Source organism: Faecalicatena contorta (assembly GCF_021531995.1).
Classification (GTDB): domain Bacteria; phylum Bacillota; class Clostridia; order Lachnospirales; family Lachnospiraceae; genus Dorea_A; species Dorea_A contorta_A.
Map to the genome: position 1 here is coordinate 1 of NZ_JAFBIZ010000009.1, position 46,986 is coordinate 46,986.

General features: G+C 43.0%; 53 protein-coding genes, 2 tRNA genes, 1 rRNA gene, 1 pseudogene and 1 riboswitch. Of the genes and pseudogenes, 50 read left to right on the forward strand and 7 right to left on the reverse strand.

Features of this window, described 5'->3' with window-relative positions:
* Positions 1–191 precede the first annotated feature (191 nt).
* The 28 genes from JQM82_RS02210 (at position 192) to JQM82_RS02345 (ending at position 24,140) form a co-directional block, all read left to right on the forward strand.
* Positions 192–1,055, forward strand: coding sequence for an Rpn family recombination-promoting nuclease/putative transposase (locus JQM82_RS02210; RefSeq protein WP_235248320.1), 864 nt, complete (start codon positions 192–194; stop codon positions 1,053–1,055).
* Between the two features lie 18 nt (positions 1,056–1,073).
* Positions 1,074–3,836: a translation factor GTPase family protein gene (locus JQM82_RS02215; protein WP_235248322.1), complete on the forward strand. Its 2,763-nt coding sequence runs from the start codon at positions 1,074–1,076 to the stop codon at positions 3,834–3,836.
* Between the two features lie 207 nt (positions 3,837–4,043).
* A complete protein-coding gene (locus tag JQM82_RS02220) occupies positions 4,044–4,769 on the forward strand; it encodes an ABC transporter ATP-binding protein (RefSeq protein ID WP_235248323.1) in 726 nt (241 codons plus the stop codon).
* Entirely contained in the window at positions 4,750–6,345 is a 1,596-nt protein-coding gene (locus tag JQM82_RS02225) for a hypothetical protein (protein ID WP_235248324.1), read from the forward strand. Before JQM82_RS02220 ends, JQM82_RS02225 begins: the two co-directional genes overlap by 20 nt.
* A gap of 96 nt (positions 6,346–6,441) precedes the next feature.
* Complete coding sequence (locus tag JQM82_RS02230; RefSeq protein ID WP_235248325.1) at positions 6,442–6,768, forward strand: PadR family transcriptional regulator; 327 nt, start codon at positions 6,442–6,444, stop codon at positions 6,766–6,768.
* Complete coding sequence (locus tag JQM82_RS02235) at positions 6,758–7,303, forward strand: DUF2812 domain-containing protein (RefSeq protein WP_235248326.1); 546 nt, start codon at positions 6,758–6,760, stop codon at positions 7,301–7,303. The genes JQM82_RS02230 and JQM82_RS02235 overlap by 11 nt, the downstream gene beginning before the upstream one ends.
* 14 nt (positions 7,304–7,317) lie before the next feature.
* Complete coding sequence (locus JQM82_RS02240; protein WP_235248327.1) at positions 7,318–7,611, forward strand: GNAT family N-acetyltransferase; 294 nt, start codon at positions 7,318–7,320, stop codon at positions 7,609–7,611.
* 23 nt (positions 7,612–7,634) lie between these two features.
* On the forward strand, positions 7,635–8,447 hold the full coding sequence (locus JQM82_RS02245) for an MBL fold metallo-hydrolase (protein WP_235248328.1): 813 nt from the start codon (positions 7,635–7,637) through the stop codon (positions 8,445–8,447).
* Between the two features lie 121 nt (positions 8,448–8,568).
* Positions 8,569–9,150, forward strand: a complete 582-nt coding sequence (locus JQM82_RS02250; protein WP_235248329.1) for a helix-turn-helix domain-containing protein — start codon at positions 8,569–8,571, stop codon at positions 9,148–9,150.
* A 26-nt stretch (positions 9,151–9,176) separates the two neighbouring features.
* Positions 9,177–9,875: a hypothetical protein gene (locus JQM82_RS02255; RefSeq protein ID WP_235248331.1), complete on the forward strand. Its 699-nt coding sequence runs from the start codon at positions 9,177–9,179 to the stop codon at positions 9,873–9,875.
* A gap of 260 nt (positions 9,876–10,135) precedes the next feature.
* Positions 10,136–10,498, forward strand: a complete 363-nt coding sequence (locus JQM82_RS02260) for a VOC family protein (RefSeq protein ID WP_235248333.1) — start codon at positions 10,136–10,138, stop codon at positions 10,496–10,498.
* An 80-nt stretch (positions 10,499–10,578) separates the two neighbouring features.
* Positions 10,579–11,550 (forward strand): aldo/keto reductase, encoded by a 972-nt coding sequence (locus JQM82_RS02265; RefSeq protein ID WP_235248335.1) that lies wholly within the window; start codon positions 10,579–10,581, stop codon positions 11,548–11,550.
* A 167-nt stretch (positions 11,551–11,717) separates the two neighbouring features.
* Complete coding sequence (locus tag JQM82_RS02270; RefSeq protein WP_235248336.1) at positions 11,718–12,212, forward strand: helix-turn-helix domain-containing protein; 495 nt, start codon at positions 11,718–11,720, stop codon at positions 12,210–12,212.
* 229 nt (positions 12,213–12,441) lie between these two features.
* Complete coding sequence (locus JQM82_RS02275; RefSeq protein ID WP_235248337.1) at positions 12,442–13,146, forward strand: lantibiotic protection ABC transporter ATP-binding protein; 705 nt, start codon at positions 12,442–12,444, stop codon at positions 13,144–13,146.
* Positions 13,143–13,910 (forward strand): lantibiotic immunity ABC transporter MutE/EpiE family permease subunit, encoded by a 768-nt coding sequence (locus tag JQM82_RS02280; protein WP_235248338.1) that lies wholly within the window; start codon positions 13,143–13,145, stop codon positions 13,908–13,910. Before JQM82_RS02275 ends, JQM82_RS02280 begins: the two co-directional genes overlap by 4 nt.
* Positions 13,907–14,662, forward strand: a complete 756-nt coding sequence (locus JQM82_RS02285) for a lantibiotic immunity ABC transporter MutG family permease subunit (RefSeq protein ID WP_235248339.1) — start codon at positions 13,907–13,909, stop codon at positions 14,660–14,662. Before JQM82_RS02280 ends, JQM82_RS02285 begins: the two co-directional genes overlap by 4 nt.
* On the forward strand, positions 14,655–15,314 hold the full coding sequence (locus JQM82_RS02290; RefSeq protein ID WP_235248341.1) for a response regulator transcription factor: 660 nt from the start codon (positions 14,655–14,657) through the stop codon (positions 15,312–15,314). Before JQM82_RS02285 ends, JQM82_RS02290 begins: the two co-directional genes overlap by 8 nt.
* A complete protein-coding gene (locus JQM82_RS02295; protein WP_235248343.1) occupies positions 15,305–16,705 on the forward strand; it encodes a sensor histidine kinase in 1,401 nt (466 codons plus the stop codon). The genes JQM82_RS02290 and JQM82_RS02295 overlap by 10 nt, the downstream gene beginning before the upstream one ends.
* A gap of 200 nt (positions 16,706–16,905) precedes the next feature.
* Entirely contained in the window at positions 16,906–17,400 is a 495-nt protein-coding gene (locus JQM82_RS02300) for a hypothetical protein (protein ID WP_235248345.1), read from the forward strand.
* Between the two features lie 105 nt (positions 17,401–17,505).
* The gene (locus JQM82_RS02305; protein WP_235248347.1) at positions 17,506–17,763 is read left to right on the forward strand and encodes a TfoX/Sxy family protein; all 258 of its coding nucleotides are present in this window, start codon (positions 17,506–17,508) and stop codon (positions 17,761–17,763) included.
* A 144-nt stretch (positions 17,764–17,907) separates the two neighbouring features.
* On the forward strand, positions 17,908–18,402 hold the full coding sequence (locus JQM82_RS02310; protein WP_235248348.1) for a hypothetical protein: 495 nt from the start codon (positions 17,908–17,910) through the stop codon (positions 18,400–18,402).
* A 25-nt stretch (positions 18,403–18,427) separates the two neighbouring features.
* Complete coding sequence (locus tag JQM82_RS02315) at positions 18,428–18,862, forward strand: hypothetical protein (protein WP_235248349.1); 435 nt, start codon at positions 18,428–18,430, stop codon at positions 18,860–18,862.
* Between the two features lie 107 nt (positions 18,863–18,969).
* Positions 18,970–19,824, forward strand: coding sequence for a patatin-like phospholipase family protein (locus JQM82_RS02320; protein WP_235248350.1), 855 nt, complete (start codon positions 18,970–18,972; stop codon positions 19,822–19,824).
* 75 nt (positions 19,825–19,899) lie between these two features.
* The gene (locus JQM82_RS02325) at positions 19,900–20,094 is read left to right on the forward strand and encodes a hypothetical protein (protein WP_235248351.1); all 195 of its coding nucleotides are present in this window, start codon (positions 19,900–19,902) and stop codon (positions 20,092–20,094) included.
* Between the two features lie 59 nt (positions 20,095–20,153).
* Positions 20,154–20,882 (forward strand): GNAT family N-acetyltransferase, encoded by a 729-nt coding sequence (locus tag JQM82_RS02330; protein WP_235248352.1) that lies wholly within the window; start codon positions 20,154–20,156, stop codon positions 20,880–20,882.
* Positions 20,882–22,210 (forward strand): replication-associated recombination protein A, encoded by a 1,329-nt coding sequence (locus JQM82_RS02335; RefSeq protein WP_235248353.1) that lies wholly within the window; start codon positions 20,882–20,884, stop codon positions 22,208–22,210. Before JQM82_RS02330 ends, JQM82_RS02335 begins: the two co-directional genes overlap by 1 nt.
* 102 nt (positions 22,211–22,312) lie before the next feature.
* Positions 22,313–23,107, forward strand: a complete 795-nt coding sequence (locus JQM82_RS02340) for a DUF4825 domain-containing protein (protein ID WP_235248354.1) — start codon at positions 22,313–22,315, stop codon at positions 23,105–23,107.
* Positions 23,108–23,252: 145 nt separating this feature from the next.
* Positions 23,253–24,140 (forward strand): YitT family protein, encoded by an 888-nt coding sequence (locus JQM82_RS02345; protein ID WP_331472749.1) that lies wholly within the window; start codon positions 23,253–23,255, stop codon positions 24,138–24,140.
* Positions 24,141–24,254: 114 nt separating this feature from the next.
* Here JQM82_RS02345 and rbr read toward each other — a convergent pair whose 3' ends face one another.
* Together rbr and JQM82_RS02355 are read right to left on the reverse strand one after the other, a co-directional pair.
* On the reverse strand, positions 24,255–24,830 hold the full coding sequence (gene rbr, locus JQM82_RS16465; RefSeq protein ID WP_235248388.1) for a rubrerythrin: 576 nt from the start codon (positions 24,828–24,830) through the stop codon (positions 24,255–24,257).
* A 141-nt stretch (positions 24,831–24,971) separates the two neighbouring features.
* A pseudogene (locus tag JQM82_RS02355) lies at positions 24,972–26,354 on the reverse strand (glutamate synthase-related protein); the annotation flags it as partial.
* A gap of 288 nt (positions 26,355–26,642) precedes the next feature.
* Between JQM82_RS02355 and JQM82_RS02360 the strand changes: the two are divergent.
* The 6 genes from JQM82_RS02360 (at position 26,643) to mutY (ending at position 30,923) form a co-directional block, all read left to right on the forward strand.
* A complete protein-coding gene (locus JQM82_RS02360) occupies positions 26,643–27,323 on the forward strand; it encodes a hypothetical protein (RefSeq protein WP_235248356.1) in 681 nt (226 codons plus the stop codon).
* Between the two features lie 65 nt (positions 27,324–27,388).
* Positions 27,389–27,874, forward strand: coding sequence for an ABC transporter permease (locus JQM82_RS02365; RefSeq protein ID WP_235248358.1), 486 nt, complete (start codon positions 27,389–27,391; stop codon positions 27,872–27,874).
* The gene (locus JQM82_RS02370) at positions 27,820–28,230 is read left to right on the forward strand and encodes an ABC transporter ATP-binding protein (protein ID WP_235248360.1); all 411 of its coding nucleotides are present in this window, start codon (positions 27,820–27,822) and stop codon (positions 28,228–28,230) included. Before JQM82_RS02365 ends, JQM82_RS02370 begins: the two co-directional genes overlap by 55 nt.
* A 188-nt stretch (positions 28,231–28,418) precedes the next feature.
* The gene (locus tag JQM82_RS02375; protein ID WP_235248361.1) at positions 28,419–28,559 is read left to right on the forward strand and encodes a YezD family protein; all 141 of its coding nucleotides are present in this window, start codon (positions 28,419–28,421) and stop codon (positions 28,557–28,559) included.
* Positions 28,560–28,669: 110 nt separating this feature from the next.
* Entirely contained in the window at positions 28,670–28,927 is a 258-nt protein-coding gene (locus JQM82_RS02380; RefSeq protein WP_235248362.1) for a hypothetical protein, read from the forward strand.
* A 214-nt stretch (positions 28,928–29,141) separates the two neighbouring features.
* Entirely contained in the window at positions 29,142–30,923 is a 1,782-nt protein-coding gene (mutY, locus tag JQM82_RS02385; protein ID WP_235248363.1) for an A/G-specific adenine glycosylase, read from the forward strand.
* A 62-nt stretch (positions 30,924–30,985) separates the two neighbouring features.
* Here mutY and JQM82_RS02390 read toward each other — a convergent pair whose 3' ends face one another.
* From JQM82_RS02390 to JQM82_RS02405, 4 genes are all read right to left on the reverse strand, one after another.
* Positions 30,986–31,408 (reverse strand): bacteriohemerythrin, encoded by a 423-nt coding sequence (locus tag JQM82_RS02390; RefSeq protein ID WP_235248364.1) that lies wholly within the window; start codon positions 31,406–31,408, stop codon positions 30,986–30,988.
* Between the two features lie 29 nt (positions 31,409–31,437).
* Complete coding sequence (locus JQM82_RS02395) at positions 31,438–32,028, reverse strand: phosphatase PAP2 family protein (protein ID WP_268827648.1); 591 nt, start codon at positions 32,026–32,028, stop codon at positions 31,438–31,440.
* Positions 32,029–32,236: 208 nt separating this feature from the next.
* Positions 32,237–33,157: a diacylglycerol/lipid kinase family protein gene (locus JQM82_RS02400; RefSeq protein ID WP_235248366.1), complete on the reverse strand. Its 921-nt coding sequence runs from the start codon at positions 33,155–33,157 to the stop codon at positions 32,237–32,239.
* Positions 33,158–33,197: 40 nt separating this feature from the next.
* Positions 33,198–33,800, reverse strand: a complete 603-nt coding sequence (locus JQM82_RS02405) for a TetR/AcrR family transcriptional regulator (RefSeq protein ID WP_235248368.1) — start codon at positions 33,798–33,800, stop codon at positions 33,198–33,200.
* Between the two features lie 153 nt (positions 33,801–33,953).
* On the opposite strand from JQM82_RS02405, the gene JQM82_RS02410 reads away from it, so the two are divergent.
* The 4 genes from JQM82_RS02410 to JQM82_RS02425 all read left to right on the forward strand — a co-directional run bounded on the left by JQM82_RS02410 (position 33,954) and on the right by JQM82_RS02425 (position 39,201).
* On the forward strand, positions 33,954–36,110 hold the full coding sequence (locus tag JQM82_RS02410; RefSeq protein ID WP_235248369.1) for a Tex family protein: 2,157 nt from the start codon (positions 33,954–33,956) through the stop codon (positions 36,108–36,110).
* A gap of 48 nt (positions 36,111–36,158) precedes the next feature.
* On the forward strand, positions 36,159–37,049 hold the full coding sequence (locus JQM82_RS02415; RefSeq protein WP_235248370.1) for a YitT family protein: 891 nt from the start codon (positions 36,159–36,161) through the stop codon (positions 37,047–37,049).
* The gene (locus tag JQM82_RS02420) at positions 37,050–38,180 is read left to right on the forward strand and encodes a DUF362 domain-containing protein (protein WP_235248371.1); all 1,131 of its coding nucleotides are present in this window, start codon (positions 37,050–37,052) and stop codon (positions 38,178–38,180) included.
* An 85-nt stretch (positions 38,181–38,265) separates the two neighbouring features.
* Positions 38,266–38,395, forward strand: a riboswitch (FMN riboswitch).
* 173 nt (positions 38,396–38,568) lie between these two features.
* Complete coding sequence (locus tag JQM82_RS02425) at positions 38,569–39,201, forward strand: ECF transporter S component (RefSeq protein ID WP_235248372.1); 633 nt, start codon at positions 38,569–38,571, stop codon at positions 39,199–39,201.
* 116 nt (positions 39,202–39,317) lie between these two features.
* Here JQM82_RS02425 and JQM82_RS02430 read toward each other — a convergent pair whose 3' ends face one another.
* On the reverse strand, positions 39,318–39,683 hold the full coding sequence (locus tag JQM82_RS02430; RefSeq protein WP_235248373.1) for a VOC family protein: 366 nt from the start codon (positions 39,681–39,683) through the stop codon (positions 39,318–39,320).
* Between the two features lie 125 nt (positions 39,684–39,808).
* On the opposite strand from JQM82_RS02430, the gene JQM82_RS02435 reads away from it, so the two are divergent.
* The 12 genes from JQM82_RS02435 to JQM82_RS02490 form a co-directional block, all read left to right on the forward strand.
* Positions 39,809–40,324, forward strand: a complete 516-nt coding sequence (locus tag JQM82_RS02435; RefSeq protein WP_235248374.1) for a YcxB family protein — start codon at positions 39,809–39,811, stop codon at positions 40,322–40,324.
* Between the two features lie 14 nt (positions 40,325–40,338).
* Positions 40,339–40,764, forward strand: a complete 426-nt coding sequence (tsaE, locus tag JQM82_RS02440; RefSeq protein WP_235248375.1) for a tRNA (adenosine(37)-N6)-threonylcarbamoyltransferase complex ATPase subunit type 1 TsaE — start codon at positions 40,339–40,341, stop codon at positions 40,762–40,764.
* Entirely contained in the window at positions 40,752–41,489 is a 738-nt protein-coding gene (tsaB, locus tag JQM82_RS02445) for a tRNA (adenosine(37)-N6)-threonylcarbamoyltransferase complex dimerization subunit type 1 TsaB (RefSeq protein ID WP_235248376.1), read from the forward strand. Before tsaE ends, tsaB begins: the two co-directional genes overlap by 13 nt.
* Complete coding sequence (locus tag JQM82_RS02450) at positions 41,482–42,516, forward strand: threonine aldolase family protein (RefSeq protein ID WP_235248377.1); 1,035 nt, start codon at positions 41,482–41,484, stop codon at positions 42,514–42,516. Before tsaB ends, JQM82_RS02450 begins: the two co-directional genes overlap by 8 nt.
* A 28-nt stretch (positions 42,517–42,544) precedes the next feature.
* The gene (gene rimI, locus JQM82_RS02455) at positions 42,545–42,988 is read left to right on the forward strand and encodes a ribosomal protein S18-alanine N-acetyltransferase (protein WP_235248378.1); all 444 of its coding nucleotides are present in this window, start codon (positions 42,545–42,547) and stop codon (positions 42,986–42,988) included.
* A 112-nt stretch (positions 42,989–43,100) separates the two neighbouring features.
* Entirely contained in the window at positions 43,101–43,340 is a 240-nt protein-coding gene (locus tag JQM82_RS02460) for a hypothetical protein (protein WP_235248379.1), read from the forward strand.
* Positions 43,341–43,343: 3 nt separating this feature from the next.
* A complete protein-coding gene (locus JQM82_RS02465) occupies positions 43,344–44,252 on the forward strand; it encodes a ribonuclease Z (protein WP_235248381.1) in 909 nt (302 codons plus the stop codon).
* A gap of 21 nt (positions 44,253–44,273) precedes the next feature.
* A complete protein-coding gene (gene tsaD, locus JQM82_RS02470; protein WP_235248383.1) occupies positions 44,274–45,302 on the forward strand; it encodes a tRNA (adenosine(37)-N6)-threonylcarbamoyltransferase complex transferase subunit TsaD in 1,029 nt (342 codons plus the stop codon).
* A gap of 22 nt (positions 45,303–45,324) precedes the next feature.
* Positions 45,325–46,062 carry a 2-C-methyl-D-erythritol 4-phosphate cytidylyltransferase gene (gene ispD, locus JQM82_RS02475; RefSeq protein WP_235248384.1) on the forward strand — a complete coding sequence of 246 codons (738 nt, stop codon included), beginning with the start codon at positions 45,325–45,327 and terminating at the stop codon, positions 46,060–46,062.
* A gap of 87 nt (positions 46,063–46,149) precedes the next feature.
* Positions 46,150–46,235, forward strand: a tRNA-Ser gene (locus tag JQM82_RS02480).
* A 61-nt stretch (positions 46,236–46,296) separates the two neighbouring features.
* Positions 46,297–46,386: transfer RNA gene (locus JQM82_RS02485), tRNA-Ser, on the forward strand.
* Between the two features lie 396 nt (positions 46,387–46,782).
* Positions 46,783–46,986: ribosomal RNA gene (locus tag JQM82_RS02490) — 16S ribosomal RNA — on the forward strand; the annotation flags it as partial.

The window sequence follows — 46,986 nt, forward strand, 5'->3', positions numbered from 1 at the left end:
TGTTAGGATATTACCATATCTCAGACATTCGGAATTTCTATTTTATTCTTTCATCGTGGCATTTCGCCAGTTTTTCCATGTTTGAAGTTGTTATATATTGTCAGGAGGGATGCCTATGATTACCTGAGCTTTTCTTTTATTTTTCTGTAACATTATAAAAACCTGTGATAAAATAAAGGAGACTACCTATTATGGCAAAAATGAAAGAGAAGGTACCATTAAAAGATTTGAATCTTACAGACCGTTTCCTGTTTGATGAAGTAATGGAGGATCCTCAGACACATAGGGATGTATTGAGTATTATTTTTGGACGGGAGATTCCTCTTCTTACAACTACTGAAACTGAGAAAGAACTTCGTGTATCACCAGTTCTTCGTTCCATACGAATGGATGTTATTTCCATGGATAAGGAACAGGCTGTATACAATACGGAAATGCAGGATAAGAGAAGGACTGATCTGGCAAAAAGGAGTCGCTATTATCAGGCGTTACTGGATATTAATTTGTTGGAACCGGGAATTCCGGATTACAATTTGTTAAATCGTTCTTATATTATCTTAATTACTACATTTGATTTGTTTGGATATAAAAAATATCAATATACATTCAGACCAGAGTGCCAGGAAGTTCCTGGGTGTATATTGCAGGATGAAGCCACCCGCATTTTTTTGAATACACGTGGAACAAATGAATCAGAAGTCAGTAAAGAACTGGTGGAATTTCTTCATTATCTGGAACATACTACAGATGAAGAGGCAGCGAAGTCAGACAGTGAGAGACTGAAGCGAATTCATCATCGCGTTTGTAAGGTGAAACTCAGTGAGGAGGTTGGCATAAAATATATGCAGGCATGGGAAGAAAAATATTATGAACGTGAGGAAGGAAGAGAAGAAGGAAGAGAGGAAGGAAGAGAAGAAGGCCGTTTGGAACTTTTACAGGAGTTGATAAAAAAGAAAGTCGCGAAAGGAATGTCTGTTGAAGCAATTGCAGAGGTGATTGAGGAGCCTGTAGAGTCTGTGATGCAGATAATTGCGAAAATGGAGGAAAATAAATGATAGAAAGGGGCATTTTTGATGGGGAGTACATCAGAAAATAAGCCGGGAAGGTATATCAGTGTGGGTATTCTTGCCCATGTGGATGCGGGGAAGACAACATTATCGGAAAGTATTTTATACCTGTCAGGAAAGCTTCGAAAGCTTGGCCGTGTAGATCATAAGGATGCGTTTCTGGATACGAACGAACTGGAGCGGGAGAGAGGGATTACCATATTCTCCAAGCAGGCGGTATTCGATCTTGGAGATATCAGGGTTACACTTCTGGATACGCCCGGGCATGTGGACTTTTCGGCAGAAATGGAGCGTACCCTGCAGGTGCTGGATTATGCGATTCTGGTGATCAATGGTGCAGATGGTGTACAGGGGCATACCAGGACGCTGTGGAATCTTTTGAAGAGATATCAGATTCCGGTGTTTTTATTCGTCAATAAGATGGATCAGCCGGGGACGGATTATAATAGAATCGATGAAGTATTGAAAAAGAGCCTGAGTGAAGGATGCATTGACTTTGGCGATGATCAGGGAACTGTAGATGAAGGTCATACGTCTGAGGCACAGGATTCCTTTTTGGACAGTCTTGCGATGTGCGATGAAGAAGCGATGGATGAATATCTGGAGTCCGGGATGATAAAAAAGGATACGATTGCCCGTATGATTGCGGGACGGAAGGTATTTCCGTGTTATTATGGATCTGCCTTGAAAGTTCAGGGCGTACAGGAGTTCCTTGCCGGTCTGGAACGATATATGCAGACTCCGAAGTATGTAAATATGAAGGCTGCATTTGGAGCCAAGGTGTATAAGATCTCCAGAGATGTATCCGGAAGCAGGCTGACGCATCTGAAAGTGACAAGTGGTGTGCTAAGGGTAAAGGACATTCTGATGAATGCACCGGATGCGCAGGAACACTGGGAGGAGAAAGTGAACCAGATCCGTATCTATTCCGGGGAGAAGTATGAGATGGTTCCGGAGGTTCAGGCAGGAACTGTCTGTGCTGTGACAGGATTAAGTTTCACATATCCGGGAGAGGGGCTCGGGACGGAGCACGATACGTGTGAGCCGGTTCTTCAACCGGTGCTGAATTACCGGATTTTGCTTCCGGACGGATGCGACGTGCATGCGATGCTGGGCAATCTGCGGAAACTGGAGGAAGAAGATCCCATGCTTCGGATCGTCTGGAATGAAGAACTGGGCGAGATTTATGCGCAGTTGATGGGAGAGGTTCAGATTGAGATCCTGAAACGCCTGATTCTGGAACGATTTGGTGTAGAGGTTACATTTGATACAGGAAATATTGTATATAAGGAAACGATTGCGAATACAGTAGAAGGAGTCGGGCATTTTGAACCACTTCGCCATTATGCGGAGGTGCATCTTATCATGGAACCGGGCCAGCGGGGAAGTGGGCTGATCCTTGATACGAACTGCAGTGAGGATGTTCTGGATAAAAACTGGCAGCGCCTGATTCTGACGCATCTTGCAGAGAAGGAACACCGTGGTGTGTTGACCGGATCGGCAATTACGGACATGAAGATTACGCTGGCAGCAGGAAGGGCGCATTTGAAGCATACGGAGGGAGGAGATTTTCGGCAGGCAACTTACCGTGCGGTGCGCCAGGGCCTGATGCAGGCTGAAAACGTGCTTTTAGAGCCTTATTACGATTATCGCCTGGAGGTTCCGGCAGAACTGGTTGGTCGTGCTCTGACGGATATTCAGAGGATGAGTGGAGAATTTGAACCGCCGCAGACTGAAGGAGAGATGGCGGTAGTGACAGGATATGCACCGGTAGCGGCCATGCGGGATTATCAGATGGAAGTGACTGGTTATACCAGAGGAAGGGGGAGGCTTTCCTGTACCTTCCGGGGATATGAGCCATGTCAGAATGAACAGGAAGTGATCGAAATGTTTGGATATGATCCGGAACGAGATCTGGAGAATCCGACGGGTTCCGTGTTCTGTTCGCATGGTGCGGGATACAATGTTCCCTGGAATGAAGTAACGGAACATATGCATATAGAAAGTCAGCTTCCAAAAGCAGCGGAACCGGAACCTGCAAAGACAGAACCTGTCCGGAAGATGCAGCAGAAATCGTCTGCACGGAGTGCGTTGCCTGTATTATCCAGAGAAGAAGAAAAAGAACTGGAAGACATATTCATACGAACGTATGGAAGGATTGAACGAAGAATGCCTGTCAGACCGGGTGCGTTCGAAGATTCGTATGTGGGGACGAGGAAGAAGAAGGAGGAGAAGGTTCAGGAATATCTTCTGGTAGATGGGTACAATGTGATATTTGCCTGGGATGATTTAAAGGAACTGGCAGCTGTGGATATCGGAGCAGCAAGGGATAAGCTGATGGACACCCTGTGCAATTATCAGGGATTTAAAAAATGTGTTCTGATTCTTGTGTTTGATGCATACAGGGTAGAGGGTTATGCACTGGAGATCCAGAAGTATCGCAATATTCATGTGGTGTATACGAAAGAGGCAGAGACAGCGGATCAGTATATTGAAAAGGTGGTTCATCATATCGGAAGGAAATATCATGTAACTGTTGTGACATCTGATGGTGTGGAACAGGTGATTACGATGGGGCAGGGTGGAACGCGTGTTTCCTCCCGGGACTTTCTGGAGGAGGTCAGGCTTACAGAAAAGCTGATTCGGGAAGAAGCCGAAAAACATAGAGAAAACGGACGAAATTATCTGTTTGATCATATGGACGAAGAACTGGTAAAAGAGATGGAAGAAGTTCGTCTCGGCAAAAAAACGACTATCGGAGAGCGATAGATAGAAAAAAGGGCGGAAGGCAGAGAAGCATTGAGTGACTGTCTTTCGCCTTTTCTACCTATAAAATCGACACATTTGTATGTATTATAGTTCTATTCAGATCTGGAGCTTTCGATTACAATGTGATTATAGAAAAGAGCAAGTCTCGAATGGGAAACTGATGAGAATGAATATGAAAATATGAGATATGTATGGAGGAGAGGCAAGATGTTAAGAATTGAGCATTTAACAAAAGTGTATGGAGATAAAAAGGCAGTGGATGATCTGTCGCTGCATATCAGCCCGGGAGAGATCTATGGCTTTATTGGCCATAATGGTGCGGGAAAGACGACAACGATTAAGTCCTGTTGTGGAATTCTTCAGTTTGAAAGTGGAGAGATCTATGTGGACGGACTCTCAATGAAGGAAAAACCTCTGGAATGTAAATCAAAGATCGCATATATTCCGGACAATCCGGATCTGTATGAATTCATGACAGGAATTCAGTTTTTAAACTTTGTTGCAGATATATTCGCTGTCAGTGCCGGAGAACGTCAGGAACGAATTCGAAGATATGCAGATGCGTTTGAACTGACGGATGATCTGGCCCAGCCGGTATCTGCATACTCCCATGGTATGAAGCAGAAGCTTGCAATTATCTCGGCGCTGATCCATGAGCCGGCGCTGATCATTATGGATGAGCCGTTTGTAGGACTGGATCCCAAAGCATCTCACCTGTTAAAGGGAATTATGCGGGAGATCTGTGATAACGGAGGTGCGATCTTCTTTTCCACACATGTTCTGGAGGTTGCAGAGAAGCTGTGTGACAAGGTTGCGATCATCAAGGGAGGAAGGCTGATCAAGTCCGGTACGATGGATGAAGTAAAGGGTGATACATCACTGGAGAATGTATTCCTGGAATTGGAGGAAGACTATGACGAAAACATTATTTAAAAAGCAGATGATGGAGCTCTTTTCCTTCTTCTGGCAGGATAAGAAAAAGAATAGAAACAGAACAGGAATCCGGCTGGTACTTTCTGTATTGATGTATCTTGTATTATTCGGGATGGTATCGGTTATGTTTTATTTTCTCGCAGCTGCATTGTGTGAGCCGATGGTAATGGCGAACATGGACTGGCTGTACTTTGCACTGACTGGTGTGCTCGGTGTGGTATTTGGTGCGTTTGGAAGTGTATTTAATACATTTGCAAGCCTGTATTCGGCAAAAGACAATTCGCTTCTTCTTGCAATGCCGATTCGACCTTCGAAGATCCTCGCAATTCGTCTTCTGGGAGTATATGCCATGGGACTGATGTATGAGTTGCTGGTCATGATACCGGTGCTTTTGAAGTATTATATGGTTGCAAAACCCGGATTTTTCGTTGTTCTTTGTACACTTCTGGTTACGTGGCTTTTATCGGTATTTATCTTAACGCTTTCTGCGGTTCTTGGGTGGGGCGTTGCACTGATCAGTGCAAAGACAAAGCATAAGAGTATCATTACGGTAGTGCTGTCGCTGGTGTTTATTGCTGCTTATTACTACCTGTATATAAAAGCTGCAGGGATGTTACAGGAAATTATATCCAATCCTCAGATCGCAGGCGAGGTTCTGAATGACAAATTGTCACCACTATATCATATGGGAATGGCCGCAGACGGCAATGGAAAGTCATTGCTTTTGTTTGCTGGTATGGTGCTCCTGCTTTTTGCAGTGGTGTATGGCATTCTGACCAAAAGCTACAGGAAGATTCTGATTACCAATAAAGGGGAGACCAGGGCTCAGTATAAAGAAAAATACATGTCTGCCGGTTCTGTCGAAAGTGCACTGTTGAAGAAAGAATTTCGTCGTTTCCTTGGAAGTCCGAACTATATGCTGAACTGTGGGCTCGGAATCATCTTTATGGTCATAGCGGCTGTTGTGCTTGTGATTAAGGCAGACACTGTGACAGAATTTGTGACATTGTTTTTTGTCGGCTACGAAGATCTGATTCCGCTGGTGGCAGCAGGAGCATTGGGAATGATTGCCGCGATGAATGATATGACGGCACCGTCTGTTTCCATGGAAGGAAAGAATCTGTGGATTCTTCAGGTATTTCCGGTGACCGGTGTACAGGCTCTGATGGCAAAGATAAAGATGCAGTTGATTCTAACCTGTATTCCGGCAGCGATTCTGCTGATCAGTATGGAAATCGTGCTGAAGCGACCGCTCGCTGAATTTGTACTGATCGCTTTGAATGCGGTGGGATTTATCTTATTTATGGCTCTGCTTGGTCTGACAATGAATCTGAAGTTTCCGAATCTTACATGGACAAGTGAGATCATTCCAATCAAACAGAGTATGGGAGTGATGATCACATTGTTTGGCGGATGGGCGGTCATTGTTGCTCTGGCAGCAGGATATTATCTTTTACGAAATATTCTGAGCCCGGTTCGCTATCTTGCCTGTGTGGTAGCAGTGCTTTTGGTTGCAGCGATGGGATTGCTGTGTTGGATCAGAACAAAAGGAACACGAATTTTTGAAACATTATAAAAATTAATAGAAATCTGTCTTGACAAATATATATCGCAGTGCTATATATAAGATATAACGAAGTGCGATATATCGCACTGGAATGGAGCGTGCGGTATGGATCCTCATATTAAAAAAGTATATGTGCCAATGACGGAAACGGGATTTTACATTCTGATGTGTCTGCGGGAAGAGTCACACGGATACAGTATTGTTCAGAAAGTCGAGAACTTGACGGAAGGTGCGGTAAAGCTGAGTCCGGGTACGATGTATGGAAGTTTATCAAAGATGGAGAAGGACGGATTGATTCGGTTTGTACGGGAAGAAGAAAAGAGGAAGATCTACCGGATCACAGATCTGGGAGAACAGGTACTGGAACTGGAAATGAAACGGATCGAGCGGCTATATCGGAATATGATGGAGGTGCGTCGGAATGAGAGATAAGAATAAAAAGACAGAATTTAAGTATTTTTCAGTACCGGAATGGGAAAAAGAAGAGAGATATCTACAGGAACAGCATAGAAACGGATGGAGATTTACGAAAGCAACGGGCCTTGGATGTTATCATTTTGAAAAATGTGAGCCGAAGGATGTAGTCTATCAGCTGGATTATAATCAGGAAGGAATTGCGCATAAAGAAGAATATGTTCAGATATTCCGGGACTGCGGCTGGGAATATCTGCAGGATTATTACGGATACAGTTATTTCAGAAAACCTGTTTCCGAGATGAACGGAGAAGAAAAGATATTCTGTGATGATGAATCCAGGATTGCGATGATGAAGCGGGTATTCAGAGGAAGAATTATACCATTACTTCTGATCTTCTTCCTGGTGATTCTACCACAGACGTTTATACAGTATTCTTCCGGACATTCGGTTTTTACGGGAATATATCTATTGTTACTTGTTATCTATCTGGTATTACTGCTGGATTTTGGATATCAGTTCTGGCGATATCGGAATCGGTTTGGCAGGTAATTATTTTTAATTGAATGAGGAAAGAAGGCGAAAGGAATGAATATCGGTATCAGAAAATGGCGCCTGTCGGATGCAAAAGATTCTTCTTTGTAAAAGAAGCATGGCACCGGAAAGGAATCGGAAAACAGCTTTTTGATGCTGTGAAGAGGGACTATGAGATTCAGGAATTTACAGTCAATTCTTCTCCGTATGCAGTTGAGGTATATCGACATCTTGGGTTTATTCCCACAGCTTCTGAGCAGATCACCAATGGCATTCGATATACACCGATGCGATATCGTGCGGAAAACTGTGGAGAGCAGGCTTAACATGGAAAGAAAGGAAAAACGAATTGAGAGCGACAGTATTGACCGATAACATAGCGGACAGAGAGCTTCAGGGAGAATGGGGATTGAGTATCTATATTGAATATCAGAACCGGAATATCCTTCTGGATACCGGGGCATCAGATCTCTTCCTTAAGAATGCCAAAAAACTGAGCCGAAAAATCGAAGATGTGGATTACGCAGTATTATCCCATGCGCATTATGATCATGCGGATGGGATGGATGCGTTTTTTTGTAATAATAAAAAGGCAAAATTCTATCTGCGGGAAGGCAGCGCAGAGAATTGTTATGGAAAGAAATGGATCTTTCGCAGATATATTGGATTGCCGAAGGGAATTCTGGAGAAGTATCGGGAACGGATCATATATGCAGGAGGCGATTACACACTCTGCCCGGGTGGGTCTCTGATTCCGCATAAGACACCGGGCCTTTCCCGGATCGGAAAAAAGAATCTTATGTATATCCGTACAAAGAATGGATGGGAACCAGATGATTTCGCACATGAGCAGAGTCTGGTATTTCAGACAGAGGAAGGACTGGTTATTTTTAACAGCTGTTCCCATGGAGGAGCAGCCAATATCATTCGTGAAGTGAAGAAAACTTATCCGGATCAGGAGATCCGGGCGCTGATTGGAGGCTTCCATATCTTTGGGAGAACAGATGCAGAGGTTCGTGAACTGGCACGCGATATCCGGGATACCGGGGTAAAAGAGATTTATACCGGACATTGTACGGGTGACCGTGCATATCAGGTTCTGAAAGAAGAATTGGGAGATATGGCGCATCAGCTGCGTGCAGGACTTGTGATAGAAATGTAGGACAAACTCTACGCTTCGTAGGTTGTGGCAGATGAGATATGAACTTACAATATACCTGATGAAAAGAGGAAGCTCCCCTTGGGGTTGGGAGTGAAAATATGAAAAAGGTAAGGTGTAGAGTATGAGTTATGTGACGGGTAAAACCATTAAAGAGTTAAGGGAAAAACGAAAGATTACACAGAAAGAACTGGCAGAATCAATCAATGTCAGTGATAAAGCGGTATCAAAATGGGAGACCGGGAAAGGGCTTCCGGATATTGCCATCATGGAAGATCTGTCAAAAGCGCTGGGAGTATCGATCGCCGAGCTTTTGACAGGAGATCTGCGGGAAAATGAAAATACATCTGCCAATATGAAGAAGATGCATTTTTATGTATGCCCGGTCTGTGGCAATATTATTACATCGGTCGGAAGAGGATCTTTTTCCTGCTGTGGGATCACACTTCCGGAGCAGGAGCCGGAAGCATGTGATGAAGATCACGGAATTCTGCTGGAGACGATCGACAATGAATATCATGTGTCGATGGAACATCCGATGAATAAGGCACATTATGTATCATTTATCGCATATGTTACATCTGATGGTGCAGAGATCGTGAAACTATATCCGGAACAGGATATCTCAGTGAGATTCCGAAAAAAAGGACATGGCTTGATGTATGCTTTCTGTAACAGACATGGAATGTATCGACTGCATGTGTAGAGAGAATCTTACAGGAGGAATGACAGATGTGTACAAGTATTGTTTATAATGGAAAAAAGACAATGATAGGATGGAATCTGGATATTCTGGATATGGAATATCAGGTGATGGCAAATCAACGGGCAGTATATATTGCCATCAACGATGCGAAAGAAGGATGGATGCCTTTATTCGGGGCAAATGCGAGAGGCGACTTTGTTGCAATGCCGACCTGCTGGCCGTTCGACCAGAGAAGTGATCCGTCGGATCCGGAGGCAGAGAATATTATAAATCTCGATATTGATCTGCTGCTTGAAAAGAAAACATTCGGACAGATCAGAGAAATTGTTGAAAACAGAGAGATTGTCAGTGTCCCTGGCGTGACATTTCAGGCACAGCTTTCAGATGGAAACGGAAATGTTCTGCAGATCATTCCGGGACAGGGGTACAGATATCTGGAGCGCCCGCCATATTCCGTTCTGACCAATTTCTCACCTTTTAAAGGAGACAGTGAAAGACATCCATGGATGGGACTGGACCGGTATGAGACGGCCACAGCAATGCTGGAAAGCGCTGACAGTGGCTTTGATGCAGAAGATTGCTTTCAGGTCTTAAAAGCAACAGCCCAGGCAGTCTGTCCGACGGTAGTTTCCATGGTATATGATGTGACAGACCACGTAGTATACTGGTGCGAGAACCGGGAATGGGACCATATTCAGAAAAAGTGTTTTGAAGTGGGCGAATAGGAAAAAATATTCAATCTGACTCCATGTGAAAGAGCAGATCAGCGTGGCGGTAGGGAAAAAACGGGTAGTGGTGCAGAGTTTTTTCACTATCGCCCTGTTGTTATGTTAGGTTCTTAGAAATAAGCTGGAAAGAATGGGAAAAAAGGGTGGGAAAGGGTTGAAATATTTTGTTCGCCCAATCCAGTAAAATGGTGTAAGATTAGAGAAAGCAATACCTGAAGGAATACTTGAAGGGAAGGAGTAAAGAGGAGGCTGAGATTATGAAGTTGAAAAATGTGCTGATTGTTGTAAAAGATATAGAAAAGTCAAAGAAATTCTATCATGATTTATTTGGTCTGGATGTGATTGTGGATCATGAGGGGAATGTAATATTGACGGAAGGACTTGTGCTTCAGGAGGAAACGATCTGGAGGAAATTCATCGGAAAAGATGTAATCCCGGAAAACAATTCCAGTGAGTTATATTTTGAAGAAAAGGAAATAGAGGCTTTTGCTGACAGACTTGATAAATATCAGCCGTCTGTAAAATATGTCAACAGACTGATAACTCATTCCTGGGGACAGAAGGTGATTCGATTCTATGATCCGGATGGAAATCTGATTGAAGTTGGAACACCGGTGTAAGTTGATTAAATAATCCTGCTTGAGTGGTAGGGAATGTAATGGAACAATGCGACAGATAGAATCAGAAGGGAGAAAGCAGAATGCGTTATAAAGAATTTGGAACAACCGGAATGAAAGTGTCGGAGATGACACTGGGTACCTGGGGAATCGGAGGCGCCGGCTGGGATGAGAATCCGGAGGATATCAGAAAGGATGCAATCCGGGCCGCCGTGGAAGCAGGGATTAATTTTATCGATACGGCGCCGGCTTATAATGCCGGACAGGCGGAGCGGTATATCGGAGATGTGCTGAAGGATATGGGCGTAAGAAAGGAGATCTTTCTTGCAACAAAGTGTGGGAATGACTTTATTGACGGGAAATATGTTCGCTGCGGAAGACCGGAAAAGATCATGCAGCAGTGTGAAAAATCGCTTCGAAATCTTAAGACAGATTACATTGATCTGTATCTGGTGCACTGGCCGGATCCAAATGTCCCGCTTGCAGAGACGATCGGTGCGCTCAGTGAACTGAAAAAACAGGGAAAGATCCTGCATGTCGGAGTATCCAATTTTGCGATTGAACAGATCCGGGAAGCACAAAAATATTGTGAGATAGAAGCTTATCAGCCACAATATTCCATGGTTGCACGGGAATATGAATCACAGATTCGCTGGGCAGCAGACCAGGGAATGGGAGTGATGACGTACGGTTCACTGGGAGGCGGGATCCTCACAGGGGCTTATCGGACCATTCAGGAATATGCGCCAAGTGACAACCGGAATCGTTTTTACCCGTATTTCCGGGAACCAATGTTTTCAAAAGTGATGATGCTTATGGAGGTTCTGGACCGGATCGCGGAGGAAAGAGGTGTGCCACAGGCACAGATCGCATTGAACTGGGCGATGAGAAAACCATTTATTTCAACGTGTATAGTAGGGGCACAGAGCAGAAAAAAGATAGAGGAAAATTGTGCCTGCTTTGGTTGGGAACTGAGTGATGAAGAAGAAAAGATGCTGGATGCAGCGATTGAAAAATATCTGGATGATCGGAAGAAAATCATTGACCAGATGTGAAAAACTAGAGTTAAAAGAGCAGAAAAAACAATCAAAACAGAACCATAGTTGAGGAAAACCGGACAAATGGTGTCTCATACAAAAAAACAGGGCATTGCTCACTTTGTGTCCTGTACATATGAGATACTTGTGAGGTATGTTTTCCCCAGAAAGGAGGACAAAGGATCATGGATCAACAAAAAATCGGAAGGTTTCTCAAAGACCTTCGGAAAGAAAAGAATCTTACACAGGAACAGCTTGCAGAACGGTTTCGGATATCCAGAAGAACCGTATCAAGATGGGAAACAGGCAGTAATCTGCCGGATCTGGATATTCTGATCGAAATGGCTGATTATTATGATGTGGATCTGAGAGAATTACTTGATGGAGAAAGGAAAAGTGAGAAAATGAATAAGGAATTAGAAGAAACTGTATTAAAAGTAGCTGATTATAGTAATGAGGAAAAACAGAAATTAACAAAACGTATGCACTGGCTGTTTATCGGCGGGTTTATTGCGGCAGTGATCTATGTGGTCTTGGTTTTTACAGATCATTCGAATAATTTTTTGGGTGGAATGTGTCTGGGTATCACTTTTGGTATGATGATTGTAGGAGTGATCATGACCAGTAAATATGCGGCAAGGATCAGAGCGTATAAAATGAGACTTCTTCACAGACAATAGAGAGCTAATTGGACTGAAGAGACACATGGCAGGATATTCTTTAAAGAGAAATTTATTGACAGGGCAAAGAATGGCAAATTGTATAAAAAGCGAAACCGATGAACTTGTGATATACCTCACAGTTTATCGGTTTTGTGTTATAGATGAGGAAGATTTTTTCCACCCTTATAAATTCCTTAGAATTGTTTTTTACACTGATAGTAGAAATACAAAACAGGAGGTTTTTGAAATGGAGGATCATATCATTGTAGTTAAGAATCTTTCAAAGGAATTTAAAGGGCAGAAGGTCTTAAAAGAAGTCACAATGAAAATCCCGGAAAATTGTGTGTATGGACTTTTAGGACCGAATGGTGCGGGAAAGTCTACGCTTTTAAAAATGATGACAGGGCTTTTGCGCCCGACTTCAGGAGGAATTTTCTTCCAGGGACATAAATGGTCACGGAAGGACTTGTCTGAGATCGGCGCACTGATTGAGACACCGCCCATCTATGAGAATCTGACGGCATGGGAGAATCTGAAGGTACGTGCATTGCTTCTGGGGGTCAGTGAGGAACGAATGCACGAAGTGCTTACATTGACGGATCTTGCGGATACGGGAAGGAAAAAGGCAGGAGCATTTTCTTTGGGAATGAAACAAAGACTGGGAATTGCACTTGCACTTTTGAATGATCCGAAGCTTCTGGTGCTGGATGAGCCAATCAATGGGCTGGATCCGCTGGGAATACAGGAATTGCGGGAACTGATCCGAAGTTTTCCGCAAAAAGGGATTACGGTAATCTTGTCCAGCCATATTTTGAGTGAGATTCAACAGACGGCAGATTATATCGGAATTATTTCAGAAGGAAAGCTCGGATTTGAAGGAAAGATGGAGGAACAGGAAGATCTGGAAGCATTATTTATGGAAGTTGTAGCGAAAGGACGGAAAGAAAGATGAAACAGTATTTTTTAGCAGAAAGATTAAAGTACCGCCATACATCCATGAATGTCATCACCGTTATGATGCCGCTGATCACGGTGCTGCTGGCTGCCTGGCTGACACATACATTTTTTGCGGTGGACAGTTATAACTGGTGGTATATGGGATTATATCCGGGATATATCGGAATCCTCTGCAGTATGATCGGGGGAAAGGATCAAAGGAAAAAGAATCATACCATCTGGTCTTTGCCGTGCAGTATGGGAAAGATATGGGATGCTAAGATACTGGTAGGAGCTGTGATATCAGGAATCTCGGTTCTATGCGTTGTACTTCTGACTGTTCTGATTGGAAAAGGAATGGAGTGGGCGTTTCATATGGAATATATCGTGTCACCGTCAATTGGAATGCAGATTCTGGCGGGGATTGTGATGTGGATGACTACACTTTGGCAGATCCCGTTTTGTCTGATTCTGAGCCAGAAAATGAGAACATTTCTGATGCTTGTGATTCATGTGGGATTCTATACGATTATATCCGTGATCGTTTCCTTAAAGTCATGGTTTGCACTGTTCCCCGGAGCAATTACCGCACGGTTGATGTGCCCGATACTGGGAGTCTTACCGAACGGTCTGATATTGCAGCCGGGGCAGATGACTTATTCTCCGGAGCTTGCCGGAATGGACAACTTGCTGATCGGAATTCCGGCAGCGCTGATCTGGTTCTTTTTGTTCTGGTGGGGAAGCAGAACATGGTTTGAAAGGCAGGTGAATTCCAGATGAAGGTCATGGTTCAGGGAATACGTGCAGAACTTTTGAAAATGCGGCACACGTTTTTATATGCTTTTCATGTGGCGATTCCGCTGCTGTCAAGCAGTGTATTTCTTCTGTATTATCGATTCTCCGGATGGAGTGAACAGGTACAGATTGCAGGCTATATGGAAGTTATCGGAATGGTGCTGCCTTTTCTGGTCAGTATCATCTGTGCGGGTAATATTGGATTAGAAGAGCAGAATCATTTTCAGGTTTTTCTGGGGAGCTATGAGAATAAATGGAAAGGGCTGGCAGTAAAATGGATGGTGCTTGTGGGAATGTGCCTGATGGCAATTGCCGGTGCAGTGATTTTGTTTGGCATGGGATACCATATGCTTCTCGGAAAAGAAGGTCTTTCTATAAGTGGGTATCTGAGGATGATTCTGGCATTATTTATGGGAAGTATGCCTTTGTATCTGGAACATTTATTTTTCAATCTCCGGTTCTCCCGAACCGTGTCCCAGTGTATTGGTGTAGCTCAATCCCTGTTATCGGGTCTGTTCCTCACCGGACTGGGAGATGGAAGATGGCAGTTTTTCCCCTGTACTTGGAGTGCAAGAGGAACCATGTTACTATACGGCAGGATAGAGCAGAATGAAACAGGCGGTCTGCTTTTTTTTCTGAAGCAAAACGGGATAATCTGTTTATTGCTCTTTATTATTCTGTGCGTCATAATTGGAATATGGATCTATTATTATGAAGGAAGGCAGTACAATGATTGAAATATTAGCAATCGATGATGACAGAGGAATCCTGGAAGTCATACGCAGAGCGTTGTCAAGAGAAGGATACCTGGTAACGGTTCTGGATGATCCCTTGAAATTGAAGTATGAAATGCTGACGAAATATCAACTGATTCTTCTGGATGTGATGATGCCGGGAATGGATGGTTTCAGTCTGTGTCGGAAAATCCGCGATCAGGTAGACTGCCCTATCATATTCCTGACTGCAAAGACGGCGGAAAAAGATCTGATGGAAGGACTGGGAATCGGCGGAGACGATTATATCATAAAACCTTTTGGAATCGGGGAACTTCGTGCAAGAGTATCTGCACATCTTCGGAGAGAACATCGGGAGAAAAGACATATGATACACATGGGTGAGGTCCAGTTTTCCCTGCAGGAGAAGCGGGTGTTCTGTCAGGATACAGAAGTATCTCTGACAAAAGGAGAGTATGAAATCTGTGAATATCTGGCACTGAACCGGGGCCAGGTATTTTCCAAAGAACGGATTTTAGAGCAGGTGTTTGGGTTTGATGGGGATAGCAACAGCTCCGCAATTACAGAACATGTCAAGAATATTCGGGCTAAGTTTCAGATATTTGGGATGAATCCGATTGAAACGGTGTGGGGGATTGGATATCGATGGAAGTAAATGGAAAGAAGAAAACTTTGGCGGGTCTGTTTTTTAGATTTGCAGTGCTGTTTTGCGTGGTGACTGTTGTAATCGTTGTTGGAGTAACCCTGCTGTTGATTGGAAGTTCTTATTTGGGAGTGACATTGCCGGCAAATTATGCAGAGGTTCAGTTGAACAAAAATATGCGGGAAATTCAGACTGCCGGAGAATGTCCTGAACAGTGGATCCCAAAGGGATGTACCTATGGTGTGTATACGGTAGATGGGACATGGAAGTCAGGAACATTTTCGGAAAATGAACAGGATAATGCCTGGAATCATTATGAAAAAAAGAATATTTATGATTCCAATGGAGATTATTTCCGATTTATTAAGCAGGATACGGGTGATATCTGCATTGTAAAATATGATCTCCATATGAAATATTCATGGGAAATGTTGAATGACATTTTGCCTTCTCCGGAAGTTCTTTATTTCATACTGGATGCGGTGCTTTTTATCCTGAATGCTGTATTGCTGTCCAGGTATTTTGCAAAAAAACTGGACAGCCAGTTGAGAGAACTGCGCGGCGTAACGGAGAAGATAGCGGAGAATGATCTGGACTTTCCGGAAAAATCTTCAGAGATACTGGAGATAGATGAGGTTATGAATTCTCTTTCACATCTGAAATCTGCTCTGAAAGATTCCTTAAACCGACAGTGGGACATGGAACGGCAGAAACAGGAACAGTTATCTTCTCTTGCACATGATATTAAAACGCCGCTCACGATCATCCGGGGAAATGCAGAGCTTCTGGCGGAGGAAGAATTATCTGCGGAAAATATGGAATGTACAGAAGATATTTTATCCAATGTGAAAGATATCGAAAAATATCTGGAGCGTATGAGACAGGTGTTGGCGGGAAGGAAGCAGGAAAGAACAGAAGAAGTGATTTCCTGTACCAGTCTGGGAGAAATGTTGCGGGAGACTGCATCTAAGTTCGCTGCGATAAAGAAAATTCCAATCGCATTTCAGGCAGAAGTTCCTGATAGAGAGATGCTCTGCTGCGCATCAGATATGATCAGGGCATGGAATAATCTTTTGAGCAATGCAGTCGAATATACAGAGAAGGAAAAAGGAATTGAGGTAAGGATTCAGGGAAAATGGCAGAGGAATCAGGAATATATGGTAGTATCTGTCCGTGATTTCGGCTCCGGATTTACGGAAAAAGACCTGAAATACGCAGACAGTGTATTTTACAGTGGAGACGCCAGCCGTCATGATCGGACACATCAGGGGCTGGGACTTGCAATTGCAAAAAAATTTCTGAATGAGCAGGGCGGTTTTCTGCAATACGGGAATCATGCAGATGGTGGAGGAGAAGTGAGTATGTGGATCGCGTGTTGGAATGAAACGAAGCGCAAAGCATAAAGATAAAAAGAATCTATAAAACTGACACAATCCGCAGAAAAAATTGTCTGTTACGGATATTGGAGACATTGTATAATGACAGTATAAACTGATAATTGCGAAATAAGTTCGCAATAATGAGATGATGATTCTAATATAGAACAGTACTAGATCATTTACATAAGTTGGATTGGTTTCTCGAGAAGTAACGGAGGTATCATATGAAAAAATTATTTTATGCAACAAGTGTAATAGTTGCTTTTACATTATTCTTAACTGCCTGCAGTTCTGAGCACCAACAGGATCAGATTGAAAAAGAACTGAATATTGATGTATCAAATGGCAGAGAAATTTCGCAATTAGATGATCATGGTGGTTTTCATAATGAGGGCACTTCCTGTATCGTGTATCGTTTCGCTGATGACAGTGCGCTGAATCAGATCCGAAAAGATAATAGCTGGAAAGCTTTTCCTATGGATGAAACTGTGACAGCGCTGGTATATGGAACAACAGATGAATCCAGTAGTGTTGGTCCATATTTGAAGGATGATGGAGGAAATACTCTGGTGCCGGAAATTCAGAATGGATATTATATTTTGATTGACAGACAAATGAATGAGGAAGAGGATATTCTGCACAGGGCTTCTTTTAATTTTACAATTGGAATATATGATACAGATACCGACACGCTGTATTTTTGCAGATATGACACGTAACGAGCAGCAAGGAACAGGCTGCTTTAAAGATTTTATATAAGCTTCATGGATTTTGAATTGTCGAAATGAAGATGTCTATGTTAAATACAAAAGGAGGATGCATCTATGGGAGAATTATCAAAGCTTCCGAATATCGGAAAACAGGTAGAAGAACAACTTGTCCGGGTTGGAATCAGTACTGCTGATCAATTAAAAGAAACTGGTGCGAAAGAGGCATGGCTTAGAATACAGGAAGTGGATGAATCGGCATGTATTCATCGACTGATGGCTCTTGAGGGTGCTATTCGGGGAGTGAAGAAGACGTTGTTGCCAGACGATGTAAAGATCGATTTGAAAAAATTCTATCAGGAACATAAAAAATAGAAGAATCCGAAGACCAGAATGCTACCTATAAAATAAACACATTTGTCTGCATTCCCGGGCTATCCTGATTTTAATCGGAGAGCTATAATTTTGTTAAAGAAATAAGAATCATAGCGCTACTTAGAAAAGAAAGAAGGATGAAATATGAATTGGACAATTTACATAATAGAATGTTGTGTGCTTATTATTTTATTTACCGGATTGATTATGATTCCTCTCATCAGGAACCCAATCTGGTGGATTCATGATTATCCGAAAGATATTCAGGAAGCTTATTTTGAAAATCATGAGAGAATTCCGACACAGGCATTTAGTATACCTGTATTGTTGAAAAAGAGTTTTGCTTTGTTATTGGCACTCGCTATATTATCTGTATTGGTGGTGTGGGCCGGTGCAAAAGATTTTGCATCAGCCTTTCTGGCAAGCTATGGAATGTGGCTGTTGATCGACTGGTATGACTGCTTCTTTTTGGACTGGGTACTTTTTGCAAATATAAGATGTATTCGTCTTCCGGGAACAGAACATATGGATCAGGCATACCATCAGAAGAAATACCATGTGATTCATTCCTTTATTGGGATGGCACTGGGAGTGATTCCATGTCTGCTTACCGGATGCTGTATTATGGCGGTCTACTAACAAAAGGATAGACAGAGGTGTTTTTATGGGATGGATCAATGTATTTGGACTTGTATTTATGATCGTAATTATGATTCCCAATATCATATTTGCAGTTGCACATAAGGATGGATTTGAAAACAAATGGAAGAATCAACTGGTCGAGACGGCGGAGCAAATCGGAAGATTCGGATGCTTTGGATTTATGGTCGTCAATATTCCGGGAACCTGGTTTGGCTGGTGGTCTGACGAGTGTTTAGCAATCTATCTGATTGTGGATGTGATTCTGGTGGCTTTGTATTGTATCATCTGGATGATTTGTTTTCGAAAAAACAGTATGTTCCGGGCGCTTGCACTTTCTGTGATTCCATCTGTATTATTCCTTTTCAGCGGGATTATGAGCAGGTCGGTATTACTGGTGATTGCAGCGGTGATCTTTGCTCCCAGTCATATTATGATCTCATATCAGAATGCAAAATAATGCCGATTGAGATAGTTAGTGGTATAATGGAGATGTTGACTAGAGAAAGATTTCCATTTGAAAGAGCGGATATTGCTTTTGCAAGGATGGTATAAAAGGAGAAGTACATGAAGACAGGGTTAATATTAGAGGGCGGAGCTATGCGTGGAATGTTTACCGCCGGTGTTATGGATGTGATGCTGAGTCGACAGCTGGAATTCGACGGAGCGATCGGAGTGTCGGCGGGAGCCGCTTTTGGTTGTAATTACAAGTCGAGGCAGATAGGTCGTGCGCTTCGTTATAATCTTAGATTTTGCAGGGACAGGCGCTACTGTAGTATCCGGTCTCTTTTTACTACCGGCAATCTTTACAATACAGAGTTCTGTTATCACGAAGTACCACTGAAATACGATGTATTTGATTTTGATACATACAGGGAGAATCCGATGGATTTCTATGTGGTCTGTACGGATATTGAGACCGGTGAGGCGGTTTATCATAAGTATGAAGGAGAGAAAGAACAGGGCTTTGACTGGATTCGTGCTTCCGCATCCATGCCGGTCGTATCGCAGATTGTTGAGATTGATGGAAGGAAGATGCTGGATGGTGGAATTGCAGATTCTATTCCGGTCAGATATTTTGAGCGTATCGGATATGAGAAAAATGTGATTATCCTTACCCGCCCATTGGATTACCGGAAAAAGAAAGCAGGTATCATGCCGCTGATCCGGAGACAGTATAAGGCTTATCCGAAGCTGATTGAGACAATGGAGAAGCGGCATGAGATATATAATGAAACACTTGAGTATATTATAAGAGGAGAAAAGGAAGGAAGATTCCTTGTCATTCGGCCGGAACAGGCTCTGCCGGTCAGTCGTGTAGAAAAGAATCCACAGAAGCTCAAAGAAGCTTATGAAATCGGTAAGAAAACTGCACTGGACAGATGGGATGAGATCAGGAAGTTTGTGGATGCAGAGAAGTAGGATACTAAAGTGCATAGAACAATGATCTAACGCACATTGTGCATTATATACATAGCAAAGATAAAAACACAACGTATGAAGCAGGCGCTTAAGCTTCAAAGGGCAGAGATGAAGACAGAACGCAGGCAGAGTCTGGGACTGGTTCTTTACTGTCTTCAGGCATTAGAAAAGGCGGTGGATCATTTTGATTTTCTTCAGGACAGTGAACCATTTTCGCATCGTTTGAACTGGTATATACGTCAGGCTGTTACATCGTATATAGTAAGATAATTATTTTGGAATTGGGTTAGGAATTGGATTAGGAATTAGATTAAGAGGGTGAAAGAAAAATGGGGAAAAAAACAGTACAGTTGAAGACGAAGCGACTGATGATCCTGCCGATGACAGATGAAGAACTGGAGAATCTGATCCGGGTGACGGATTCACCGGAGCTTAAGCAGGCATATCAGGAGATGTTGGACGGCTGCCGTCAGAATCCAAATCAGCGTATCTGGTATACGGCATGGAAGATCTGCCTGAAAGAGAATAAGAAAGAGGTTGGAAAGCAAATTGGAGATATCGGTTTCAAAGGCCCGGCGGAACATTACAGTGTGGAGATCGGGTATGGAATTGATACAGAGTATGAAGGAAACGGATATGCAACGGAAGCAGCGAAAGCGATGATTGACTGGGCAATGTATCAGGAAAATGTATATTTTGTCGAAGCAGAGGTGGCTTCCGACAATATGGCATCCAGAAGAGTCCTGGAGAAATTGTCTTTTCAGCCGGATGGTGTTGGAGAAGAAGGAGACCGGTTCGTTCTTGAGAAGGAAAGCACTTCATGGATGGCAATCTATATGCTTTTTGGACTCAGTATCGGACTTTCTTTTGGAAATCTGTCAGGAAATACGGCAACGGGAATGTGTCTTGGAATGGGAATCGGATTATGTATCGGAACTGCGATGGATGCCTCCTTTAAAAAACAACGGGAACAGATCCGAAAAGAGAGGGAAGCAAAAAAGAAGCAGAGAGATACAGAGGAAGTTCTGGAATCATCAGAAAGGGATTGTGATGTGTAATGGAGCAGATGTCACTGTTTGAAAATACTATACCGGAACCATTGGCAGCTCGTCTGCGCCCACAGAATCTGGAAGAATACGCAGGTCAGACTCATTTACTGGGACCGGGAAAGGTGCTCCGGCGCCTGATCGAAAGCGATCAGATCTCATCAATGATCTTCTGGGGTCCACCGGGGATCGGAAAGACAACACTTGCCCGGATTATAGCCAATCGAACGCATTCGGCATTCATTGACTTTTCAGCCGTGACAAGCGGAATAAAGGAGATCCGTACCGTGATGCAGCAGGCAGAACAGAATCGCTTTTGTGGGGAGCGGACCATCGTGTTTGTGGATGAGATTCATCGATTTAATAAAGCGCAGCAGGATGCATTCCTTCCATTTGTAGAAAAAGGCAGTATTATTCTGATCGGTGCGACAACGGAGAACCCGTCATTTGAGATCAACAGTGCGTTGCTTTCGAGGTGTAAGGTGTTTGTTCTTCAGGCATTGAAGACAGAGGAACTGAAGTCTCTGCTGGTGCGGGCACTGAAAGATTCCAGAGGATTTGGGGGACAGGATATCCGGATATCAGAGGATCTTTTGGAGATGATTGCAAATTTTGCGAATGGAGATGCAAGAAATGCACTTTCAACACTGGAAATGGTAGTGCTGAACGGAGAACTCGACAGCAGAGGAACGGTGACTGTGACAAAGGAGACAGTTGAGCAGTGTACGTCTAAGAAATCACTCCTTTATGATAAAAAAGGAGAAGAGCATTACAATCTGATCTCAGCACTTCATAAATCCATGCGAAATTCAGACCCCGATGCGGCGGTGTACTGGCTGGCCCGTATGCTGGAGGCCGGAGAAGATCCGCTTTATGTTGCCAGGCGTGTGACGAGATTTGCGAGTGAGGATGTAGGACTTGCAGATCCAAAAGCACTGGAGATTGCGGTGGCTGCCTATCAGGCATGTCACTTTATCGGAATGCCGGAGTGTTCGGTTCATCTGACACAGGCTGTGGTCTATATGGCGCTTGCACCCAAATCCAATGCGTTGTATGTTGCATATGAAGAAGCGAAAAAAGATGCAATACAGCAATTGGCTGAGCCGGTCCCGCTCGTAATCCGGAATGGAGTGACAGATCTGATGAAAGATCTGAATTATGGAAAAGGGTATCAGTATGCGCATGATACAAAAGAAAAACTGACGGATATGCAGTGCCTTCCGGATGCGCTTCTCGGAAGGGAGTATTACAGACCGGACGGACAGGGAATGGAAGAAACATACAAAGAACGGCTGGAAAAGATAAAGGAATGGAAAGCTGGTGTGCGGTGGCTGAAATAAAATGGCCATCGCATTTTTACTATAAAAAATTTTGTGATATATTGTAACGAATCACTGAAAATATTCATTAACATGATAGAAGGAACGAAAGGAGGAGAGAATATGCAGCCGATGGATGAGATCTACCAGAAATATGCCAGAAGAGTCATTCTTGGGATCAGTCTGATTATTATTGTTGTGGCAGCAGCGTTTTGGATCGTAAAAGATTATGTGATCGGGACGCAGGTGAGCAGCGAATATATAGCGTGTTATGTAGAAGTTCAGGACAATGTACTGAATATATCAGGAAGAATGATAGATGAGAAACTGGACGTTTCAAAGGTGCAGTTTTGTGAGGAAGATGGCGTGATTATTCTTTCTTTCCGGAGTGTCCGTAACAGTCCGATTTATGAAAACAAATTTGAAGAAAAATATATTGCATGCGATAAAATTACAGAGGTCAGGATTGATGACAGAATTATCTGGGCTAATGGAAGTTCTATATCAGCAATGACTTCATCCGTATATCATACCAGACATCCGTATGTAGGAGATATGCCGGCAAACGGAAGTACTGTGGCAGCACTGAATCTGGAGGGAAAATTCGGAAACTTTACGAACGTTCTGCAGACAGAGAAGACGCCTTTTGGATGGAAAATGATCTTTTCAGATCCTGTTCCTGAGAAACTGCAGGAAGGTGCCAGGGAAGAACTGGAATCATATGCATATGTAATGCTTGCGGAAATTGACAATCTGGACTGGGTGACCTATGAATATACAACAGACGGAGAAGCTTATGAACTGACGGTCACATCAGAAGATGCATCGGTATATGCCGGACAGGATATTAAAGAGATCGGAGCAGATATTGTATTACTGCAGGAGTTGATGGAAAAGACCGGACTTGTCGGTGACTGATGGTTCATTCTTACTTATATGTGCATATTTCCCTTTTCGTTTGTGTTGTTCCGTCAGTTGATTTATAATATAGGTAATCGCTTCTGACACAGGAATTTCTCAAAATAATTAAATGAGAGAAAAACATACAAAGGGGGAATATGAAGTGAAGTATCTGGCGGATGCAAAAAAGAGAGAAAAAATGACGGAGTATGTCTGTTCTGTAGCGGGTAATCTGATTTACAGTGCGGGGTTTAACCTGTTGATCGTACCTATGGGACTGTATAGTGGAGGATTTATGGGAATATCGCAGCTGACAGGGTTATTGTTAACTGAGGGGCTGCATCTTCCGATACCGCCGCAGCTTAATCTGACAGGTATTCTGTATTTTGTTTTTAATATTCCACTTTTTTACTTAGGATATCGTTCTATGGGAAAAGGATTTACTGTGCGAACGTTGATTATGGTAGGTTTGATGAGTTCGTTTCTGGTTATCGTTCCGATCCCGAAGATTCCGATCGTGGAAGACTATCTGACAGCGTGTATTATAGGCGGAATTGTATGCGGTGCAGGGAGCGGACTGATTCTTCGAGGTAGATCTTCGGCGGGAGGACCGGATATTATCGGGTTGTATTGTTCAAAAAAATATCCGGGCTTCAGTGTCGGAAAAGTGACGATCATTATCAATTTTTTTGTCTATGGTGTCTGCCTGTTTTTGTTTAATATTGAGATCGTGATCTATTCACTTATATATGCAACGGTGTTCTCGCTTGCAGTTGACCGGATACATATTCAGAATATCAATACCAGCGTTATGATTATTACAAAAAAACAGGGAATTTCAAAGGCAATTATGGAGCAGACAGGACGTGGAGTAACCAACTGGGATGGGAAAGGTGCATATACGCAAAAGACAGCATATATCTTATATGTTATGATATCCAAGTATGAAGTAGCTAAGATTAAGAAGATTGTTCATAGTATAGATCCGGATGCGTTTATGATATTTACAGAAGGATGCTCTGTGGATGGTCATTTTGAAAAGAGATTGTAGAAATATAGGATCACTCGGATAACAACAGGTTCAAAAGGTGTTTCATACATTTTTGAACCTGTTGTTTTTCAGTGCAGAAAATATTGTGGAGCAAATATATTTTACAGCCAGTCTTTAATAATTTTCCTCGCGGATTTCAAAATAGCTCTTGGAATAAGCGCATACCGGGCAGAGTTCCGGAGCTTTTGTTCCTACGACGATATGGCCGCAGTTACGGCATTCCCATACTTTAACTTCACTTTTTTCAAATACAGATGCCGTTTCCACGTTCTTCAGAAGCGCACGATACCGTTCTTCGTGATGTTTTTCAATGGCACCTACCATACGGAATTTGGCAGCCAGTTCAGGGAAGCCTTCCTCTTCTGCAGTTTTTGCGAAGCCATCGTACATATCGGTCCATTCATAATTCTCACCGTCAGCGGCAGCGGCAAGGTTCGCAGCTGTATCACCGATTCCGTTCAACTCTCTGAACCACATCTTTGCATGCTCGCGTTCATTTTCAGCAGTTTTTAAAAATAATGCGGCAATCTGCTCCAAACCTTCCTCTTTTGCAACAGAAGCAAAGAAGGTGTATTTGTTTCTGGCTCCGGATTCACCGGAAAAAGCAGCCTGCAGATTCTTTTCTGTCTGAGTACCTGCATATTTGTTCTTATTTTCTGCTGTAATTAGTTCAAGCTTATCACCGGACATTCTGCAGCGTGGACATACCGGTGTCTCCCCGTCCTTTACTTCAAAAATCTCCCCGCATACTTTACATCTGTATTGTTTCATCGTTGTTTCCTCCTTTTGAGTGGTAGATGTTGGAATGCCATAGTCCAGGGCCCGGCCGACATGGCGGATATCGGTATAATCTGCAATATCTCTGTCTGTAGTTACAAGGTTATCCAGAGATAATCCGTGAACAGAACGATTTCCTGTTATTCTTGCAAAAGTGCGAAGCTCACTGAGCGATACATTTAAAAAGTTTGCTACCCGTTTGGCGGCGGCTTCTACTTTCAGACGTTCTCTCAATTCCGGATTCTGGGTGGCGATTCCAACCGGACAATTTCCTGTGCCGCAGATCCGGTATTGCTGACAGGCAGCTGCAATCAGTGCAGAGCTTGCAATGGCGATGGCATCAGCTCCCATAGCAAGCGCTTTTGCAAAATCAGCAGATACACGTAAGCCGCCGGTGATTACGAGAGAGATGTCAGAACCAACCGCATCAAGATACTTTCTGGCGCGATACAGTGCATAGATGGTAGGAACGGTGGTCGCTTCTCTGAGAAGCAGAGGACTGGATCCTGTAGCACCTCCCCTTCCGTCAATCGTGATAAAGTCAGGACGTGCATAGACACAGTATTCGAGATCCTGTTCAATGTTACCGGCAGCAATCTTGATACCGATCGGACGACCGTCAGAACGTTCACGGAGCATATCAACCATTTCCCGCAGATCCTCTCTGGAATTCAGTTCCGGGAATTTACTCGGGCTCTGAATATCTTCCCCCTGCTTTTTCCCACGGATTGCAGCGATTTCTGCAGTCACTTTTTCGCCTGGAAGATGTCCGCCCATTCCGGGTTTTGTGCCCTGACCGATCTTGATCTCAATTGCATCACAAGAGCGCAGATTTTCATCCGTTACACTGTACTTATTCGGAATATATTCAAATATGTATTTGTACGCCGCCTGCTTTTCTTCCGGCAGAATACCGCCTTCTCCACTGCACATGGCAGTTTTTGCCATTGCAGAACCCTTCGCCAGAGCTACCTTGATTTCCCGGGATAAAGCACCGAAAGACATATGGGAAATATAGATCGGGCTATTCAGTACCATAGGTTTTTTTGCGTGTTTACCGATTACGGTAACAGTATCTACTTCATCTTCGTCATTGAGCGGCGGTGGGTTGAGCTGTGCACCAAGCAGCAGGATATCGTCCCAGTCCGGCATAGGCATCTTCGTTCCCATGGAACCTCCAATGGATTTTCCTGTTACTGCCATTTCATGGATTTCTTCCATATAACGGCAGGATGGATCATGCCGGGCAGTAGAACTGTCGTAAGCCAGCTCACCGGAATAAGACTGTAGTATGGGGTCTTCTTTGTCTGTGTCTGTGCGTACCAGATTGGAAATCGGAAGTTTGCATACCGGGCAGCCCTCGAGATCTGTAATCGGTTTACCTTCCTTTTCTTCATCATAGATTGCACCGCAGACAATGCATTTGTAAATTGCCATTCAGGCACCTCCTTTGTATTGTTAGTTTAAAAACAATATTAATAACTATTACTATTATAAAGGAATTATTTTGATTCGTCAAGCGATAGAGTACCCAGATAAAATACAAAAATGAATTTATTCTTGATTTTTTGCAGAGATTTATGGTAAGTTATGTTTCGGTAAAAGGATAATGATACATAAACGACACAAGTAGTGCAGGGCACATAAATCTGATTACGGTAACTATGAGAAGTTCAAGAATCAGGTGCCTGCACTATTTTTTTGTGAAAAAGGAGGAAAAAAATAATGCCAAGAAATCAATTTCAAAGGATGGTCTTTGCCTTCCTGACTGTATTAGTAACTGTACATGCGTATGTTTTTTACAGCCTGTATGTAGTGAACGGAACCCTTTTGATGAGTTTGACTGGTGAAGACTCCGTCATTCATGCCATTCATGCGCAGGGTGGAGTGTACATGTTTGGGAAAATGCTGTCCATCTGGTCGGTGATTCTGATAGAGTTCTTTTTCGCCTATCTGCTGGAATGTGTGATGGGAAGTCCCTGTTCATTTCGGCTGGCAAGCAAAGTCTTTGATCCCAGGAAAAATCACCCGATGATATTTGAGAGTGCAATCATCTGTGCCACGGTCGGACTGATGTGTCCGTCCATGAGCTTTCTTGCGGCGTGGTTTTATTATCCATATTATCAGGGATTCTGTATCTGGACGCTGCTTGCAAACTGGCTGAAGCTTGTATGCCTTAATTTCCCGTTTGCGTTCTTTACGCAATTGTTTTTTATACAGCCATTTGTAAGAACTATGTTCAAATTACTTTTCAGGAGAGATCTGTCTAAACGGGCTCAGTTGGAACAGGATATGAGAAAGAACCAGAAACGTGCACAGGATGAGATTGATGCGATTGACAGCATTATGAAACGTGTGGATGAGATACGGGCAGAGCTTGAAGCGGAGAGAACCTTGAATAAATAAAAGCCCATAAAAATAACTGCCCCATTGTACGGCGGAGTAAAGAGAGAACAGTAGATTTCGGAGGTGTGATTGTCGGACTGATCTCAGGGATCGGTGCGGGATGGTCGAAAAAAATAAGTTACTGGATACAGCCGGTCACAAAGGTTCTGGGAGCAATTCCTACAACTACCTATATGCCGATTGTGATGATGCTTGCAACATCCATGTTTGGCGGTTCTGCATTTCTGATTGGATTGGGAGTCTGGTTCCCGGTTACAGTTTCTTCAATGACGGGTGTGGCGAATGTGCCGAAAAACTATTACGAAGTTGCTCAGACATTGGGAACAGTCTATTGTAATGGAGAGAAGATTATCGGGACAAGTGAAAAGAGAGGACTGGTTTTTCAGGATCATGCGTTGTTCCCGTGGCTGACTGTCTGGGATAATGTTCTGTTTGGTCTGAAGTCCTGCAAGAAGGTAAAAGAAAAAAGGAACTTGCAGAGCAGCTTCTTGATATTGTGGGACTTACAAAATTCAAAAAGTCTTATCCAAATCAATTGTCCGGTGGTATGAGTCAGCGTGTCGCACTTGTAAGGGCTCTTGCAAATGAACCGGATGTACTGCTGCTGGACGAACCGCTGGGAGCTCTGGATGCATTTACCCGAATGAATATTCAGGATGCTCTGATTGACCTGTGGAAAGCAAGAGGCAATACGATGATTCTGATCACACATGACGTGGATGAAGCAATCTATCTCTCTCAGAAGGTAATCGTAATGTCTCCAAGACCGGGAAGAATCATTAATGAGATCAATATTGAGATGGGATATCCGAGAAACAGAAGTCATTCTGCCTTTACTTTATATAGAAATAAAATACTGGAACAGCTTAACTTTGCACATGAAGAGAGCATCAATTATTATATCTAGTATGGGTGAGATGGGATGACAACGATAAATACAAAATATGGAATCATAGAAAGTAAGGATATATATGAAAATATCAAACGGTATGGTTATAAGTTTAATTTATTGCCGGATATTTTTTTTGAGAATTAGACAGTAATATTCTGCTGTGTTATCATGGACTAATAAGTAGATGGAAAGGGGAGAAAAATATGGCGGATGAGCAGAAAAATGACGAATATATTAAACTGCTTCAACAGATGATCAAAGAACTCCGGTTTGGATCGATTACTTTAGTGATACAGGACAGTAAAATTGTACAGATACAGAAAGAAGAGAAAATAAGAATATAATGAGGTCTTCGGTTGACATAACTTATCAGTTTCAAAACAGAAGGATTCGTGGTAAAATAACTTATGATAATTGGCAGCGGCCTGTGAATGATGTCAGAAAGGATTAGGTTATGGAAGAATTGTACAGACTGATTGAGGAAAAGATAAGAAATGCAGGTTATCCGGGAGAAATTGACGGGAGAGAATTCTATAATGAAGTCAGTGATGAAGCGGATGCTCAGGAAGAAGGTACCTATATATTCGGAATCAAAAAAAGCGATACATTGTTCTATCAGGGATGCATGGAGATCCTGAAGAATCAGTTTGATCTGCACTATGTGGATATTCATGACGGAGAGACTGTATATCATGTAGATTTTGATGCGTAGATGGATAAAAAAGCATGATATAGAGTATTTCTATAAATGAAAATGTATATTAAAATTAGTGATTGGATTTATCGGGAACGTTGGGCTATAATACAATCAAACGATAATATTGCTTGTGGTGAGATCTCCACCACGTTCCCTTCTAAAAAGCCTTTCATATTAAATGGAGGCTTTTTTACTTTGTAAAAAAGTTGAAAAGGATAATGAGTGACAGATGAAATATGAAAATATTCAAAAAGGAACATTTATTGCAAGGCCGAATCGGTTTATTGCGTATGCAGAGATTGACGGAGATACAGAAACAGTACATGTAAAGAATACCGGAAGATGTGCAGAACTTCTGGTTCCCGGAGCTACCGTCTATCTGCAGAAAGCTTTTGACCCAAAACGTAAGACAAAATGGGATCTGATTGCAGTGGATAAAGTGGTAAAACATGTATCCGGAGATTGTGAAGAAGATGTCGTAAAACTCGTGAATATGGATTCTCAGGTTCCGAATAAAGCAGTAAAAGAGTGGCTGGAAGAAGGCAACCTGATTGAAGGAATTACCAGAATTCGTCCCGAATATACCTATGGAAATTCGAGGATCGATCTGTATGTGGAAGCAGGAGAGAAAAAAGTTCTTATAGAAGTGAAAGGTGTGACACTGGAAGAAAATGGGAGGGTGCGCTTCCCGGATGCGCCCAGTGAAAGAGCTGTAAAGCATGTAGAGGAATTGACGAGAGCAGTACGTGAAGGTTATGAAGCATATGTTTTTTTTGTGATCCAGATGAGAGATGTCCGTTACTTTACTCCGAATATGGATACACATCCGGCATTTTGCGAGGCACTTCAGAACGCGGCCAGAGAGGGTGTCCATGTGGTGGCGTACGACTGTGCGGTATCGCAGCAGGAGATCCATATTGCGCAGAGAGTTCCGGTCATACTGGAGAATCCAGCATTGTATGAACTTGCCGATCCGATCGTCCGGTGGTATACAGGACATAAAAGAGATCTTCCGTGGAGAAAGAATCCGGATGCTTATCGCGTGTGGGTATCGGAGATCATGCTTCAGCAGACACGTGTAGAAGCAGTAAAGCCTTACTATGAACGGTTTTTGCAGGAACTTCCGACCGTGAAGGATCTGGCAGAAGCGAGGGAAGATACCTTGTTAAAGCTGTGGGAAGGATTGGGATATTATAACAGAGTTCGTAATATGCAGGCGGCAGCAAAGCAAATCATGACAGATTTTAAGGGGAGATTTCCCGATACGTATGAGGAGATCCTTTCCTTAAAGGGGATTGGTCGCTATACGGCAGGAGCAATCAGCGCATTTGCATATGGACTTCCCAAACCTGCAGTGGATGGCAATGTCCTTCGTGTGATTTCAAGAATTACCGGAAGCAGAGAAGATATCATGAAGCAGAGTGTGCGCACACGAATGGAAGAAGCACTGGAAGCGGTTATTCCTGCTCATGCTGCCGGAGACTTTGACCAGGGATTGATTGAATTGGGAGCGATCGTGTGTGTGCCGAACGGAAGTCCAAAGTGTGAGGAATGTCCGGTGGCATATCTGTGTGAAGCGAGAAAAGCAGGAGTGATATCAGAGATCCCTGTAAAGAGTAAAGGGAAAGCCAGAAAAATCGAAAAACGAACCGTTCTTCTTTTTAAAGACGGACAGAAACTTGCAATCCAGAAGAGACCGCCAAAGGGACTTCTGGCCGGCTTATATGAATTCCCGAATCTGGAAGGCTGGATGAGCCAGGATGAAGTTACAGCATATTGTAAAGAGATCGGTCTTATGCCTGTGCGGATAAAAAAGCTGGAAAATGCAAAACACGTATTCAGTCATATTGAATGGCATATGAAGGGATATGAAGTGGTTGTCGATGAACTGGAAAAAACGAACCGGAAAGGATTTTTATTTATCCGGCCGGAGGAGATAGAAAGAGAATATTCGATTCCGTCCGCATTTGAAAAGTATGTCAGTCATGCAGGAATCAAAAGAAGTATATAAAAAGGACTGTCGTAAAATACAGATGTATTTTTGCGACAGTCCTTTAAACTACATATTCAGGATTACAGACGTTCGTGGCTGTCACGCATATTTTTGTATTCAGCGACAGAACGGTCAAAGCCTTCAATGTGGGTATAGAACCATTTGATTACGTTTTCCTGCACTTTTTCAACGAATGCCTGAGATGGGCCTTCTTCTTCTTCCAGCATTTCTTCCAGTTCTTTGATTGTCTGCTTAAATGCGTCGTGCTGTTCTTTGTGTTTTGCAAAGCCAGGATAATCAATCTCGCGCTGAAGCTGCTCTTCTGCTGAGAAATGGAAATCTGTGTACTCGGATAAATAATCCAGTGTACGGACAGCAACTGCCTTTTCGTTGCTCTGTTCGCAACTGTCCAGAAGCTTGTTGATTCGATCGATCAGTTCTTTGTGGTGAGCATCAATCATCTCATTACCGGTTACAAGGTTGTCACTAAATTCTGCATACATAATACGTCTCCTCCTTAGATCCTATGAAATTATATTGGCTGGTGGGAAAGCTTTGGAGCTTTCCGCTCTTCCGTAACATATACGAACGGGTATATGATACATGCCATAGCAACCGCTGCGATTACATCTGTCACAGAATGCTGTTTTAAAAATACAGTTGACAGAATAATCAGAACTGCTAATGTATAGGCACTGTATTGAATCATTCGATGCTTTTTTAATGCATCACTGTGTGCAATTGCAATACAGGAGCCTAAAGAATTAAATACATGTATACTTGGCAGGACATTGGTAGGTGTGTCTGCCCGGTATACCACTTTTACGAGATCTATAAATATATTATCGCTCGCAAATGTTGTGGGTCTTAGATTTAAAGCATTGGGAAAGATGGTGCATATGATAAGAAAGACCGTCATTCCCGTAAATAAAAAGGCTGCCAGTTTATAAAATCCCCACTTGTCTGTAAAGAAAAAATATCCCATTGTTACTGCAATAAATACAAACCACAAAAGATATGGCACTACAAAATATTCAATAAACGGTATATGATTATCGATCGGAGAATGAATTACGTAGTAATGAATGCTTTGACGATTCTCCAGGTAAGTGAACCACGGCATATAAATCAGAATATACAATAAAACCCATGCATGGCTATACTTTTTCGCAAGTTTTTTTACTTGATGAATGGCTTGCACAATAACATCTCCTTTGATAAGCCCTTATTATTCTATTCAAGTTTCAACCCGCATTATAACATGAAAAAAAGGAATGAACAACCAAGTTCACTATTTGTTAATAATTTTTAGAAGGTGTTTCGTATATCTTTTATGGTGACGCAATAATTCGTAATTGATCCGGTTCCAGAAAGATATTGATGTGCGTCTGGCGAAATATCGGTTCTCCGTCGGTATGTATCGGAAGCGCCCGTTCACTGGTGATATCAACTGATTTGCAGGAAGTGATATGAATTCCTTTCACATGCACATGCCATCCCTTGAATGCGGTCGGAAGAAGTGCCAGAACTTTCAGTTTTGGAAGACCTGATATGGTGATAATGTCAAGAAAACCGTCTTTATAGTCTGCCTTTGGACAGAACATAAAGCCGCCTCCTTCAAACCGAAGATTCATGGCAGCAGCAAAGTAGGTATGAGGATATCGAACCTGACGACCATCGTCCAGAGTTAAGGTGAGAGTGGCTGTCTTCATAGCGAATAGCCTGTGAAGTGCAACACAGGTATAAGTCAGTTTCCCTAATTTTAATCGATTAAAAAATGCTTTTAATGGAGATATTACAACCTGATGGCAGATATCAGCGTCAAAGCCGATACCTGCACTTACAGCAAATCTTCGTTTCTCTTCCCCATAAGAGAGAACGCCGATGTCCATTCTGATATAACGGGAAGGTGTGAGGATGTTGTCTAGTGCCTGCCGGATATCTGTGGGCAGTGCAAGACCTCTTGCAAAATCATTGCCGGATCCCATTGGAATGTAACCGAGAGTTACTTTGTCGAGACATACAATTCCATTGATGACCTCGTTGATGGTTCCGTCGCCGCCTATTACTACAATGGTGTGACATTCAAGATCGGATGTCAGCTCACGTACAAGGCTGGTAGCATGATGCTGGTATTTTGTGAACAGAATCTGATAGTTAACGTTCCTTTCTATAAGAACAGATTCGATATCATTCCATAACTTTTGTCCGAGACCGGATCTTGCATTTGGATTCGTAATAAATGTATACATAATTGCTTCCCCTTAGCTTTTGCATATATAATATTCAGAATTAAAACGCACCGCTTAAATATGTTTCTAAAGAACGTTTCATATTTCCCTCAAAATCAGCGTCTCCGCTTTTCAGGCACCATTCAAAGACATTACCGATGACGATCATGCGGATGTCTGTTGTGATATCATCCAAAGTAAGTTTTGGCGTGATGATACCTGCCCGGATCGCTTTTTCCAGATAGTTGTGTACAGTGATGATCGGATATGGCCGTTCCGTGCGGATCAGAGGATTCAGGGACTGGTTTTTCGGAGTGTAGTAGTTGGACATAAACTCTACTCCCAGCTCCTCACAGTAGTGTACATAATTCAGGTATACACGTACAATGGCCTCCTTTGCTTCCGCCGCATTGGAAGGAAGATCCAGATAATCCGGATTGATGCTGGGCTGCTCTTCAATATAGTAGGATAACAGGTCGTCTTTGGTTTTAAAATGGTGATAAAAGCTGCCGTTTGATACACCGGCCTCTTCACATATATTTTTTATGGACAGCTGCTCATAGCCTTTTTTTTGAAGAATGTGTTTGGCTGCCCGAAAGATTTTCGCTTTGGTTTCTCTGGATTTCAGCTGTTGTTTTGACAGTTCCTGTGATTCGTAATTCATGTATAATACTCCCTTTACTGTATTGTGTTAATTATATCACAGGGTTCTCTCTTTTTCAAGAAAACAGAGTGAACTCTGTATCGGGTATGACGTTGCATGCATAAAGGAATTCAGTTATAATGAACTTCAGTTGATCAGAAAGGACATAGATATATGGAGATTAATCAGAAGATTACGGAAGAACTTGGCGTAAAACAATGGCAGGTAGATGCGGCAGTCAAGTTGATTGATGAAGGCAATACGATTCCGTTTATTGCGCGATATAGAAAAGAAGTAACAGGTACACTGAATGATGAACAGCTTAGAACTCTGCATGAACGGCTGATGTATCTGCGAAGTCTGGAGGAGAAGAAGGAACAGGTTCTTTCCAGCATTGAGGAACAGGGCAAACTGACAGAGGAATTGAAGAGACAGATTCTTGCGGCAGAGACATTGGTTGTGGTGGAAGATTTGTATCGCCCATATCGGCCGAAGAGGCGGACAAGAGCAACCATCGCCAAAGAAAAAGGTCTGGAGCCATTGGCTTCACTGATTATGCTTCAGCAGCTTAAGGAGCCGGCACTTGACTGCGCGGCAGAATACGTGAATCCGGAAAAAGAAGTTTTTACACCGGAGGAAGCTGTTGCAGGTGCAAAAGACATCATTGCAGAGAGTATCTCTGATGAGGCGGATTACAGAATCTGGATTCGGAAGCGTACGATGCAGAAGGGGAAGGTGGTTTCGGCAGCCAGAGATGAAAATGCAGAATCTGTATACGAGATGTACTATGAATTTGAAGAGTCAATAGAGAAAATCGCCGGACACCGGATTCTTGCGTTGAACCGCGGAGAAAAAGAAAAGTTTCTGGCGGTTAAGATAGAAGCGCCGCAGGAAGATATCCTCCGATATCTGGAGAAAAAGGTCATCCATAAGGAGAATCCATATACAATACCGGTGCTGAAAGAAACGATTGAAGACAGCTATAAGAGGCTGATTGCACCGGCAATTGAACGCGAGATTCGAAATGATCTGACGGAAAAGGCAGAGGATGGGGCGATCGGAGTATTTAAAAAGAATCTGGAACAGCTTCTGATGCAGCCTCCGATTGTCGGAAAGACGGTTCTGGGGTGGGATCCGGCATTCCGTACCGGCTGTAAGCTGGCAGTAGTCGATCCCACGGGAAAGGTGATCGGAACAACGGTGATCTATCCGACAGCGCCTACGACGCCGAAAAAGATACAGGCATCCAAGGATCTGCTGAAAAAGATTATAACAAAATATAATATTTCACTGATTTCTCTGGGAAATGGGACGGCATCCAGAGAATCAGAGCAGTTTATTGTAGAACTTCTTAAAGAGATTCCGGAAAAAGTACAGTATGTGATTGTAAATGAAGCAGGTGCTTCGGTGTATTCGGCAAGTAAACTTGCTACGGAAGAGTTCCCAAAGTTTGATGTGGGACAGAGAAGTGCAGCTTCTATCGCGAGACGTCTGCAGGATCCACTGGCTGAACTGGTTAAGATTGATCCGAAATCCATTGGTGTCGGGCAGTATCAGCATGATATGAATCAGAAAAAGTTAAGCGATGCGTTGTCCGGAGTTGTAGAGGATTGTGTGAACAAAGTAGGGGTGGATCTGAATACAGCATCGGCTCCGCTTCTTGCGTATATTTCTGGAATTTCCGGAACGGTTGCGAAAAATATAGTGGCATACCGGGAAGAAAATGGAAAGTTTACCAATCGAAAACAGCTTCTGAAAGTGGCAAAACTCGGACCGAAAGCATATGAACAGTGTGCCGGTTTTATGAGAATACAGGGGGGAGAGAATCCACTCGACGGAACCAGTGTGCATCCGGAATCATATGATGCTGCTGAAAAGCTTCTCGCAAGACAGGGATTTGCTGTTGAGGATATCAGCGGAGGCAAGCTTACAGGGCTGTCGCTTACGATCAGAGATTATGACAGACTTGCAAGAGAACTGAATATCGGAGAGATTACGCTTCGGGATATTGTAAAAGAACTGGAAAAACCGGCGCGGGATCCGCGTGATGAGATGCCAAAACCAATTCTCAGAACGGATGTTCTTGAGATGAAGGATCTGAAGGAAGGCATGATATTGAAGGGAACGGTACGCAATGTAATTGACTTTGGCGTGTTCGTGGACATCGGTGTGCATCAGGATGGACTGGTTCACATCTCGGAGATTACGGATAGGAAATTCATCAAACATCCGCTGGAAGTAGTAAGTGTTGGGGATATCGTGGATGTAAGAGTGTTGAGTGTGGACCTTAAGAAAAAAAGAATTCAGCTCAGTATGAAAGGAATTTCCTGATCTGATACGGATAGAGTGGTATAGAGGTCATTGAAAGAGGTGTAAAAAATGAAAAACTGGAAGAAAAGTATTTTTACAATTGCAGGAGTACTTTTGGGGAATTTACTTCTTGCGTTTACGGTTGCGGCATTTGTTGTACCGTATGGAATTGTTATGGGTGGTGCGACGGGTATCAGTCTTACGATCTCGCATTATGTTCCGGTCAGTCTGTCTACGATTATTTTTGTGGTTAACATTATATTGTTTTTGGTGGGAGCATTTGTACTGGGGAAAACGTTTGCATTTACGACGATTATCAGTACTTTCGTATATCCGATATTTCTTTCTGTCATACAGGCAATACCTGGAATTGACAGCCTGACAGACAATGTGATGCTGGCTTCCGTGTATGGAGGGATATTGCTTGGAGCCGGGATCGGAGTGATTGTGCGAGTGGGAGCATCTACAGGAGGTACAGACATTCTGGCACTGGTATTCAACAAATGGTTTCATATCCCGATTGCGATTCTGCTATATGTTGTGGATTTTCTTGTGTTGGGATCTCAGATCCTTTTCTCGGATTCAGAACAGATCCTGTATGGTATCTTGTGTCTGGTTCTGAGTACGGTGGTGTTGAATCGGGTGATGCTGATGGGACAGTCACAGATTCAGCTGTTTATAGTTTCTGAAAAATATCAGGAGATCAAGGGACGTGTGTTAAAGGAGATTGATGCAGGAGTTACGATGGTTCAAATCGAGACCGGATATGGACAGAAACAGCAGCAGGGGGTACTTTGTGTTATCCCGAATCGAAAACTGTATTCGGTAAAAGAGATGGTACAGACGATTGATCCGAAGGCGTTTATTACGATTTCGCAGATTAACGAGGTAAGAGGACGCGGATTTTCAATGGAAAGAATTCGCTATGAAGAAGAACAGGAGTTAAAGGAGGAGAATTAAATGGAAAAGGCAAAAGTATATTACACGGATTTCAGGACGAAGCTCGGGGAAGGGCTGCCTACAAAATTAAAACGACTGATTAAGGCGGCAGGAATCGAACAGATTGACATGGATGGTAAGTTTGTCGCGATCAAAATGCATTTTGGTGAACTTGGAAATCTGGGTTTTCTGCGACCGAACTATGCAAGGGCAGTCGTAGATGTTGTGGAAGAACTGGGCGGGAAACCGTTTCTTACAGATTGTAATACGCTGTATCCGGGAAGCCGTAAGAATGCACTGGAACATCTGTACTGTGCATGGGAGAATGGGTTTACACCTCTTACAGTCGGATGTCCGATCATCATTGGAGATGGCCTGAAAGGAACGGATGATATAGAAGTTCCGGTAAATGGCGGTGAATATATCCAGAATGCAAAGATCGGACGAGCAGTCATGGATGCTGATATCTTTATCAGCCTGACACATTTTAAAGGGCATGAGACGACAGGATTCGGGGGAACGATTAAGAATATCGGAATGGGATGCGGATCACGTGCGGGAAAGAAAGACCAGCATATGAATGGAAAACCTGGAATTGATCAGGAATTGTGCCGCGGCTGTAAAAGATGTCTGAAGGAATGTGCCAATCAGGGCCTGGACTACAACGAAGAAACGCGGAAGATGTCGATCAATAAAGAAAAATGCGTTGGCTGCGGCCGATGCATCGGTGCGTGCAATTTTGATGCGATTGAATTTTCTGACAGTGCGGCAACAAAAGAATTAAATTGTCGTATGGCAGAGTATACAAAGGCTGTTGTTGATGGCAGACCGAATTTTCATATCTCGCTTATCGTGGATGTGTCACCAAACTGTGACTGCCATAGTGAGAATGATGCTCCGATTCTGCCGAATATCGGAATGTTTGCATCGTTTGATCCGCTGGCTCTTGATCAGGCCTGTGCAGATGCCTGTCTGAGCGCAACTCCTCTGCCGAACAGTCAGTTGAGTGAAGCTATGGAAAAAGAAGAATTCTGCGATCACCACGACCATTTCGAAAACACAACACCGAATTCGGAGTATAAGACATGTCTGGCACATGCGGAGAAGATCGGTCTTGGAACCAGAGAATATGAGATCATTACTATTAGATAATGTTGATAAATATTTTTAATCGTGTTGCTTTTGTCAGATTATGCTTGCATAATTATATGCAGCGTATTATAATTGCTACGTAAAGAAAATTCTTCGGGGTAGGGTGTAAGTCCCAACCGGCGGTAGAGTCCGCGAACCTTTGTGTAAGATCATACAGAGGCCGATCCGGTGAGATTCCGGGACCGACAGTACAGTCTGGATGAGAGAAGAGTAGTGTAATGATATGGATATTTTTTTACCCCGACAGATAATTGTCGGGGTATTTTTGGTTCTACAGGAATGCTTTCTTAGATGTGGTGACCGTTTACAATCTTCGTATCATTGCATGGTTCCAGGAAGAGTTTCTTTCTTAAATAATAATATGATGTGCTTAAAGGAGAGAAAGAAAATGAACACAACAGATGCAGTGACACAACAGAATGTAAAAACAAAGAACAAAGTAAGAATGATGGCTCAGATTGGTATGCTGTCTGCAATTGCGGTAGTGCTGATGCTTTTTGAGATTCCGCTTCCGTTTGCGCCGTCTTTTTATGAGATTGACTTCAGTGAAGTTCCGGTTCTGGTAGGAAGCTTTGCGATGGGACCTCTGGCAGGAGCAGCAATTGAATTTGTGAAAATTCTTCTGAATTTTGCGATCAACGGAACAACAACTGCGGGCGTCGGAGAGTTTGCCAACTTCCTGATCGGATGTGCGATGGTTCTTCCGGCGGCCTGGATCTACAAAATGAATCATACAAGAAAAGGTGCGATCATCGGAATGTTAACAGGTACTCTGTTTATGGCATTTGTAGGATGTTTTCTGAATGCCTTTGTTCTTCTTCCAACGTATGCAAAAGCATTTGGAATGCCGATCGATGCACTGGTTGGAATGGGAACAGCAGTGAACAGTCATATTACCAGTCTTACTACTTTTGTCATCTTTGCAGTAGCACCGTTTAACCTTTTGAAAGGAGTTCTGGTATCATTGATCGTATTCCTGATCTATAAAAAGATTAGCCCGATATTAAAGATGAATGCATAGATCCGTGACAGGACTGATGTATAAGCAAGACATACAATCCTGAAAATGTGCAAATTCCACAAGAAATGCTTCGATAACCGAACGATCATCGAAGCATTCTTGTGGAATTTTATTATTTATGCGGGACAGATTTCAATCCAGTATCCGTCAGGGTCGTTGATAAAGTAGACGCCCATATCCATGTTTTCATAGCAGACACAGTTCATTTCTTTGTGATAAGCGAGAGAAGCGTCCATATCATCCGAACGCATGGCAAGATGTATCTCGTTATCACCGAGATTGTAAGGACGATCCATATCCCGAAGCCACGTCAGTTCCAGAAGATGAGATGTTGTATTGTCACCCAGAAATACAAGTTTGAAGCTTCCGTCTTCCGCTTCTTTTTCTCTTGTTATGGTAAGCCCCAGAGCTTTCTGATAGAAATCTACTGATTTTTTTAGATCAAAAACATTGATATTGTTGTGATAAAATGAAAATTTCATGATTACCTCCTGAATTGTTAAACTGTTAGTTTTAGTATAACATGAGTAGCAGAAGAAAAAAAGATGTGTTATAATGTACAAAATGATCCGGCAAAGACTGTTTTTTAGGCGGGAGAGGTGATAGCATGCCTGTAAAGGTTGAGGTGAAGATGGATATTCAGTCCATGACAGATTTTATGCTTTATCAGATCTATTCAAGTGGTGTGGGAGTTCTGGTATCTGTACTGGCAGTCATTAATATTGTCTTGACCATTGTATTTGCAATGAAGGAATGTCTGAGTCTGATGGCTCTGTATGCAGCATTTGCCGTAGTTCTTCTGGTTATCTTTCCGTATCTGATCAAAAGAAAAGTCAGAAAACGGATGAGCGGCTCCAGACGGCTGGATGTACCGGTGATCTATGAATTTGAAGACAGTGGAGTTACAACAACGACTCCGCAGGACAGCGGAAAAGCATCCTGGAAAAAGTTTAAGAAGGCTGTTTCGAGAAAACGCATCATCATGCTGTTTGATGAACAGAAGCAGGCAATTATTCTTCCTGTGGATCAGATAGAGGACAATTATACAGCGATTGTAGACTTGATCTATAAAAATATGCCGGTGACAGCGGTCAGAATCCACAGACTTGATAAAAGAAGATAGAGGGAATATATATTATGATAATAGAAACGAGTTGTGAAAAAGAGACATATGATCTGGGGTACCGGCTGGGTGAGCAGGCAAAAGCAGGGCAGGTGTACACCCTGGTAGGAGATCTCGGAGTTGGAAAAACAGTGTTTACAAAAGGACTTGCGGCAGGACTTGGGATAGAAGAGGCAGTCAGCAGTCCGACATTTACGATTGTTCAGATATATGAAGAAGGGCGGCTGCCCTTCTATCATTTTGATGTCTACAGGATCGGCGATGTGGAAGAAATGGATGAGATTGGATATGAGGATTATATCTATGGAGAAGGTGTGAGTCTGATTGAATGGGCCAATCTGATTGAAGAGATATTGCCGGAACATTATACAGAGGTAAAGATTGAAAAAGACTTGGAAAAAGGATTTGATTATCGGAGGATAAGTGTATGCGAATATTAGCATTGGACAGCTCAGGACTGGTTGCAAGCGTAGCTGTTGTAGAAGATGGAATGACGGATGACCAGGTGATTGCAGAATATACCTTGAATTATAAGAAAACACATTCTCAGACATTATTGCCTATGCTGGATGAGATTGTGAAGATGACAGAACTGGATCTGAACAGCGTGGATGCAATCGCTGTTGCTGCGGGGCCGGGCTCTTTTACGGGACTTCGTATCGGATCTGCAACGGCAAAGGGGCTGGGTCTTGCGCTGGATAAGCCGTTGATTCACATTCCGACACTGGAAGGGCTTGCTTATAATCTTTGTGGTTCTTATGACATTGTGTGTCCGATCATGGATGCCAGAAGAGGACAGGTGTATACAGGAATCTATGAGTTTGAAGGGACTTGTCTGAAAGTGCTGGAAGACCAGATGGCAATCAGTATAGAGGATCTGGGTAAGAAGCTTATTGGATACCTGAGGGAGCAGGGAAGAAGAGTGACTTTTCTGGGGGACGGCGTTCCTGTGTTCCGAAAGACGTTGGAAGAAGAGATCCTGTGCGGACAGAATCTTACGTTTGCGCCGGCGAATATGAATCGTCAAAGGGCAGCGTCTGTAGGAACCCTCGGGCTTTGGTATTATAAAGAAGGAAAAATAGAAAGTGCAGAAGAACATCAGCCGGATTATCTTCGGGTATCTCAGGCAGAGAGAGAAAGAAAAGAGAGGTTGGGACATGATTAGATTTCAGTGTGACTATGCAGAAGGGGCACATCCCGATATTTTAAAAAGAATGGAAGAGACCAATTATGAGCAGACAGCTGGTTATGGAATGGATCCATATTGTGACAGCGCGCGGGAAAAAATACGGAAGCTGTGTAAAGATGAGACTGCAGACGTCCATTTCCTTGTGGGAGGTACGCAGACGAATGTTACCGTGATCAGCGCAATTCTGCGTCCCTATCAGGGAGTAGTTGCGGCACACACGGGACATATCAATGTGCATGAGACAGGAGCCGTGGAAGCTACCGGACATAAGGTGCTCCCGATCACGAGTGAAGACGGGAAGATTACTGCCATGCAGGTGAGGGAAATGTGTGAGACACATTGGTGTGATGCTGATCATGAGCATATGGTACAGCCGGGAATGGTATATATTTCGCATCCGACAGAAAACGGAACCTTATACAGTAGAGAGGAACTGCAGGAATTGTATCAAGTATGCAAAGATATGAATCTGCCACTGTTTCTGGATGGTGCAAGACTTGGATATGGCCTGATGTCGGAACAGTCAGATCTTACAGTGGAAGATATTGCAAAATATACAGATGTTTTTTACATTGGAGGAACGAAAGTAGGCGCCCTGTTTGGAGAGGCGGTTGTGATCACCAATTCGGAACTGAAAAAGGATTTTCGGTATATGATTAAGCGCCATGGAGGTATGCTGGCAAAGGGGCGGCTTCTGGGAATACAGTTTGATACTTTATTTACGGATGGCCTGTATTTTAAGATCAGCAGACATGCAGATGAACAGGCAATGCGTCTGAGAAAATCTTTTGAGAAGAAGGGATACGCGCTTCGCTATGACTCTTATACGAATCAGCAGTTCCCGATTCTGCCGGATACACATCTTGAAAAACTGAAAGAAAAATACGCTTATGGTTTTTGGGAAAAGGTTGACGAGAAGCACAGTGCCGTGCGCTTCTGTACCAGCTGGGCGACAAAAGAAGAATCTGTTGACAGGCTGATAGCAGACATAGAAGCACTGTAACTGAAAAATGACGGGGGAAGCGTAAAAGATGCTGGAGATTCACGAGGTTACGGAGGAAGATCTTCCGGATATTGAACGGCTGGAACAGAATATATTCCCGGATCCCTGGAGCAGGAAGGGGCTCCTGGACACATGGAATCAGGCGCATGCACTGATTTTGGGAGCGTGGCAGTCAGAGGTGCTTGTCGGGTATCTGATTTTTTATTATATACTGGATGAGGGAGAGATTGCACGAATTGCAGTAGAAGAAACCAGACGATGTAAGGGTGTGGCGGGCAGAATGGTGAAAGAATTGTTCAGTTGTTGTGAACAGTACGGAATTACAAAAATTATGCTGGATGTTCGCGAAAGTAATTCTGCAGCAATTCGTTTTTATCGAAGCCATGGATTTGCAGAAGATGGGATTCGAAAGAAATATTATGAAAATCCAACGGAGAATGCGATCCTGATGAGTCTTAAGACTGGCAGATAACTGGAAGTCTTTACAGAGCTTTCCACTGGGCAACGCTCTGCGAGGCAGATATAATAGAGGCGTAGCGACAGATGAATCAAGGTTCAGATGATATACATTCAGGAGGATATGTATGCGCCAATATAAGACAGAGATAAAAGAAATAAAGAAAGTAGCAAAGATAATATGCAATAAATGTGGAAAAGTAATCCCCGTGACAGAGGGAATTCCCCAGGAAGATGTTCTTACAGTCGAAAAAAGATGGGGATATCATTCCAGAAAGGATAACCAGGTGGATTGCTTTGATTTGTGTGAGGACTGTTATGATGAACTGGTTGACAGTTTTTTGATTCAATTAAAGAAACCGAGGTAAGATATGTTAGATGTATGTTTATTAGGCACCGGAGGGATGATGCCTCTTCCGTACCGGTGGCTTACGTCACTGATGGTGAGATATAATGGCAGCAGCGTTCTGATTGATTGTGGAGAGGGGACGCAGATTGCAATCAAAGAAAAAGGATGGAGTTTTAAGCCGATTGATGTGATCTGTTTTACACATTTTCATGGAGATCATATCAGCGGACTTCCGGGACTTCTGCTTACGATGGGTAATGCAGACCGGACGGAGCCGCTTACTTTGATTGGGCCGAAAGGACTGGAACGGGTGGTAAATGCACTTCGTGTGATTGCACCGGAACTCCCCTTTCAGATTCGATGTAGTGAGATCAAGGATCAGGAAGAAACCTTTGAGATGAATGGATACCGCCTGAAAGCCTTTCGCGTGAATCATAATGTTACCTGTTATGGTTATACGCTTGAAGTGGACCGGGCGGGAAAGTTTGATGTGGAGCGGGCCAATGCGGCACAAATTCCGCAGCGATTCTGGGGAATCCTTCAAAAAGGAGAGACGTTGGAATCAGACGGAAATATCTATACACCGGATATGGTACTTGGACCGGCAAGAAAGGGAATTAAGCTTACGTATTGTACGGATACACGCCCGACGGATTCTATCCGGAAAAATGCATATGCATCTGATCTTTTCATCTGTGAAGGAATGTATGGAGAAAAGGATAAACAGAAAAAAGCAAAAGAGTATAAGCACATGACGTTCTATGAAGCTGCACGAATTGCAAAAGAAGCAGAAGTAAAGGAGATGTGGCTGACACATTACAGCCCATCACTGACGAAACCGGAAGAATATATAGATGAGGTCAGAGAAATATTCCCCAATACAATCGCCGCAAAAGACAGACGTACGGTTGAACTGGTATTTTCTGATTAAAGTAGGAGAGAAGAATACAAAATGAGTGAAAAAAAAGATGTATTAATTCTGGCAATTGAAAGTTCCTGTGACGAGACGGCAGCAGCTGTGGTAAAAAATGGACGGGAAGTATTATCTAATATCATATCATCACAGATTGCGCTGCATACGCTGTATGGCGGTGTAGTTCCGGAAATTGCTTCCAGAAAACATATTGAAAAGATTAATCAGGTGATTGAAGCGGCTCTGCAGGAGGCGAAAGTAACACTGGATGACATTGATGCTGTCGGTGTTACCTATGGTCCCGGATTGGTAGGCGCACTTCTTGTAGGCGTGGCAGAGGCGAAAGCAATTGCATATGCCGCAAAAAAACCATTGGTGGGTGTGCATCATATAGAAGGGCATATTGCGGCAAATTTTATTGAACATGCGGAACTGGAACCGCCGTTCTTTTCACTGGTGGTATCCGGGGGCCATACACATCTGGTGCGGGTAAAGGATTACGGAAAATTTGATATTATAGGAAGAACCAGGGATGATGCAGCAGGTGAGGCATTTGATAAAGTGGCACGTGCCATTGGACTTGGATATCCGGGAGGACCAAAGATTGACAAGGTATCAAAAGAGGGAAATCCAGACGCGATTCTGTTTCCAAGAGCGCATGTAGAGGATGCCCCATATGACTTCAGTTTCAGTGGAGTGAAATCGGCAGTGCTGAATTACATCAACGGCTGCAAGATGAAAGGGGAAGAGTATAACCAGGCAGATATTGCTGCATCTTTTCAAAAAGCAGTCACTGATGTCCTTGTGGCAAATGCAATGCATGCTGTCGAAGAGTATCAGGTGGATCAATTTGCAATTGCAGGAGGAGTAGCATCTAACAGCGCTCTTCGAACAGCTATGAAAGAAGCATGCGAGGCGAGAGGTGTGAAATTCTACTATCCGTCCCCGATCTACTGTACGGATAATGCGGCGATGATAGGCGTGGCGGCGTATTATGAATATATCAATGGAGCAAGAAGCGGATGGGATCTGAATGCAGTTCCGAATCTGAAACTGGGTGAAAGATAGAGGCGCACGAAGGAGTCACAACATGGAAGAAAAAAGAGACAGACAAAAGCACTGTACGGCGATCGTTCTTTCGGCAGGTCAGGGAAAGCGAATGGGAACGTCGATACAGAAACAGTATATTGAAATACAGGGAAAGCCGATCATCTATTATTCACTGAGGGTATTTGAAGAATCGAATGTGATAGATGATATGATTCTGGTTGTCGGCCATGGACAGGAAGATTATGTCTATGACGAAATTATAAGAAAATATGGATTTAGAAAAGTGAAAGCGATTGTACCGGGAGGAAAGGAAAGATATGATTCTGTCTGGAATGGTTTGAAGATCATCAGGAACGGTGCGCTTGGAGACAATGCGAAAGATGGATATGTCTTTATTCATGACGGAGCAAGACCTTTTGTGGATGAAGAAATATTGGAACGTGCATATGATACGGTGTGCAGTTACAGAGCATGTGTGGCAGGAATGCCGAGTAAAGATACAGTTAAAATAGTTGATGAAGATGGGTGTGCGGTGAATACACCGGAAAGAAAGTATGTCTGGAATGTACAAACCCCGCAGGTATTTGAAACAACACTGATTACGGAAGCGTATTCCAGGATGATGAGGAAAGAGATTATACAGGTAACGGATGATGCGATGGCAGTGGAGCAGGAGATGCGGGTGCCTGTGAAGCTTTTTGAAGGCTCTTACAAGAATATTAAGATTACCACGCCGGAAGATCTGGAGACTGCACGCTGCTTTCTGAAGAAAAAATAGAAAAATGAAAAATAAATATTGACGAGCGACAGGTTGTGTGATAAAATACAACATGTCGCTGAGTTGATGTGGCAAAAGTGAATACATGGAGAGGTATCGAAGTGGTCATAACGAGGCGGTCTTGAAAACCGTTTGTCCGAGAGGGCGCGTGGGTTCGAATCCCACCCTCTCCGCTTAAAAACTACCAAGTAAATAACTGGTAGTTTTTTATATGAATGTACTCGAGCAGTATTTGGAGAAATACCCAAGCTGGCCGAAGGGGCTCCCCTGGAAAGGGAGTAGGTCGTTAATAGCGGCGCGAGGGTTCAAATCCCTCTTTCTCCGTTTTGTTGAAAATGATCTGGATCAAACAGAAAAGTTTCGACAAATGTAATACCGGAAAAAACGTGAAAAAGTCGAAAAACACTTGACTGATAAGCGTGAGTATGGTATTATAGAAAAGCTTTCGACGAACAAAAAAAGTCGAAAAATAAAGTTAAAAAAGTTGTTGACAAATGACGAAACATATGATATTCTAATATGGCTGTCGCAAATGACAACAAAGAACCTTGATAATTAAACAATAGACAACAACCCTGAAGATTTCTTTAAGAGAAAAATTCAGAACAAAGACATGAAAAATGTCGACCTAATAACAGTAAAAGGGATAAGAAAGCTAGTAGTTTTCTTGAACTGGAGCGAACTTGATTTTGGATCTGTGTAAGAGCAGATTTAAGATTTTTTAACGAGAGTTTGATCCTGGCTCAGGATGAACGCTGGCGGCGTGCTTAACACATGCAAGTCGAGCGAAGCACTTGAATCAGATTCTTCGGAAGAAGATTCAAGTGACTGAGCGGCGGACGGGTGAGTAACGCGTGGGTAACCTGCCTCATACAGGGGGATAACAGTTAGAAATGACTGCTAATACCGCATAAGACCACGGTA

Excerpts from the sequence above, each read along its gene's own strand:
- JQM82_RS02210 (WP_235248320.1), top strand. The coding sequence starts at position 192 with ATGGCAAAAATGAAAGAGAAGGTACCATTAAAAGATTTGAATCTTACA.
- JQM82_RS02215 (WP_235248322.1), top strand. The coding sequence starts at position 1,074 with ATGGGGAGTACATCAGAAAATAAGCCGGGAAGGTATATCAGTGTGGGT.
- JQM82_RS02220 (WP_235248323.1), top strand. The coding sequence starts at position 4,044 with ATGTTAAGAATTGAGCATTTAACAAAAGTGTATGGAGATAAAAAGGCA.
- JQM82_RS02225 (WP_235248324.1), top strand. The coding sequence starts at position 4,750 with ATGACGAAAACATTATTTAAAAAGCAGATGATGGAGCTCTTTTCCTTC.
- JQM82_RS02230 (WP_235248325.1), top strand. The coding sequence starts at position 6,442 with ATGGATCCTCATATTAAAAAAGTATATGTGCCAATGACGGAAACGGGA.
- JQM82_RS02235 (WP_235248326.1), top strand. The coding sequence starts at position 6,758 with ATGAGAGATAAGAATAAAAAGACAGAATTTAAGTATTTTTCAGTACCG.
- JQM82_RS02240 (WP_235248327.1), top strand. The coding sequence starts at position 7,318 with ATGAGGAAAGAAGGCGAAAGGAATGAATATCGGTATCAGAAAATGGCG.
- JQM82_RS02250 (WP_235248329.1), top strand. The coding sequence starts at position 8,569 with ATGAGTTATGTGACGGGTAAAACCATTAAAGAGTTAAGGGAAAAACGA.
- JQM82_RS02255 (WP_235248331.1), top strand. The coding sequence starts at position 9,177 with ATGTGTACAAGTATTGTTTATAATGGAAAAAAGACAATGATAGGATGG.
- JQM82_RS02260 (WP_235248333.1), top strand. The coding sequence starts at position 10,136 with ATGAAGTTGAAAAATGTGCTGATTGTTGTAAAAGATATAGAAAAGTCA.
- JQM82_RS02265 (WP_235248335.1), top strand. The coding sequence starts at position 10,579 with ATGCGTTATAAAGAATTTGGAACAACCGGAATGAAAGTGTCGGAGATG.
- JQM82_RS02270 (WP_235248336.1), top strand. The coding sequence starts at position 11,718 with ATGGATCAACAAAAAATCGGAAGGTTTCTCAAAGACCTTCGGAAAGAA.
- JQM82_RS02275 (WP_235248337.1), top strand. The coding sequence starts at position 12,442 with ATGGAGGATCATATCATTGTAGTTAAGAATCTTTCAAAGGAATTTAAA.
- JQM82_RS02280 (WP_235248338.1), top strand. The coding sequence starts at position 13,143 with ATGAAACAGTATTTTTTAGCAGAAAGATTAAAGTACCGCCATACATCC.
- JQM82_RS02285 (WP_235248339.1), top strand. The coding sequence starts at position 13,907 with ATGAAGGTCATGGTTCAGGGAATACGTGCAGAACTTTTGAAAATGCGG.
- JQM82_RS02290 (WP_235248341.1), top strand. The coding sequence starts at position 14,655 with ATGATTGAAATATTAGCAATCGATGATGACAGAGGAATCCTGGAAGTC.
- JQM82_RS02295 (WP_235248343.1), top strand. The coding sequence starts at position 15,305 with ATGGAAGTAAATGGAAAGAAGAAAACTTTGGCGGGTCTGTTTTTTAGA.
- JQM82_RS02300 (WP_235248345.1), top strand. The coding sequence starts at position 16,906 with ATGAAAAAATTATTTTATGCAACAAGTGTAATAGTTGCTTTTACATTA.
- JQM82_RS02305 (WP_235248347.1), top strand. The coding sequence starts at position 17,506 with ATGGGAGAATTATCAAAGCTTCCGAATATCGGAAAACAGGTAGAAGAA.
- JQM82_RS02310 (WP_235248348.1), top strand. The coding sequence starts at position 17,908 with ATGAATTGGACAATTTACATAATAGAATGTTGTGTGCTTATTATTTTA.
- JQM82_RS02315 (WP_235248349.1), top strand. The coding sequence starts at position 18,428 with ATGGGATGGATCAATGTATTTGGACTTGTATTTATGATCGTAATTATG.
- JQM82_RS02320 (WP_235248350.1), top strand. The coding sequence starts at position 18,970 with ATGAAGACAGGGTTAATATTAGAGGGCGGAGCTATGCGTGGAATGTTT.
- JQM82_RS02325 (WP_235248351.1), top strand. The coding sequence starts at position 19,900 with ATGAAGCAGGCGCTTAAGCTTCAAAGGGCAGAGATGAAGACAGAACGC.
- JQM82_RS02330 (WP_235248352.1), top strand. The coding sequence starts at position 20,154 with ATGGGGAAAAAAACAGTACAGTTGAAGACGAAGCGACTGATGATCCTG.
- JQM82_RS02335 (WP_235248353.1), top strand. The coding sequence starts at position 20,882 with ATGGAGCAGATGTCACTGTTTGAAAATACTATACCGGAACCATTGGCA.
- JQM82_RS02340 (WP_235248354.1), top strand. The coding sequence starts at position 22,313 with ATGCAGCCGATGGATGAGATCTACCAGAAATATGCCAGAAGAGTCATT.
- rbr (WP_235248388.1), bottom strand. The coding sequence starts at position 24,830 with ATGTCCGGTGATAAGCTTGAACTAATTACAGCAGAAAATAAGAACAAA.
- JQM82_RS02360 (WP_235248356.1), top strand. The coding sequence starts at position 26,643 with ATGCCAAGAAATCAATTTCAAAGGATGGTCTTTGCCTTCCTGACTGTA.
- JQM82_RS02375 (WP_235248361.1), top strand. The coding sequence starts at position 28,419 with ATGGCGGATGAGCAGAAAAATGACGAATATATTAAACTGCTTCAACAG.
- JQM82_RS02380 (WP_235248362.1), top strand. The coding sequence starts at position 28,670 with ATGGAAGAATTGTACAGACTGATTGAGGAAAAGATAAGAAATGCAGGT.
- mutY (WP_235248363.1), top strand. The coding sequence starts at position 29,142 with ATGAAATATGAAAATATTCAAAAAGGAACATTTATTGCAAGGCCGAAT.
- JQM82_RS02390 (WP_235248364.1), bottom strand. The coding sequence starts at position 31,408 with ATGTATGCAGAATTTAGTGACAACCTTGTAACCGGTAATGAGATGATT.
- JQM82_RS02395 (WP_268827648.1), bottom strand. The coding sequence starts at position 32,028 with ATGCCGTGGTTCACTTACCTGGAGAATCGTCAAAGCATTCATTACTAC.
- JQM82_RS02400 (WP_235248366.1), bottom strand. The coding sequence starts at position 33,157 with ATGTATACATTTATTACGAATCCAAATGCAAGATCCGGTCTCGGACAA.
- JQM82_RS02405 (WP_235248368.1), bottom strand. The coding sequence starts at position 33,800 with ATGAATTACGAATCACAGGAACTGTCAAAACAACAGCTGAAATCCAGA.
- JQM82_RS02410 (WP_235248369.1), top strand. The coding sequence starts at position 33,954 with ATGGAGATTAATCAGAAGATTACGGAAGAACTTGGCGTAAAACAATGG.
- JQM82_RS02415 (WP_235248370.1), top strand. The coding sequence starts at position 36,159 with ATGAAAAACTGGAAGAAAAGTATTTTTACAATTGCAGGAGTACTTTTG.
- JQM82_RS02420 (WP_235248371.1), top strand. The coding sequence starts at position 37,050 with ATGGAAAAGGCAAAAGTATATTACACGGATTTCAGGACGAAGCTCGGG.
- JQM82_RS02425 (WP_235248372.1), top strand. The coding sequence starts at position 38,569 with ATGAACACAACAGATGCAGTGACACAACAGAATGTAAAAACAAAGAAC.
- JQM82_RS02430 (WP_235248373.1), bottom strand. The coding sequence starts at position 39,683 with ATGAAATTTTCATTTTATCACAACAATATCAATGTTTTTGATCTAAAA.
- JQM82_RS02435 (WP_235248374.1), top strand. The coding sequence starts at position 39,809 with ATGCCTGTAAAGGTTGAGGTGAAGATGGATATTCAGTCCATGACAGAT.
- tsaE (WP_235248375.1), top strand. The coding sequence starts at position 40,339 with ATGATAATAGAAACGAGTTGTGAAAAAGAGACATATGATCTGGGGTAC.
- tsaB (WP_235248376.1), top strand. The coding sequence starts at position 40,752 with ATGCGAATATTAGCATTGGACAGCTCAGGACTGGTTGCAAGCGTAGCT.
- JQM82_RS02450 (WP_235248377.1), top strand. The coding sequence starts at position 41,482 with ATGATTAGATTTCAGTGTGACTATGCAGAAGGGGCACATCCCGATATT.
- rimI (WP_235248378.1), top strand. The coding sequence starts at position 42,545 with ATGCTGGAGATTCACGAGGTTACGGAGGAAGATCTTCCGGATATTGAA.
- JQM82_RS02460 (WP_235248379.1), top strand. The coding sequence starts at position 43,101 with ATGCGCCAATATAAGACAGAGATAAAAGAAATAAAGAAAGTAGCAAAG.
- JQM82_RS02465 (WP_235248381.1), top strand. The coding sequence starts at position 43,344 with ATGTTAGATGTATGTTTATTAGGCACCGGAGGGATGATGCCTCTTCCG.
- tsaD (WP_235248383.1), top strand. The coding sequence starts at position 44,274 with ATGAGTGAAAAAAAAGATGTATTAATTCTGGCAATTGAAAGTTCCTGT.
- ispD (WP_235248384.1), top strand. The coding sequence starts at position 45,325 with ATGGAAGAAAAAAGAGACAGACAAAAGCACTGTACGGCGATCGTTCTT.